The 57350-nt window shown below is 71.7% G+C and carries 50 protein-coding genes, 2 tRNA genes and 1 pseudogene (2 of these 53 running past the window's edge); 40 read left to right on the top strand and 13 right to left on the bottom strand.

Going from position 1 to position 57350, the window contains the following annotated elements; genetic code table 11:
* From dnaG to BMY89_RS22155, 6 genes are all read left to right on the top strand, one after another.
* On the top strand, positions 1–736 hold the final stretch of the coding sequence (gene dnaG / locus BMY89_RS22180; protein WP_092381961.1) for a DNA primase. It extends 1127 nt beyond the left edge of the window; only the last 736 of its 1863 coding nucleotides appear in the window; the start codon falls outside the window, past its left edge; its stop codon occupies positions 734–736.
* 2 nt (positions 737–738) lie between these two features.
* The gene (locus tag BMY89_RS22175) at positions 739–1275 is read left to right on the top strand and encodes a hypothetical protein (protein ID WP_092381960.1); all 537 of its coding nucleotides are present in this window, start codon (positions 739–741) and stop codon (positions 1273–1275) included.
* A gap of 196 nt (positions 1276–1471) precedes the next feature.
* Positions 1472–1636: a DUF397 domain-containing protein gene (locus BMY89_RS22170; protein ID WP_092382059.1), complete on the top strand. Its 165-nt coding sequence runs from the start codon at positions 1472–1474 to the stop codon at positions 1634–1636.
* A 144-nt stretch (positions 1637–1780) separates the two neighbouring features.
* Positions 1781–2713 (top strand): ABC transporter ATP-binding protein, encoded by a 933-nt coding sequence (locus BMY89_RS22165; RefSeq protein ID WP_092382058.1) that lies wholly within the window; start codon positions 1781–1783, stop codon positions 2711–2713.
* A gap of 24 nt (positions 2714–2737) precedes the next feature.
* Positions 2738–3526 carry an ABC transporter permease gene (locus BMY89_RS22160; protein WP_092381959.1) on the top strand — a complete coding sequence of 263 codons (789 nt, stop codon included), beginning with the start codon at positions 2738–2740 and terminating at the stop codon, positions 3524–3526.
* Between the two features lie 9 nt (positions 3527–3535).
* The gene (locus BMY89_RS22155; RefSeq protein WP_092381958.1) at positions 3536–4345 is read left to right on the top strand and encodes an ABC transporter permease; all 810 of its coding nucleotides are present in this window, start codon (positions 3536–3538) and stop codon (positions 4343–4345) included.
* A 112-nt stretch (positions 4346–4457) separates the two neighbouring features.
* Here BMY89_RS22155 and BMY89_RS22150 read toward each other — a convergent pair whose 3' ends face one another.
* The 5 genes from BMY89_RS22150 to BMY89_RS22130 all read right to left on the bottom strand — a co-directional run bounded on the left by BMY89_RS22150 (position 4458) and on the right by BMY89_RS22130 (position 11436).
* Positions 4458–5495, bottom strand: coding sequence for a TAXI family TRAP transporter solute-binding subunit (locus BMY89_RS22150; protein ID WP_092381957.1), 1038 nt, complete (start codon positions 5493–5495; stop codon positions 4458–4460).
* The gene (locus BMY89_RS22145; RefSeq protein ID WP_092381956.1) at positions 5492–5884 is read right to left on the bottom strand and encodes a roadblock/LC7 domain-containing protein; all 393 of its coding nucleotides are present in this window, start codon (positions 5882–5884) and stop codon (positions 5492–5494) included. The genes BMY89_RS22150 and BMY89_RS22145 overlap by 4 nt, the downstream gene beginning before the upstream one ends.
* Positions 5885–8224 (bottom strand): sensor histidine kinase, encoded by a 2340-nt coding sequence (locus BMY89_RS22140; protein WP_092381955.1) that lies wholly within the window; start codon positions 8222–8224, stop codon positions 5885–5887. It lies immediately after the preceding gene.
* Between the two features lie 63 nt (positions 8225–8287).
* On the bottom strand, positions 8288–9328 hold the full coding sequence (locus tag BMY89_RS22135; RefSeq protein ID WP_232521487.1) for a TAXI family TRAP transporter solute-binding subunit: 1041 nt from the start codon (positions 9326–9328) through the stop codon (positions 8288–8290).
* On the bottom strand, positions 9325–11436 hold the full coding sequence (locus tag BMY89_RS22130; RefSeq protein ID WP_092381953.1) for a TRAP transporter permease: 2112 nt from the start codon (positions 11434–11436) through the stop codon (positions 9325–9327). Before BMY89_RS22130 ends, BMY89_RS22135 begins: the two co-directional genes overlap by 4 nt.
* Positions 11437–12068: 632 nt before the next feature.
* Between BMY89_RS22130 and BMY89_RS22125 the strand changes: the two genes are divergently transcribed.
* The 17 genes and pseudogenes from BMY89_RS22125 (at position 12069) to BMY89_RS22045 (ending at position 34899) form a co-directional block, all read left to right on the top strand.
* The gene (locus tag BMY89_RS22125; protein ID WP_092381952.1) at positions 12069–13121 is read left to right on the top strand and encodes a YihY/virulence factor BrkB family protein; all 1053 of its coding nucleotides are present in this window, start codon (positions 12069–12071) and stop codon (positions 13119–13121) included.
* Between the two features lie 180 nt (positions 13122–13301).
* Entirely contained in the window at positions 13302–14480 is a 1179-nt protein-coding gene (locus BMY89_RS22120) for an ROK family protein (RefSeq protein ID WP_092381951.1), read from the top strand.
* The gene (locus BMY89_RS22115) at positions 14477–16066 is read left to right on the top strand and encodes a sugar ABC transporter ATP-binding protein (protein WP_092381950.1); all 1590 of its coding nucleotides are present in this window, start codon (positions 14477–14479) and stop codon (positions 16064–16066) included. The genes BMY89_RS22120 and BMY89_RS22115 overlap by 4 nt, the downstream gene beginning before the upstream one ends.
* Positions 16063–17178, top strand: a complete 1116-nt coding sequence (locus BMY89_RS22110) for an ABC transporter permease (RefSeq protein ID WP_092381949.1) — start codon at positions 16063–16065, stop codon at positions 17176–17178. Before BMY89_RS22115 ends, BMY89_RS22110 begins: the two co-directional genes overlap by 4 nt.
* A gap of 93 nt (positions 17179–17271) precedes the next feature.
* The gene (locus BMY89_RS22105; protein WP_092381948.1) at positions 17272–18324 is read left to right on the top strand and encodes a substrate-binding domain-containing protein; all 1053 of its coding nucleotides are present in this window, start codon (positions 17272–17274) and stop codon (positions 18322–18324) included.
* A 53-nt stretch (positions 18325–18377) separates the two neighbouring features.
* Positions 18378–19550 (top strand): Gfo/Idh/MocA family protein, encoded by a 1173-nt coding sequence (locus BMY89_RS22100; protein WP_372433310.1) that lies wholly within the window; start codon positions 18378–18380, stop codon positions 19548–19550.
* 451 nt (positions 19551–20001) lie between these two features.
* On the top strand, positions 20002–21162 hold the full coding sequence (locus tag BMY89_RS22095) for an inositol-3-phosphate synthase (RefSeq protein ID WP_092381946.1): 1161 nt from the start codon (positions 20002–20004) through the stop codon (positions 21160–21162).
* Entirely contained in the window at positions 21146–22021 is an 876-nt protein-coding gene (locus BMY89_RS22090) for an SCO3242 family prenyltransferase (RefSeq protein ID WP_092381945.1), read from the top strand. The genes BMY89_RS22095 and BMY89_RS22090 overlap by 17 nt, the downstream gene beginning before the upstream one ends.
* Positions 22018–23001: a sugar phosphate isomerase/epimerase family protein gene (locus tag BMY89_RS22085; RefSeq protein ID WP_092381944.1), complete on the top strand. Its 984-nt coding sequence runs from the start codon at positions 22018–22020 to the stop codon at positions 22999–23001. The genes BMY89_RS22090 and BMY89_RS22085 overlap by 4 nt, the downstream gene beginning before the upstream one ends.
* 101 nt (positions 23002–23102) lie before the next feature.
* On the top strand, positions 23103–23720 hold the full coding sequence (locus tag BMY89_RS22080; protein ID WP_092381943.1) for an EboA domain-containing protein: 618 nt from the start codon (positions 23103–23105) through the stop codon (positions 23718–23720).
* A complete protein-coding gene (locus tag BMY89_RS22075) occupies positions 23720–24571 on the top strand; it encodes a TatD family hydrolase (protein ID WP_092381942.1) in 852 nt (283 codons plus the stop codon). Before BMY89_RS22080 ends, BMY89_RS22075 begins: the two co-directional genes overlap by 1 nt.
* A complete protein-coding gene (gene eboE, locus BMY89_RS22070) occupies positions 24571–25797 on the top strand; it encodes a metabolite traffic protein EboE (protein ID WP_092381941.1) in 1227 nt (408 codons plus the stop codon). The genes BMY89_RS22075 and eboE overlap by 1 nt, the downstream gene beginning before the upstream one ends.
* On the top strand, positions 25794–27209 hold the full coding sequence (locus BMY89_RS22065) for an alkaline phosphatase family protein (RefSeq protein ID WP_092381940.1): 1416 nt from the start codon (positions 25794–25796) through the stop codon (positions 27207–27209). Before eboE ends, BMY89_RS22065 begins: the two co-directional genes overlap by 4 nt.
* Complete coding sequence (locus BMY89_RS22060) at positions 27206–28273, top strand: polyprenyl synthetase family protein (protein WP_092381939.1); 1068 nt, start codon at positions 27206–27208, stop codon at positions 28271–28273. The genes BMY89_RS22065 and BMY89_RS22060 overlap by 4 nt, the downstream gene beginning before the upstream one ends.
* Before the next feature lie 340 nt (positions 28274–28613).
* Positions 28614–31444: pseudogene (locus tag BMY89_RS22055) on the top strand (PQQ-dependent sugar dehydrogenase).
* 81 nt (positions 31445–31525) lie between these two features.
* Positions 31526–33643: a ThuA domain-containing protein gene (locus BMY89_RS22050; RefSeq protein WP_092381938.1), complete on the top strand. Its 2118-nt coding sequence runs from the start codon at positions 31526–31528 to the stop codon at positions 33641–33643.
* A gap of 248 nt (positions 33644–33891) precedes the next feature.
* Positions 33892–34899 carry a sugar phosphate isomerase/epimerase family protein gene (locus BMY89_RS22045; protein WP_092381937.1) on the top strand — a complete coding sequence of 336 codons (1008 nt, stop codon included), beginning with the start codon at positions 33892–33894 and terminating at the stop codon, positions 34897–34899.
* 140 nt (positions 34900–35039) lie between these two features.
* Here the strand turns inward: BMY89_RS22045 and BMY89_RS22040 are convergent, their stop codons facing one another.
* Together BMY89_RS22040 and BMY89_RS22035 are read right to left on the bottom strand one after the other, a co-directional pair.
* Positions 35040–36215, bottom strand: coding sequence for an ROK family transcriptional regulator (locus BMY89_RS22040; RefSeq protein ID WP_092382057.1), 1176 nt, complete (start codon positions 36213–36215; stop codon positions 35040–35042).
* Positions 36216–36409: 194 nt separating this feature from the next.
* Complete coding sequence (locus tag BMY89_RS22035) at positions 36410–36799, bottom strand: hypothetical protein (RefSeq protein ID WP_092381936.1); 390 nt, start codon at positions 36797–36799, stop codon at positions 36410–36412.
* A gap of 274 nt (positions 36800–37073) precedes the next feature.
* Here BMY89_RS22035 and BMY89_RS22030 point away from each other — a divergent pair.
* From BMY89_RS22030 to BMY89_RS22010, 5 genes are all read left to right on the top strand, one after another.
* A tRNA-Asn gene (locus tag BMY89_RS22030) sits at positions 37074–37146 on the top strand.
* Between the two features lie 157 nt (positions 37147–37303).
* Entirely contained in the window at positions 37304–38545 is a 1242-nt protein-coding gene (locus BMY89_RS22025; RefSeq protein WP_092381935.1) for an NAD(P)/FAD-dependent oxidoreductase, read from the top strand.
* A 45-nt stretch (positions 38546–38590) separates the two neighbouring features.
* Positions 38591–39541, top strand: coding sequence for a tetratricopeptide repeat protein (locus tag BMY89_RS22020; RefSeq protein WP_092382056.1), 951 nt, complete (start codon positions 38591–38593; stop codon positions 39539–39541).
* Positions 39538–41235: a M16 family metallopeptidase gene (locus BMY89_RS22015; RefSeq protein ID WP_092381934.1), complete on the top strand. Its 1698-nt coding sequence runs from the start codon at positions 39538–39540 to the stop codon at positions 41233–41235. The genes BMY89_RS22020 and BMY89_RS22015 overlap by 4 nt, the downstream gene beginning before the upstream one ends.
* Before the next feature lie 60 nt (positions 41236–41295).
* A tRNA-Ile gene (locus BMY89_RS22010) sits at positions 41296–41372 on the top strand.
* Positions 41373–41424: 52 nt separating this feature from the next.
* On the opposite strand, the gene BMY89_RS22005 is transcribed toward BMY89_RS22010, so the two are convergent.
* Complete coding sequence (locus BMY89_RS22005; RefSeq protein ID WP_111313817.1) at positions 41425–42018, bottom strand: hypothetical protein; 594 nt, start codon at positions 42016–42018, stop codon at positions 41425–41427.
* A 220-nt stretch (positions 42019–42238) separates the two neighbouring features.
* Between BMY89_RS22005 and BMY89_RS22000 the strand changes: the two genes are divergently transcribed.
* The 4 genes from BMY89_RS22000 to BMY89_RS21985 are packed head-to-tail and all read left to right on the top strand — an operon-like array spanning position 42239 to position 44539.
* Positions 42239–42586: a PadR family transcriptional regulator gene (locus tag BMY89_RS22000; RefSeq protein WP_092381932.1), complete on the top strand. Its 348-nt coding sequence runs from the start codon at positions 42239–42241 to the stop codon at positions 42584–42586.
* 2 nt (positions 42587–42588) lie between these two features.
* Positions 42589–42969, top strand: coding sequence for a DUF1048 domain-containing protein (locus BMY89_RS21995; RefSeq protein ID WP_092381931.1), 381 nt, complete (start codon positions 42589–42591; stop codon positions 42967–42969).
* A complete protein-coding gene (locus tag BMY89_RS21990) occupies positions 42966–43778 on the top strand; it encodes an ABC transporter ATP-binding protein (RefSeq protein WP_092381930.1) in 813 nt (270 codons plus the stop codon). Before BMY89_RS21995 ends, BMY89_RS21990 begins: the two co-directional genes overlap by 4 nt.
* Positions 43775–44539, top strand: a complete 765-nt coding sequence (locus BMY89_RS21985) for an ABC transporter permease (protein WP_092381929.1) — start codon at positions 43775–43777, stop codon at positions 44537–44539. The genes BMY89_RS21990 and BMY89_RS21985 overlap by 4 nt, the downstream gene beginning before the upstream one ends.
* Before the next feature lie 82 nt (positions 44540–44621).
* On the opposite strand, the gene BMY89_RS21980 is transcribed toward BMY89_RS21985, so the two are convergent.
* Positions 44622–45602, bottom strand: a complete 981-nt coding sequence (locus BMY89_RS21980) for a Brp/Blh family beta-carotene 15,15'-dioxygenase (RefSeq protein ID WP_170147681.1) — start codon at positions 45600–45602, stop codon at positions 44622–44624.
* A 54-nt stretch (positions 45603–45656) separates the two neighbouring features.
* Between BMY89_RS21980 and BMY89_RS21975 the strand changes: the two genes are divergently transcribed.
* Both BMY89_RS21975 and BMY89_RS21970 read left to right on the top strand, forming a co-directional pair.
* The gene (locus BMY89_RS21975; RefSeq protein ID WP_092381927.1) at positions 45657–46478 is read left to right on the top strand and encodes a bacteriorhodopsin; all 822 of its coding nucleotides are present in this window, start codon (positions 45657–45659) and stop codon (positions 46476–46478) included.
* Positions 46479–46643: 165 nt separating this feature from the next.
* Positions 46644–47867 carry an acyl-CoA thioesterase/bile acid-CoA:amino acid N-acyltransferase family protein gene (locus BMY89_RS21970; RefSeq protein WP_092382055.1) on the top strand — a complete coding sequence of 408 codons (1224 nt, stop codon included), beginning with the start codon at positions 46644–46646 and terminating at the stop codon, positions 47865–47867.
* A 76-nt stretch (positions 47868–47943) separates the two neighbouring features.
* On the opposite strand, the gene BMY89_RS21965 is transcribed toward BMY89_RS21970, so the two are convergent.
* The 4 genes from BMY89_RS21965 to BMY89_RS21950 form a co-directional block, all read right to left on the bottom strand.
* The gene (locus tag BMY89_RS21965) at positions 47944–50292 is read right to left on the bottom strand and encodes a DUF4153 domain-containing protein (protein WP_232521486.1); all 2349 of its coding nucleotides are present in this window, start codon (positions 50290–50292) and stop codon (positions 47944–47946) included.
* Positions 50293–50462: 170 nt separating this feature from the next.
* A complete protein-coding gene (locus BMY89_RS21960; protein WP_092381926.1) occupies positions 50463–51152 on the bottom strand; it encodes a dihydrofolate reductase family protein in 690 nt (229 codons plus the stop codon).
* 76 nt (positions 51153–51228) lie between these two features.
* Positions 51229–52485 (bottom strand): RNA polymerase sigma factor, encoded by a 1257-nt coding sequence (locus BMY89_RS21955; RefSeq protein WP_092381925.1) that lies wholly within the window; start codon positions 52483–52485, stop codon positions 51229–51231.
* The gene (locus tag BMY89_RS21950; protein ID WP_092381924.1) at positions 52482–52853 is read right to left on the bottom strand and encodes a YciI family protein; all 372 of its coding nucleotides are present in this window, start codon (positions 52851–52853) and stop codon (positions 52482–52484) included. Before BMY89_RS21950 ends, BMY89_RS21955 begins: the two co-directional genes overlap by 4 nt.
* A gap of 183 nt (positions 52854–53036) precedes the next feature.
* Here BMY89_RS21950 and BMY89_RS21945 point away from each other — a divergent pair, with 183 nt between their 5' ends.
* The 6 genes from BMY89_RS21945 to BMY89_RS21920 all read left to right on the top strand — a co-directional run.
* Positions 53037–53306 (top strand): hypothetical protein, encoded by a 270-nt coding sequence (locus BMY89_RS21945; RefSeq protein ID WP_092381923.1) that lies wholly within the window; start codon positions 53037–53039, stop codon positions 53304–53306.
* Entirely contained in the window at positions 53306–54343 is a 1038-nt protein-coding gene (locus BMY89_RS21940) for a hypothetical protein (protein ID WP_092381922.1), read from the top strand. The genes BMY89_RS21945 and BMY89_RS21940 overlap by 1 nt, the downstream gene beginning before the upstream one ends.
* Positions 54344–54516: 173 nt before the next feature.
* Positions 54517–54888: a GntR family transcriptional regulator gene (locus tag BMY89_RS21935; RefSeq protein ID WP_232521485.1), complete on the top strand. Its 372-nt coding sequence runs from the start codon at positions 54517–54519 to the stop codon at positions 54886–54888.
* Entirely contained in the window at positions 54885–55811 is a 927-nt protein-coding gene (locus BMY89_RS21930) for an ABC transporter ATP-binding protein (RefSeq protein ID WP_092381921.1), read from the top strand. Before BMY89_RS21935 ends, BMY89_RS21930 begins: the two co-directional genes overlap by 4 nt.
* A complete protein-coding gene (locus tag BMY89_RS21925) occupies positions 55808–56503 on the top strand; it encodes a hypothetical protein (RefSeq protein ID WP_092381920.1) in 696 nt (231 codons plus the stop codon). The genes BMY89_RS21930 and BMY89_RS21925 overlap by 4 nt, the downstream gene beginning before the upstream one ends.
* A gap of 180 nt (positions 56504–56683) precedes the next feature.
* On the top strand, positions 56684–57350 hold the 5' portion of the coding sequence (locus BMY89_RS21920; RefSeq protein ID WP_092381919.1) for an LLM class F420-dependent oxidoreductase. The gene runs 263 nt beyond the window's last position; only the first 667 of its 930 coding nucleotides appear in the window; the start codon lies at positions 56684–56686; its stop codon lies off the right edge, out of view.

Raw genomic sequence — 57350 nt, 5'->3', positions numbered from 1 at the left:
CGAACCGCTCGTCGACTTCGCGTTGCGCCATGTGATCAGCCGGCACGACCTGGAGACCGTGGACGGCCGGGTCGAGGCGATGCGCCGTGCCGCGCCGCTGGTGGCCAAGCTCAAGGACCAGGAGAAACGCCCGGAGTACGTCCGAAAGCTCGCCGGTGACCTCGGCATGGAGATCGAGCCGGTGCAGCGGGCGGTGCTGGCGGCTGCCTCGGGCCGCCCCGCGGACGGGCCGGTGCGTCCCGCCCGCAGCGATGCGACGCCGGACAGCCCGCAGTCGATGGTCGAGCGGGAGGCGCTGAAACTGGCGTTGCAGGAACCAGTGCTGGCCGGGCCGATGTTCGACGCGGTCGAGGCGGCCGACTACCGGCACCCCGTGCACGCCGCCGTCCGGACGGCGATCGCGGCGGCCGGCGGCGCCTCGGCGGCGGCCGGCGGCGCGGTGTGGATCTCCTCGGTCCGGGACGCCTGCGAGGACCTCGCCGCTGCGGCACTGGTCGGTGAGCTGGCCGTGGAGCCGTTGCGGATCGACGGCGAGCCCGACCCGAGGTACGTCTCGATCACCATCGCCCGCCTACAGTGGGGCTCGGTCACCGCACGGATCCGGGAGCTCAAATCACGGATCCAACGGATCAACCCGGTCAACAACAAGGACGAGTACTTCGCCACCTTCGGTGAGCTGCTGTCGCTGGAGCAGCACGCCCGCGCGCTGCGCGAGCAGGCGGCGGGAGGGCTGTGACAATGAAACTGTTCCGCCGCCGACCAAAGCTGCCACCGGCCGCCCGGCCACCGCTGGAGCGCGACGAACGGGTGCTGGCCTGGGCGGCCGTCGGTAACGGCGAGGGTGACGGGGTGGTCGTCGCCACCAACCTCGGGCTCTGGCTGCCCGGTCGGGGTCACCGGATCGGCTGGCACGACATCGTGAAGGCCGTCTGGTCGGGGCGGGAGTTGACCGTCACCCCGGGCGAGTTGGCCGCCGAGCGCGACGGCTACCAGGTGGTCGTCGACTGCCCGGCCGAGCAGTACCTGTTGCTCGATCCGGGCGACCTGCCGCACCAGGTACGCACCCGGGTGACCCGTTCGGTGGCGTACACCCAGCACCACGCCCTGCCGGGCGGCTCCGGCCGGATCGTCGGCCGGCGCGTGTCCGGCGTGGACGGTCTGACCTGGATGGTGCGCCTGGACCCCGGCACCCCGGCCGACGACGAGGCGGTCCTCGCCGAGACCGACCGCCTGGTCGCGGCGGCCCGCGCCGCCACCACACCCTCGGACCTGTAACGCGCACCCACTCGCGCCGATCATGCACTTGTGGCACCCGGAATCTCCCGAACCGCACGCTTTGTCAGGTGCCACAACTGCATGATCGGCGTGTTGCTGCGCTGGTGGCCAAGTGGAGACCTGCGAACGCTAGCCCAGCCGGGACTTCGCCCGCCGCTGCGACACGGTGTTCGGTGCGGGCGGGCGGTTCGAGCGCATCCAGCGACGGATCAGCGGCCAGGGTGGTGCCTGCGTGGAGGTGGCCGACAACCTCCCCGGCTTGGTGGCCGTACGCGATTCCAAGGACCCGGCCGGCCCGGCGCTGGCCTTCGCGCCCGCCGCCTGGCACACGTTCGTTACGCAGCTCTCCGTACGCCCGTAGCCCTTCGGACGCACTGCCCTCGACGCCCCGCCTCTTGCGGCGTGCCGCTGGTCGGTAGCCTCGGCGGTTCCGGCTTGCGGCGTTCCCGACCGATGGCGGGGTAACTCGGTGGGCGGTGTCGGACCCGGTGTCTATGGTCAGGAGGTGACCATGGCACAACCACTCATCCAGGCGCGGGGGCTGGTGAAGCGGTTCGGCGACTTCACCGCCGTCGACGGCATCGACGTGGAGGTCTGCGCCGGTGAGGCGTTCGGTTTCCTCGGGCCCAACGGCGCCGGCAAATCGTCCACCATGCGGATGGTCGGCTGCATCTCGCCGCCCAGCGCCGGGCAGCTGCGCATCCTGGGCATGGATCCGGTGCGGGACGGGCCCGCCATCCGGGCTCGTCTCGGCGTCTGTCCCCAGCTCGACAACCTCGACCCGGAGCTGACCGTCCGGGAAAACCTGACGACGTACGCGCGCTACTTCGGCATCCCACGCCGGGTGGCTCGGGCGCGGGCCGCCGAGCTGCTCGACTTCGTGCAGCTCAGCGAGCGGGCGGACAGCAAGGTCGAGCCGCTCTCCGGTGGCATGAAGCGCCGGCTGACCATCGCCCGCTCGCTGGTCAACGAGCCGGACATCGTGCTGCTCGACGAGCCGACCACCGGCCTGGACCCGCAGGCCCGGCACCTGGTGTGGGAGCGGTTGTTCCGGCTCAAGCGGCAGGGCGTCACGCTGGTGCTCACCACGCACTACATGGACGAGGCCGAGCAGCTCTGCGACCGGCTGGTGGTGATGGACGGCGGCCGGATCGTCGCCGAGGGGTCACCGCGCGCGCTCATCGAGCGGCACTCCACCCGCGAGGTGGTCGAGCTGCGGTTCGCCGCCGATTCGCAGGAGGCGTTCGCCGGCAAGCTGACCGGCCTGGGGGAGCGGGTCGAGGTACTGCCCGACCGGATCCTGGTCTACGTGCCCGACGGTGACGCGGCGGTGGCCGAGGTCGCCGCGCTCGGCCTGCACCCGACGAACGTGCTGGTCCGGCGCAGCAGCCTGGAGGACGTCTTTCTGCACCTCACCGGCCGCACCCTCGTCGACTGAGCCAGGCCACCGAAGGGGGCTGCCATGACCCAACTGACCCGACCCGCCCTGCCGCGGGTGCCGGCGCTGCGGGTGCTCGAATACCACCTGGTGGGTTACCGACGCACCTGGCGGGCCGGCGCCTTCTCGTCCTTTCTGCTGCCCACGCTTACCGTGCTCGGGTTTGGGGTGGGTGTCGGGGCGTACATCGACCGAGGTGTCGGTGGCGTCTCCTACCTGGAATGGATCGTCGGAGGGCTGCTGGCGTCGACGGCGTTGCAGGTGGCGGTCGCCGAGTCGACCTGGCCGGTCTTCGGCAACCTCCAGTGGCAGAAGATCTACTTCGGGCAGCGCTCGTCACCGCTGCGGGTCGGCGACATCGTCGCCGGCCACCTGGCGTTCGTGCTGTTCCGGGTGCTGACCTCCGTCATCGCGTTTCTCCTGGTGACCGGCGTGCTGGGGGCGCTGCGCTCGCCGTGGGCGGTGCTTACGGTGCCGGTGGCGGCGCTGCTCGCGCTGGCCGTCGCCGCACCCACCTTCGCGTACGCGGCATCGGTCGACTCGGACAGTTGGCTCGCCATGCTGTTCCGCTTCGCGGTGATCCCGATGACCCTGTTTGCCGGGGTGTTCTTCCCGGTGGAGTCGCTGCCGCTGGGGTTGCGCTGGCTCGCGTACGTCACGCCGCTCTGGCACGCCGTGGACCTGTGCCGGGCGGCGGTGCTCGGTGTCGCCCCGTACTGGTCGGTCGTCGGCCACCTGGCTTATCTGGCCGCCTGGGCGGCCGGGGGATGGCTGCTCGCCCGCCGCGTCTTCGCCCGCCGGCTCGTCGTCTAGGAGAGGGTCATGGTCACTCTGGTGCTGCCCCGGCTGGTCGACGTCTCGGCCGCGTCGCGGCGGTCCGCGTCGGTCACCGAGCGCAACGTCGCCGCCCTCAAGTCGGTGTACTGGCTGCTGCTCGTCTCCGGTTTCGTCGAGCCGCTGCTCTACCTGCTGTCGATCGGCGTCGGAGTGGGCGCGCTGATCGGCGACCTGACGCTGCCCGGCGGCGAGGTCGTCACGTACGCGACCTTCGTCGCCCCGGCCATGCTCGCCTCGTCGGCGATGACCGGCGCGCTCGCGGAGACCACCTTCAACTTCTTCGGCAAGCTGAAGTACATGAAGCTGTACGACGGGGTGATCGCCACCCCGGTGCAGCCGTTCGAGATCGCCCTCGGCGAGCTGGCCTGGGCGATGCTGCGGGGCAGCGCGTACTCGGCCGCGTTCCTGGTGGTGATGGTGGCGATGGATCTGACCACTCCCGCCCGTGCGCTCGCCGCGTTCCCGGCTGCGGTGCTCGTCGGCTTCGCGTTCGGCGCGCTCGGCATGGCGATCTCCACGTTCATGCGCAGCTGGCAGGATTTCGACCTGATGAGCTCGGCGCAGTTCGTCCTGTTCCTGTTCTCCGGCACCTTCGTGCCCGCCGAGGCGTACCCGACGGTGCTGCGTTGGCTGGTCGAGGCGACCCCGCTCTACCGGGCGGTGCACCTGATCCGTGGGCTGACCGTCGGCACGACCGACTGGGGCTGGTTGCTCGACGTGCTCTACCTGCTCGTGGTGATGGCCGCCGGCCTGCTGATCGCGTCCCGCAGAATGAGCCGCCTGCTCTACAAGTAACCCCCGACCGCCCGGCGGGGGCCGGTTGATCAAGAGGTTTGGGTCAGGATCCGACCGGATCCTGACCCAAACCTCTTGATCAACCGCGGTGGCGGCGGGCGGTAGGAGAGCGTCAGCCGCCCTGGTAGTAGCGGGCGGCGCCGGGGTGCAGGGGGATCGGGTCGGTGGTGGCGGCACTCTGGCGATCGAAGTTGCGCGCCTCGGGGTGGGCCGCGGCCAGGTCGGCCTGGTAGGTGAAGAGCAGGCGGGTCAGGTCGTACGCCAGTTGGTCGGGCATGTCCGCACTGACCAGGATCACGTTGGCGACCGTGACAGTGGGAGTGCCGGAGGGCGTGTCGTAGGCGTCGCGGGGGAGTTCGGCGGTGGTGTACACCGAGCCGTGGGCCGCGCTGAGCGGCTCGATCAGGTTGGCGACCGGCAGCAGGGCGAACCGGTCCGGCGTGCTGGTGAGCAGGTCGGCGATGCCCGGGGTGGGCAGCCCGCCCGAGAAGAACATCGCGTCCAGGGTGCCGGCGCGCATCCGGGCCACCGTCTCGGGCAGCGACAGCCGGGCCCGGCGGATGTCCCGCTCCGGATCCAACCCGGCGGCGGTGAGCATCCGGCCGGCGATGACGTCGGTGCCGGACTTCGGTGACCCGGTGGAGATCCGCATTCCGCCTACCGCCGAGAGGTCGGTGACCTGGGCGTCGGCCCGGACGATCACGTGGGTGTAGTTGCTGTAGACCCGGGCCAGGGCCCGCACCGGTTGGGGCCGGCCGGAGAAGGCGCCACGTCCGGCGCTGGCGTCGGCGGCCGTGTCGGCCAGGCTGAAGGCGATCTCCATGTCCCCGTCGACCAGCCGGGTGATGTTCTCACCCGAGGCCCCCGTCGGCTCGGCCCGGGCCTCGTAGCCGGGCAGGTGACGGCTGATGATGTCGGCGTAGCCGCCGCCGAGCTGGTAGTAGACCCCGGTGGTGTTGCCGGTGGCCAGGAAGATCCGCCCGTCGTGCCAGGGACGTGGCTGCACAGTGCCCTCGGTGGCGCAGCCCGCGACGAACGTGACCGCCACCAGCGCTGCCGCCAGCCATCCACGCCCGCCGGCACGGCCACCGCCGGCACCGCCACCGCCACCGCCACCACCGCCGGCACCGCTTTGAGGAGAGCTACTCATGCCCGTACCGCCGGTTCGAGTGCCTCGGCGACCCGCTGGACCAGCGTCGCCGTCTCGAAGCCGATCTGGCCCAGGTCGCAGCCCGAGGCGGCCAGCACCCCGAGCAGGGCGCGGTCGCCGACGGCCATCACCAGCAGCACCCCGCCGTCCATGTCGATGATCTGCTGTCGTACCCGGCCGGCCGACATCAGTCGCGCGGCGCCGAAGGTCAGGCTGGCCAGGCCGCTGATCACGGCGGCGAGCTGATCCGCCTGGTCGGTCGACAGGTGCGGCGAGGCCGCCAGTCGCAGCCCGTCCCCGGACACGGCGAGGGCGTGTGACACGTCCGGTACCTGATCGGCGAAGTTTGCCAGGAGCCAGTCGAGGCCGGGGCTGCCGTTGGGCATCATCTAGGGTCTCCCGTTCGTCTGCTGGTTGCGTCGCATCGCGTGGGCCACGCCGGCGGAGAGGGCGGAGAGCCGGGCCCGTACCACCTCGGGATCGAGCAGGTCGGTGGCGGCCTGCGGCGGTGGCACGTCGTGCAGTTCGGCCTGTAGTCCGCCGCCGCGTACCCGTCGGGGCAGGCCGGCCCTGGTGGCTCCCGCGGGCGCACCGGCGCCGGGCTGCCAGGTGGCCGCACCGGCGTTCACCACCGGAAGCGCCATCGTCGGTGCCTTGTGGACGTCGAACCGCTGCGGTCCGGCACCCACCGTCACCCTCGACGTGGGCCCCGACCGACCATCGGCGCCCTGGGTCCGGAACCAGCCGCCGACGCTCGCGGGCACCGACCGGGCGCCGGCCGTCGGTCGACCGGTGGGCTGCTCCATCCGGGTGAGCACCGCCTCCGGCACGTCCACCTGGGCGACGGTGCCGGAGCCGGCGCTGTGCAGCCGCACGTGGATGCCGTGCCGGGCGGCCAGGTGGGACACCACGTGCAGGCCCATGCTGCCGGCCGCCGCGCTGGACAGCATGGCCGGCGCGCGCAGCCCTTCGTTGATCTCGGCCAGCCGGTTCTCGCCGATGCCGATGCCCTGGTCGTGTACGCGCAGGGTGAGCCCGTCGACGGTACGGCGGCCGTCCACGTGCACCGGCGCCTGCGGCGGTGAGTACGAGGTGGCGTTCTCCAGCAGTTCGGCGAGCAGGTGCACCAGGTTGCCCACCGCCGAGCCGTGCACCGCGACGGTCGGCACGTTGATCTCGACCCGGGCGTACTCCTCGATCTCGGAGGCGGCGCCGCGTACCACGTCGGCCAGGAAATGCGCGCCCTCGTGCGACCGGCCGGGCTCGCCGCCGGCGAGGACCAGCAGGTTCTCCCCGTTGCGTCGCATCCGGGCGGCGAGGTGATCGAGCGCGAAGAGTCGGGCCAGCGCGTCCGGGTCGGTCTCGTCCTGCTCGAACTCGTCGAGCAGCCGCAGTTGGCGGGTGATCAGCGTGCGGATCCGGCGGGCCAGTGCCTCGACCATCCGGGTCACGTCCATCCGCAGCTCGGCCTGCTCGCCGGCGAGCCGAAGGGCGGCCCGGTTGACCGTGTCGAACGCCTCGGCGACCTGGGCGATCTCGTCGCGTCCGCCGCTGATCCCGGCGGTGAGCTGGGACGCCGGGCCATCGGTCCGGCCACCGTCACCGGCCGAGATGGCGGTGATCCGCTCCGGCAGCTCCCGGTGCGCCATGGTGAGCGCCGCCACCCGCAGCCGGCGCAGTCGCCGGCTGGTGCGGACCGCCAGCAGCGCCGCGGCGGCCAGCGAGGCCGCCGCCAGCGCACCGGTGGATCCGCCGGTGAGCAGCGCCCGCTGGCGGGCGTCGGCGGCCAGTTCGGCGGCGCGCCGGTCGAGTTCGTCGGAGAGTTCCCGGCCGAGCAGGTTGAACCGGCGGATGGCGCCGCTCTGGGCGACGTACCAGGCGTCGCCGTCGGCGGCGAGCGCGGCCGGCTCGGAGTCGGCGTTCAGGGCGCTGTCGCGCATCCGCCGCGCGGTGGAGACGTCGGTGCCGGCGAGCAGGCGGGTGTACGCGTCGGTGGCGCGTTCCCCGGCGATCCGGGAGAACTCCGCCTGGCGCTGCTCCTGTGCGCCGCGCAGCCGACCGAGTTGGGCGAGCTCGCCCGGGGCCAGCGTGCCCCGGACGAAGACGGCCCGCAGCAGGTCGCGTTCCAGCGACGCCAGGTGCTCCTGGGCGGCGACCGCGGCCACCTCGCGGGCCCGGTTGGCCAGTTCGGGGTCGCGCAGCTGGGCGGGGAGCGCGTCGGCGACGGCGAGCAGCGACTCCACCAGGGCCACGTAGGTCGGGTCGGCGGTGTCGACGCGGAGCGCGGCGCCCCGCGCGTCGTCGAGCTGGTCGAGGTGCTCGCTCACCCCGTCGAGGGCCCGCCCGAGGTCCGGTGCGGTGCGCCGGGCCTCGGAGCTGGCGGATGCGTACCGTTCGGTGGCCTCGTCGACCCGCCGCCGCTGGGCGTCGACCAACTGCCGGCCGGAGGTCCCGCCGCGCTGGCGTAGCGCCGCCGTCTCGCCGAGTTCCCGCTCCAGTTCGTGCACCAGCGAGACGGTCGCGGTGGCGGTGCCGGCCAGCACCCGGGCGCGCTCGGCATCGGTGGAGGCGGCCAGTGCGTTTCCGGTCTGGATGGCGCCCAGCACGAGCAGGCCGGCGGTGGCGACGAGGATGGGCGCGAGCAGTTGGGTACGCACCGACCACAGCCGGCCGGTGTGGCCGGACGGACGGTCGTGCCGACGCACGCGGGCCAGGGAGGACAGCGGCACGGGGATCTCCCGAGTTCGGGGGCGGCCGGGCCGGGTGGGGAGCCCCGGCCCGGCCGCCGTCGGTCAGCTCGCGCCGAGGTCCAGCAACGCCTTGACCGCGCCCCGGTGCAGGCCGACCGGGTCGGTCCTGCGGGCGGTGTCCAGGGCGATGCCCTTGGCAGCGGGGTTGGCCTGGGCCAGCGCGTCCTTCTTCTCGAACACCGTCCGGGTGATGGCACAGGCCACGTTGGCGTCGAGGTCCTTGCGGACGAGGAGCACATTGGGGACCACGATGGTCGGGGTATCCGCCGTTGTGGAGTACACGTCCTTGCCGATCGTGCCGGCCTGGTACGCGGGGTTCAGTTCGCTCATCTTGGGCAGCAACGGCGTGATGTCGATGAACTTCACCTTGTCGCCGGCGGTGGTGAACAGGTCCGTGAGCCCGCCGGTGGGCAGGCCGCCGGACCAGAAGAAGCCGTCGACACTGCCGTCCTTGACGCCCTCGACCGTCTTGATCAGGTCCAGTCGCTGGGCCTGGATGTCCGTTGCCGGGTCGAGACCGGCTGCCTCCAGCAGGCGGTTCGCGATGACCTCGGTACCGGACTTGGGTGAGCCGGTGGAGATCTTCCGGCCCTTCATGTCGGCCACCGAGTTGATGCCCGAGTCAGCCCGGACGACCACCTGCGTGTAGTTGTCGTAGATCCGGGCCAACGCCTCGACCGGCTGCGGTGCGGTGAAGCTGCCCTTGCCCTCCACCGCGTTGACGGCGGTGTCGAACAGCGAGAAGGCCACGTCGTACTGACCCCCGACGAGCTGTTCGATGTTCTGGACCGACGCTCCGGTCTCGGCCGCGGTGCCGGTGAGTCGGCCGCCGGTGCTGCCCGAGAGCTGTCCGGCCAGGGCGTTGCCGACCACGTAGTAGACGCCGGTGGCGTTGCCGGTGGCGATGCCCACCCGGGTGTTCTCGGCCACCTCGCAGGTGACGGCGCTCGCGGTGTCGTCCGTGGCGGCGGCGCCCTGACGACCTCCGCAACCGGCGGCGCCGGCCGCGACGAGGACGAGTGCTCCCGCCCCCGCGACGAGGCGCACGTTGATCCGTCCCACACTGTCTCCTTCCTGGGTCATGCCGGTGATCCGGCTCGCGTCCCGCCGGAGGGGCCGGGGGATCCGCGTCGTACGAACACACCCACCGCCATGGCACCGGCCAGCACGGTGCCGATCGCGATGGGCACGGGTTGCAGCCAGAGCAGCGTCAGGCCGGCGGCCACGCCGACCAGGCGTTCCGGTACTCCCGCCGGGCCGACGCCGGGCAGCCAGCCGCCGGCCGCGACGGCCAGCACCGCGACGCCGAGAGCGGTGACCGCGGTGGCGACGAGAATGCGCTGCGGGCCACCGATGCCGAGCAGGCCGAGTCCGGTCGGGGTGATCACGAACGCCAGCGGGATCAGGTACGCCGGCAGCGCGTACCGCAGGGTGTGCCACATGGTCGGCACCAACCGTCCGCCGGTGATCGCCGCGGCGGCGACCGCGGCGAGCGCGGTCGGCGGTGACACCTCGGAGAGCACCGCGAAGTAGAAGACGAACATCGCCGCGGCGGGGGCGCTGACCCCGAGGTCGAGCAGAGCCGGTCCGATGATCACCCAGCCGATCACGAAGGACGCGGTCACCGGGATCGCCAGACCGAGCAGGCTGAGCGCTACGGCGGCGAGCAGCGCGGTCAGGGCGAGCACCACGGCCGGCTCGGAGCTGACCGCGCTCGCGGCGCCGACCAGCAGCGCGGCGGCCTGCGGGCCCAGCCCGGTCTTCGTGGTGGTGGCGGTGATGATGCCGGCCGCCGCACAGACCACGGTCACCGCGAGGACACCGCGTACCCCGCTGGAGAGCGCGGCGACCAGCCGGGGTGGGGTGAGCCGGTGCGCTCGGTCCAGGAAGGACAGCGCGATCGCGAGCAGGGTGGCCAGCACCACGGCGCGGGTGGCCGACAACCCGAGGGCGAGCAGGCCCACGATGGCGAACAGGGAGGCGAAGTGGTACCCGGAGCGGGCCAGCAGCCGCCAGGCGGAGCCGGCCGCCATGGCCGCCGGCCGTACCCCGGACCGCCGTGCGTCGATCTCCACCGAGAGCACGATGCCGAGGTAGTAGAGCACGGTCGGCACCATCGCCCAGCCCAGCACCTGCAGGTAGGACACGCCGAGGTACTCGGCGATGATGAAGGCCGCCGCGCCGAGCGTCGGCGGGGAGAGGATGGCGCCCACCCCGGCGGCGGCGAGCATCCCGCCGGCCCGTTCCGCCGGGTAGCCGGCGCGGCGCAGGATCGGCCAGGTGACCGCGCCGATGCTGACGGTCGTGGCCGCCCCGGAACCGGAGACGGTGCCGAGCAGGAAGCCGGAGGCCACCGCCGTGCGTCCGGCGGCGGTGCGGGAACGTCGGAACGCCGCGGCGGACAGGTCCACGAAGAACCGGCCCGCGCCGGAGATGTCGAGCACCGCCCCGTAGATGGTGAACAGCACGATGTAGGTGGCCGCCACGTCCAGCGGAGTGCCGTAGAAGCCGCTGTCGGAGTTGTAGAAGGCGTCGACCAGTTGCCCGAAGTCCAGGCCGGCGTGGGCCACCGCCCAGGTCTGCGGTAGCAGGCCGCCGTAGTAGCCGTAACCGAGGAAGACCAGGCATACCGCGGGCAGGATCCACCCGGTGGTGCGCCGGCACGCCTCCAGCAGCAGGAGCAGCAGGACGGTGCCGAACACCACGTCCACGCCGACGAGCAGGCCCTGCCGGTCGAGGAAGGCGTCGTAGCCGCCGCCGCCACCGCCCAGGGCGATCGGCAGCACCGGGTACAGGCAGCCGGCCAGTGCGACGGCGGCCAGCGCCCAGTCGACCCGGCTCGGGCCGGAGTGGCGGGCCGCCGTCGTCCGGGGCGCGTCCGACGTCGCGCCCCGGCGCGCGGTGGCCGGCCGCAGGAGCCGGGGCAGCCGCAGGTCGGCCGGGTAGGCGAGGAAGACCAGCGGGAGTACGCCGGCCAGGAAGAAGATCAGGTAGTACTTGCTGCCCTGGGCCAGTGGCCGGAACACCTGCCAGAGTGCGAACAGGGCGATCGCCAGCGTGGCGGCGGTCAGGATGACGGCGACCGGCCCGGTCAGCGTTCGGCCGGGCTTCTCCTCCTCGAACTGGGCGGCGAGCTCGGCCGGATCGACGCCGGCGACGGATGACCTCGCCTCCGGGGCGGCCTCTACCACTCCGGCATGGGCGCCGGGGCGCTCGGGTCCGGAATCATCGGTGAATCGGATAGCCGACACGAGGGGGGACGATACGCGAATCGGCTCCGCGTTGGGGGCATTGTCGGTGGTCACTTCGCTGAGTGACTTTCAAATTGTTGAAGTCGTGTCGGGGGTGAATGTTTGAGAATAGCTTTCGCAATCGATGCGGACGTGCTGATTGGCGTTCGCGTGGCGGCCGTCGCTGCCGTGTGTGCTGTCCGTTTTAGGGCATTGGGACGTATATTGATGTCACATTGGAGGGTGTAGAGATTGAATCGGGTGGTCACTCTCCGTGTATGTAGGTACGGAGAGTGGCGTCGCGACTCGATCAGGTTGCGGTCCGCGCCGCCGAGGTGTGTCTTCGTCCGGCCGGGCGGTGCCGCCCGCCCGGCGGCCTCCCGCGTCGTCCCGATCGGGCCGTTGGGCACGGTCGTAATAGGTGCCACAACCGGCCGATGGGAACCCCGAGTCGCGCATTTCCCACTGATTTGAGGTCGAGTCGAATGGTGGCCGGTGCCGGTGCCGGGTGATCGGCGAACCCCCGGGGGTTACTCGACGCCCGTGGCCGGGCAAGTGTCGAGGGCGAGCAGATCGAGTTGAGGGGAGGGGCGATGGCCTCCGAGGAGTCTTCCCGCCCGGACCGTGACCCGGCGCAGGAGCCGGACCGCCCCGCGTACCCCGAGGGTGACCGGCCGGCCGCCGACCGGGACGCGCCGACGAGCCCGACCCGGCTGTCGGGCGGCGAATGGGTGGCGGCGGCGCGTCGGACGGTGCGTGAGTTCGGCGACGACAGCCTGACCGACTGGGCCGCCGCGCTGACCTACTACGGCGTGCTCTCCATCTTTCCCGGTCTGCTGGTGCTGGTCTCGTTGCTCGGCCTGCTGGGTCCGTCGGCCACCCAGGGGGTGCGGGACACCGTCGCGGAGACGGTGCCCGAGCAGAACATCCGCCAGATCCTCGACGCCGCGATCGGGCAGGCCCAGCAGAGCGGCGGGCTGGCCGGGCTGGCCGCCATCGTCGGCCTGCTCGCCGCCTTCTGGTCGGCCTCCGGCTATGTCGGGGCCTTCATGCGGGCCTCCAACGCGATCTACGACGTGCCGGAGGGCCGGCCGATCTGGAAGACCCTGCCGATCCGGGTCGGGGTCACCGCGGTGATCGGCGTACTGCTGCTCGCCAGCGCGGTGATCGTGGTCTTCACCGGTCGCCTCGCCGAGCAGGTCGGCGCCGCGCTCGGGGTCGGCCAGAGCGCCGTGACGGTGTGGGACATCGCCAAGTGGCCGGTGCTGTTGGTCCTGGTCAGCCTGATGTTCGCGCTCCTCTACTGGGCGTCGCCGAACGCGCGGCAGGGCGGTTTCCGCTGGGTCAGCCCGGGTGGCGTGCTGGCGGTGCTGATCTGGTTGCTCGTCTCCGGCCTGTTCGCCCTGTACGTCAGCAACTTCGGCTCGTACAACAAGACCTACGGCGCGCTCGCCGGGGCGATCATTTTCCTGGTCTGGCTATGGCTGAGCAACATCGCGATCCTGTTCGGGGCGGAGTTCGATGCCGAGTTGGCGCGCGGCCGGGCCATCGCCGGTGGGCTGCTGCCGGCTGATCGGGAGCCCTATGTCGAGTTGCGCGACGACCGCAAGTTGCGTGCGAAGGACGACGAACAGCGCAATGAGTGATCTTCCGGCCGCTTTCGCACCGGCTGCGGGCGGCACTCCACATAACTTTTGCTAGATCTGGCAAAAGTTGCCGTCAGATCGCCCTAAGCTCTGGACACCGCACGCCGAAGCCTCTTACTGTGTCGGGCACCACACGTCGGCATTTCGTCGATGTGAACACCCCGGTGGGAGAGGTGAGCCGTGCACACCGCCGACCCCCTGCACGTGCGCCTGTTGCGGTTGCTCCGCGACGAAGGAGCGCTGTCGCGGGCCGAGCTCGCGGACCGTCTGCAGATGCCCCGCCCCCGGCTGCTCGCCGAGCTTGAGCGGCTGGTCAGCCTCGGCTACGTCGCCGAGGCGGGCAAGGCTGCCTCCCGTGGCGGCCGCCGGTCCACCCTGGTCGAGTTGAGCCCGCACCTGCGCTTCGCCGCCGTCGACCTCGGCGCCAGCTCGATCGACGTCGAGGTGGTCGACGGCCGCCTGGAACCGGTTGCGGCGTACGCGGAGGCGGCCGACATCCGGTCCGGGCCGAAGGCGATCCTGCAGCGCGTCAACGAGTTGCTGCACAAGGCCCGGGTGGACGGCGTCTACGAACGGCTCGACGCGATCGGCATCGGTGTCCCCGGCCCGGTCAGCTTCCGCGACGGGGTGCCCGTCTCGCCGCCGATCATGCCCGGCTGGGATCGCTTCCCCGTCCGTGAGCTGCTGACCCGCGAGCACGGCTGCCCGGCGGTGGTCGACAACGACGTCAACATCATGGCGATCGGTGAGCGGCACGGTGGGGTCGCGCACTCGGTCGACGACTTCCTGTTCGTCAAGATCGGCACCGGCGTCGGGTGCGGGATCTACCTCAGCGGCGAGGTCTACCGCGGCACCGACGGCTGCGCCGGGGACATCGGCCACATCCAGGTCGACCCGCACGGGTCGGTCTGCTCCTGCGGCAACGCCGGCTGCCTGGAGGCGCTCTTCAGCGGCGCCGCGCTGGCCAAGGACGCGACCGTCGCGGCCCGGGCCGGCACCTCGCCCGCGCTGGCCGAGCGGCTGGCCGCGAGCGGCACGGTCACCGCCCTGGACGTCGCCGCCGGGGCCGTCGAGGGGGACGTCACCTGCATCCAGCTCATCCGCGAGGGCGGACGACGGGTCGGCGGCGTACTGGCCGGCCTGGTCAGCTTCACCAACCCGTCGATGATCGTGATCGGCGGCGGGCTCGCCCAGCTCGGGCACGTCCTGCTCGCCGAGATCCGCAGCGTCGTATACCGCCGTTCACTGCCACTGGCGACCGGCAACCTTCCAGTGGTGCTGTCCGAGCTGGGCCCGCGCGCCGGGGTGGCCGGGGCCGCCGTGCTCGCCAGCGATCTGGCCTTCGGGGAGGCGGCATGACCGAGCACGAGAACGGCGTCACCGAGCACGAGACGCCGCTGGTCGAGGCACCGGCCGACACCGTCGCGGGCGAGGTGGTCCTGCGCCTCACCGACGTGGTCAAGACCTTCCCGGGCGTACGCGCGCTGGACGGCGTGCAGCTGGAGGTGCGCGCGGGCGAGGTGCACTGCCTGCTCGGTCAGAACGGCGCCGGCAAGTCCACGCTGATCAAGGTGCTGGCCGGGGTACACCGCCCGGATTCCGGGACCGTGCAGTGGCTTGGCAACCCGGTGGCCTTCGCCAACCCCCAGGCCGCCATGCGCGCCGGGATCGCCACCATCTACCAGGAACTCGACCTGGTCAACGACCTTTCGGTGGCGGAGAACGCGTTCCTCGGCCACGAGCCCCGCCGCTTCGGTTTCGTCCGCCGGGGCCACATGGCGGGGCGGACCCGCCAGATCCTCGGTCGGCTCGGCCATGCCGAGATCCCGCCCGGTCGGATGGTGCGGTCGCTGCCGGCGGCCGGCAAGCAGGTGGTCAGCATGGCCCGCGCGCTCTCCCACGAGGCCCGACTGATCATCATGGACGAACCGAGCGCGGTGCTCGCCCATGACGAGGTGGGCAACCTCTTCCGGATCATCCGCGAGCTGACCGCACAGGGCATCGCGGTCATCTACATCTCGCACCGGCTGGAGGAGATCCGCGAGATCGGTGACCGGGTGACCGTACTCAAGGACGGCCGGACCACCGCGGCCAACCTGCCGGCCCGCGACACCCCGACCCGCGACCTGGTCTCCCGGATGACCGGCCGGACCATCGAGTACGTCTTCCCGGACCGGCCCGCCGACACCGCCGACGGCGACGAACTGCTCCAGGTCGACGGGTTGACCCGCGCCGGTGAGTTCGCCGACGTCTCGCTCGCCGTCCGGGCCGGAGAGATCGTCGGCATCGCCGGGCTGGTCGGCTCCGGCCGGTCCGAGCTGCTGGAGACCATCTACGGTGCCCGGCGGGCGGAGGCGGGCAGCGTGCGGATGGCCGGCCGGGCGCTGCGCCCGGGCAGCGTCGGCGCGGCGGTGCGGGCCGGGATGGGCATGGCTCCCGAGGAGCGCAAGAGCCAGGCGCTGCTGCTCGGCGAGCCGATCTACCGCAACGTCACGCTGGCGACCTTCAGCCGGTACGCCCGGTTCGGATTCACCGATGTCGGGCGGGAACGGGCGGAGGCGGACCGGGTCGCCGAGAGCCTGGAGATGCGACCGCGCGACGTCCGCCGGGCGGTACGGACCCTCTCCGGCGGCAACCAGCAGAAGGTGGTGGTCGGGCGCTGGCTGCTCGGTGACACGAAGCTGCTGCTGCTCGACGAGCCGACCCGGGGCGTGGACGTGGGTGCCCGTGCCGAGCTGTACCAGGTGATCCGGCAGCTCGCTGCCCAGGGCGTCGGGGTGCTGCTGGTCTCCAGCGAGGTACCCGAGGTGCTCGGGCTGGCCGACCGGGTGCTGGTGATGCGGGAGGGGCGGGTCGTCCGCACCGCCGCCGCCGGCGAACTCGACGAGAACACCGTGCTCGACCTCGTGATGGCGGGGTCCCTGATGGAAGGCGCACCGGCATGAGCGAAAGTCCGCCCACGACGACGCAGCTGCCGGCGCAGTCGCCGCCGGTGGACCCGGCCGAGACGACCGAGGCGGCCGAGCACGGGGCGCCGGCGGCATCCGGGGCCCGGCTCTCCTGGTGGCACGGCGACGGCGGTGAGGGTGCCAAGCGCAACCTCGCCCTGATCGGGGTGCTGCTGGCCCTCTTCGCGATCGGCGCGGCCACCCGCTCCGACCTCTACGCCAACCCGGACTGGGTCTGGGCCAACATGCTCAGCATCCTCAAGCTCGCCTCGGTGGTCGGCGTGGTCACCGTCGGGATGACCTTCGTGATCATCGGCGGCGGCATCGACCTCTCGGTCGGCGCGATCGTCGCGCTGGCCGGGGTCTGGTGCACCACGGTGGCGACCCAGAGCTTCGGCGCCGGTGGCATGATCTTCACCGCGATCATCGTCGGGGTGGCGGTCGGACTGGTCAACGGGGTGCTCATCGCGTACGGCCGGCTGGTGCCCTTCATCGCCACGCTGGCCATGTTGGTGGCCGCCCGAGGGCTGGCCGCCGAGATCTCCCAGAAGCAGACCCAGATCTCGGAGAACAGCGTCATCAACGGCATCGCCAGCAACAGCCTGCTCGGCATCCCGTTGCTGGTCTACATCCTGGCTGCCGTCGTCGCCGGCGGATGGGTGCTGCTCAACCGCACCACCTTCGGCCGGCGCACCGTCGCCGTCGGCGGCAACCCGGAGGCCGCCCGGCTGGCCGGCATCGACGTCAAGCGGCACACCCTGCTGCTCTACGCGCTCTCCGGCCTCTGCTGTGGCATCGCCGCCATCATGCTCACCGCCCAGGCCACCTCGGCCCAGGCGGCGATGGCGAACCTCTACGAGCTGGACGCGATCGCCGCCGTGATCATCGGTGGCACGCTGCTCAGCGGCGGGCGGGGGACCATCGTCGGCTCCCTGCTCGGTGTGATCATCTTCGCCACCATCACCAACCTCTTCGCGATCAACGGACTCTCCACCGAGGCGCAGAACATGGTCAAGGGCGGCATCATCGTCGCCGCCGTCCTGATCCAGCAGGTCCAGTTCGGCACCCTCTCCCAGTTCTTCCGCCGCAACCGGCTCACCACGAGCTGAACACCACCGCGTCCAGGCCACCCGAGCAACCGACGGTGGCCGGGACTCGTACACCCAAATCCCTCTCCACCACTGAATAACCAGGAGGTCGTCATGACCCAGCACAGTCGCGACATGTCGCGGCGTCGGCTGCTCTTCGGCGGTGCGGCCGTCGGCGCCGGCGTAATTCTCGCCGGCTGCACCAGCAACGAGCAGACGCCGACCGAGGCGCAGACCAAGGCGGCCGACGGCAACGCCAACGCCGAGCCCGGCAAGCAGGTGACGATCGGCTTCTCCGCGCCGGCCGCCGACCACGGCTGGATCGCCGCGATCACCAACAACGCCAAGGCACAGGCCGCGGCGTACTCCGACGTGGAGTTCAAGACCGTCGAGGCGGGCGCGGACGCGGCGGCCCAGCGCGCGGCGCTGTCCACCCTGATCTCCCAGCGGCCCGACGTGATCGTGCTGCTGCCGCACGACGGCAAGGAGCTCAACTCGTTCGGGCTGGAGGCGATGCAGGCCGGCATCCCGGTGATCAACCTGGACCGGGCCTTCCCCGACGCCAAGGCGTACCGGTTGCAGATCAAGGGCGACAACTACGGCATGGGTGTCTCCGCCGCCACCTTCATCGTCGAGCAGCTCAAGGCCAAGGGGGTGAGCAACCCGGTGATCGCCGAGATCGCCGGGATGGACGAGCTGGAGCTGACCCAGGAACGGACGAAGGGCTTCAACGACACCCTGGCCCAGCACGGCCTGAAGGTCGAGAACCGCCGGGCGGCCCGGTTCACCGCCGACTCCGGCCAGCAGGAGGCGAGCCAGCTGCTCCAGGCCCTGCCGAAGATCGACGCGATCTGGAACCACGACGACGACCAGGGCATCGGCGTGCTGGCCGCGATCAGCCAGGCCAGCCGCAACGAGTTCTTCATGGTCGGCGGCGCCGGCTCGAAGAAGGCGATGGAGGACATCCAGGCCGACAACACGGTGCTCAAGGCCACCGTCACCTACAGCCCGTCGATGGCGTCCTCGGCGATCTCGCTGGCCCGCCTGATCGGACAGGACCGGGGCATGTCCGACCTGGTGGAACTCCAGGTACCGAAGGAGATCGTCCTCGCCTCCGAAACGATCACCAAGGAGAACGCGAGCAACTACCTCAAGCTCGGGTTCTGACACACGGGGGGAGACCCACCTTGTCCACGACAGACAACCAACTGCGGGTCGGCATGGTCGGCTACGCGTTCATGGGCGCCGCGCACTCGCAGGCGTGGCGCACCGTGAACCGGGTGTACGACCTGCCGGCACGGGCCCGGATGGCGCTCATCTGCGGCCGGGACCCGGTGAAGGTGGCCGAGGCCGCCGACCGGCTCGGCTGGGAGGAGCACACCACGGACTGGCGGGAGCTGGTGGCCCGGCCGGACATCGACGTGGTCGACATCTGCACACCGGGAGACAGCCACGCCGAGATCGCACTGGCCGCGTTGGCCGCCGGCAAGCACGTGCTGTGCGAGAAGCCGTTGGCCAACAGCGTCGCCGAGGCACGGGAGATGACCGCCGCGGCGGCCACCGCCCGGGCCGGCGGGGCGCGGTCGATGTGCGGCTTCAACTATCGGCGGGTACCCGCGGTGGCGCTGATGCGTCAACTGGTCGCCGACGGGCGGCTCGGCGAGATCCGGCACGTCCGGGCCAGCTACCTGCAGGACTGGATCGTGGACCCGCAGTTCCCCCTGGTGTGGCGGCTACGCAAGGAGGTGTCGGGCTCCGGGGCCCTGGGTGACATCGGTGCGCACATCATCGACCTCACCCAGTACGTCACCGGTCAGCGGATCGCCGGCGTCAGCGCGGTGACCGAGACCTTCGTCAAGCAGCGGCCCCTGCCGGCCGAGTCGAGCGGGCTGGCCGCACAGGTCGACGGAGCCGCCGCAACCGGCCCGGTCACCGTCGACGACGCGGCGATCTTCATCGCCCGGCTCGACGGCGGGGCACTGGCCACCTACGAGGCGACCCGCTTCGCCACCGGACGCAAGAACGCTCTCCGTGTGGAGATCAACGGGTCGTTGGGCAGCGTCGCCTTCGACCTGGAACGCCTCAACGAACTGGAGTTCCACGACGCGACGCGACCCGCCGCCGAGCAGGGCTTCAGCCGGATCCTGGTGACCGAGAGCGAGCACCCGTACCTGTCGGCCTGGTGGCCGCCGGGTCACATCATCGGGTACGAGCACTCCTTCACCCACCAGATGCGCGACTTCATCGAGGCGGTGGCGACCGGCGTCGACCCGACGCCGTCCTTCGCCGACGCCCTGCAGGTGCAGCTGGTGCTCGACGCGGTGGTCCGGTCGGCCGAACTGGGGTCCTCGTGGACCGAGGTGGAGCCGGCACTGGCGACGGTCGCCGTCTAGAACCACCTCCGGTACCGACCGGCGAGGGTCGGCCGCGGTTGCGCCCCGTGACCGATACGGGTCGGCACCGGAGGTCGTGTCCCGGGCCACCCGGCCCGGTGACACGAGCAATGCGGTTCCTCCGGTGCGACCGGACCGGGATTCCCCGGCCGCGCCGGAGGGCCGCCGCTGAACCGTCCATCCGAGACCCACCCGCCTCCGGGCGGGACCGCGTCCGAACGAGTCCTCCGATCGGGCCACTGTCGTCCCGAGCGGCCGGATGCGGGGGAGGCAGGGGCGAGACGCCGACCGCCCCTGCCTGCCAGCCCCGTCCGTCCGTACCCGCCCCGAACGCCGGTCCGGCGTCGTCGCCGCCGACCTCGGCGCCGGCCGGTGAGCCACACCGGGGCGAGCGGCGGACGGGGCGCATCCACCCAGAAGTGTTCCACCTGCTCGACCGGGAAGGAGCGCCATGCGTACGGGTGTCTGGCTGGTGGGGGTACGCGGCTCGGTCGCGACCACCAGCATCGTCGGGGCGCTCGCCCTGCGGGCCGGGCTGACCGGGCCGACCGGGTGCGTGACGGAGCTGCCCGGGGTCCGCGGTCCGGCCCTGCCGGCCCTCGCCGACCTGGTCTTCGGTGGACATGACGTGATCGCCACCCCGATCGCCAAGCGCGCCGAGGCGCTCGCCGCCGCCGGCGTGCTGCCCGCCCGGCTGGTCGCCGCGTTACCCGAGGAGCTGGCCGCCGTGGAGCGGGAGCTGCGCCCCGCGCCCACCGCCGGGAGTCAGGCCGACCGGGCCGCCGCGATGCTCCGCGACCTGGCCGGGTTCCGTGAGCGGCACGAGCTGGAACGCGTGGTGGTGGTCAACGTCGCGGCCACCGAACCGGCACCCCGCCCGCACGACGGGCACGCCGACCCCGACGCGCTGCGGGCCGCCCTCACCGGCCCAGACGAGGTGCTGCCGCCCAGTTCGCTGTACGCGTACGCGGCGGTGACGGCGGGCTGCCCGTACGTCGACTTCACCCCGTCGACCGGGCTGCGGCTGCCGGCGTTGACCACGTTGGCCGACACCCACGGCGTGCCGTACGCGGGGCACGACGGCAAGACCGGGGAGACGCTGCTCAAGTCGGTGCTCGCCCCGATGTTCGCGATGCGCCACCTCGACGTGCGGTCCTGGTCGGGGCTCAACCTGCTCGGCGGGGGCGACGGCGCCACGCTGACCGACGCGGGAGCAAACGCCGCGAAGGTGCGCAGCAAGCAGCGGGTGCTCGGCGAGACGCTCGGCTACCTGCCGCAGGGCGACACCCGAATCGAGTACGTCGAGGAGTTGGGTGACTTCAAGACCGCCTGGGACCTGATCACCTTCGCCGGGTTCCTGGGCACCGGGATGCGACTGGAGTTCACCTGGCACGGCTGCGACTCGGCGCTGGCCGCCCCGCTGGTGCTCGACCTGGCCCGGCTCACCGGGGCGGCGCACGCCGCCGGCCTGAGCGGACCACTGACCGACCTCGCCTTCTTCTTCAAGGATCCGCTCGGCACCGCGACACACTCCCTGGCCGACCAGTGGACCCGGCTGTGCGCGTTCGCCGGCCGGCTGCACCAGGGAGGCGTCGATGTCACGGCTGACTGACCTGGCCGAGCTGGTCCGGGCGCCGGCCGCGCTCTCGGTGCCCGGGGACGTGGTCGCCGGCGCCGCCGCGGCGGGCGCGCTCGGCCCGCGTACACCGGCCCTGGCCGCCGCGTCGGTGCTGCTCTACTGGGCCGGCATGGCCGCCAACGACTGGGCTGATCGCGACCTGGACGCCGTCGAACGCCCGGAACGACCGATCCCCAGCGGCCGGGTGAGTCCCGGCCTCGCGGTCGGCCTGGCCGCCGGGCTCACCGTGGCCGGCGTCGGACTCGCCGCGGTCGCCGGTGGCCGCCGCGCCGCCGCCGTCGCGCTGCCGCTGGCCACCAGCATCTGGGGGTACGACCTGGTGGCCAAGAACACCACCGCCGGGCCGGCCGTGATGGCCACCTGTCGCGGGCTGGACGTGCTGCTCGGCGCTGCCGGCGGCCGGCCGGCGCGGGCGCTGCCGGCGGCGATCACCGTCGCCGCGCACACCTGGACGGTCACCGCACTGTCCCGCCGGGAGGTGAGCGGCGCCGACCGAGCACTGCCGCTGCGTACCCTCGCCGGCACCGTGCTGGTCGCCGCGAGCGCCGCACGTGCACCCGAGCCCCGCCACCGAACCCCGGGCACCGTGGCGGTGGCCCTGCCCGCCGTCCTCGCCGCCTGGTACGCCGCCCGCTACGGCACCGCTCAGGCGCGGGTGGCCGCCGAACCCACCGCCGGCCGGGTCCGGGCGGCGGTGGGCGCCGGCATCACCGGCCTACCCGCGTTGCAGGGCGCGCTGACCGCGCGGGCCGGTGCCGGCCTGCTCGGGCTGGCGGTGGCGGCGGCCGCGCCGCTGGGCCGGCGCCTGGCCCGCAGGGTCTCCCCGACATGACCGCCGACCGACTCGTCCCCGATGGGCTGCGGTTCGGGTACGGCACCAACGGGTTCGCGAACCACCGTCTCGACGACGCGCTGGCGGTCATCGCCGACCTCGGCTACACCGGTGTGGCGCTCACCCTGGACCACGATCACCTCGATCCGTTCGCGCCGGAGCTGGCCCGGCGGGTCGACGCCGTCGCCGGTCGGCTGGCGGCGCTCGGCCTCGCCGTGGTGATCGAGACCGGCGCCCGCTACCTGCTCGACCCGTGGCACAAGCACGCGCCGACCCTGCTGCACGACGATCCGACGCTTCGGGTGGAGTTCCTGCGCCGCGCGGTGGCGATCGGCGCGGACCTCGGCGCCGAGGCGGTCTCCTTCTGGGCGGGTGTGCGACCTGACCCGGTTGCGCCGCCGGTCGCCTGGGAGCGCCTGGTGGCCGGTTGTGCCCAGGTGGTCGAGGCGGCCGAGGTGGCCGGTGTGACGCTGGGCTTCGAGCCGGAACCGGGGATGCTGGTGCAGGACCTCGCCGACTGGCGCCGGCTCCGCCAGGCGCTGGGTGGACCGCCGTGTTTCGGCCTCACCCTCGACATCGGGCACTGCCGCTGCCTGGAGCCGCAGCCGGTGCCCGACTGCGTCCGCGACGTCGCCGGACACCTGGTCAACGTGCAGATCGACGACATGCGGCGGGGGGTGCACGAGCACCTGGAGTTCGGTGTCGGCGAGATCGACTTCCCGCCGGTGCTGGCCGCGCTGCGCGAGGTCGGCTACCGGGGCCTGGTCGCCGTCGAGCTGCCCCGCCACTCGCACGCCGCCCCGGCCGTCGCCGCCCGCTCGCTGGACTTCCTCCGCGCCGCATCCGCGTCGCCCGCCGGTGAGCCGGCGGCGAGCGCCACCGGATCGGCGGAGCAGGTCCTGGCGGACGCCCTCTGCTCTGCTTCAACGGACGCACGACCCGGCGTCCGCTGTCCGGACGGCGGCCGTTGCGTGGAGTGAAGCAGAGCAAAGGGACGTGCAGCAGTACCGGCGGGTCGCACAGCGGCCGCGAGGCAGCACCGGCAGGACCGAACGGCGGCAGCGGGAGGGTGGAGACAGTGATGACACCGAACGAACTGCGAGCAGCCCTGCGGGACGTACCCGATCCCGAGTGGCTGGCGAACGCCCTGCGCCGCGTCGCGGTCGAGCCGGCGACGATCGCGCGGTTCTTTCCGGCGGCCGGCCGGCGCTGCGGCAGGGACGACCTGGCCGACCTGCCCGGCTGGAGCGCCGACGAAGCGGCCCGGGTGCTCCTGCTGACCGCCCTGCCGACGGAGCATGCCGAGCAGGCCGAGGCGCTCTACCGCACCGGGGACGCCGCCGAGAAGCGGGCGGTGCTCAAGGCGCTGCCGTCGCTGCCGCTGGGCGCGGCGGCGCTGCCACTGCTGCACGACGCGATCCGGACCAACGACACCCGGCTGGTCGCCGCCGCGCTCGGCCCGTACGCCCGCCACCTGGACCAGGCCGCGTGGCGGCAGGCCGTGCTCAAGTGCGTCTTCACCGGCGTGCCGCTGGCCGTGGTGGCCGACCTCGACGCCCGCGCCGATGGGGAACTGGCGGCGATGCTCGCCGCCCTCGCCGACGAGCGGCGGGCCGCCGGCCGGGACATGCCCGCCGACGCCACCGAGCTGCTGGACCGGCTCACCGCCACCAGCCGACCGCGAGACAGGGAGGCGTGATGCGCATCTTCGACCCGCACATCCACATGACGTCCCGCACCACCGACGACTACGAGGCGATGGCGGCGGCCGGTGTCCGCGCCGTGGTGGAGCCGGCGTTCTGGCTGGGCCAGCCGCGCACCAGCGTCGGGTCGTTCACCGACTACTTCGACGCGCTGGTCGGCTGGGAACCGTTCCGGGCCGGACAGTTCGGGGTACGCCACCACGCCACCATCGCGCTGAACCCCAAGGAGGCCAACGACCCGCGCTGCCGGCCGGTGCTCGACGTGCTGCCCCGCTATCTGGAGAAGGACGGCGTGGTGGCGGTCGGCGAGATCGGGTACGACTCGATGACGCCCGAGGAGGACGAGGTCTTCGCCGCCCAGCTCGCCCTGGCCGTGGCGCACGACCTGCCGGCGCTGGTGCACACCCCGCACCGGGACAAGGTCCGTGGGGTGGAGCGCAGCCTGTCCGTGGTCGCCGAGTCGGGCATCGAGCCGGGCCGGGTGGTGCTCGACCACCTCAACGAGGTGACCGTGAAGCTGGTCCGGGACACCGGCTGCTGGCTCGGGTTCTCCATCTACCCGGACACCAAGATGTCGCCGCCCCGGATGGTGGAGCTGCTCAGGACGTACGGCACCGAGCGGATGCTGGTCAACTCCGCCGCCGACTGGGGACGTTCCGATCCGTTGCTGACCCGGGCCACCGGCGAGGCGATGCTGCTCGCCGGCTTCTCCGACGACGACGTGGACCGGGTGCTCTGGCGCAACCCGACCGAGTTCTACGGACAGTCCGGGCGGCTCGACCTGGCCGACGACGAGGCTACGGAGCCGACCTTCGCCGGCAACTCGATCCTGCGTGGCGGCAGCTGATGCGGCTACGGCACGCCGGCGGGCGCACCGTCCACCTCGGGTACTGCACCAACGTGCATCCCGCCGAGGATCTCGCCGGCATCCTCGCCCAGCTCGACCGCTACGCGGTGCCGGTCCGCTCGGCGCTCGGCACCGACCTGCTCGGCCTCGGCCTGTGGCTGGCCGCCCCGGTCGCCGCCGAGCTGGCCGCCGACGCGAACACCCGCCGCCGGTTGCGCACCGAGCTGACGGTACGCGGGCTGGAGGTGGTGACGCTCAACGGTTTCCCGTACGCGGCCTTCCAGGCTCCCGTCGTCAAGGGCGCGGTGTACCAGCCGGACTGGACCACGGCCGGGCGGCTCGGGTACACCCTGGACCTGGCCCGGGTGCTGGCCGACCTGCTGCCCGACGACGCGGAGCGCGGCTCGGTCTCCACCCTGCCGCTGGCCTGGCGGACGCCCTGGGACGCTCCCCGCGCGGACGCCGCACGCCGCCGGCTCGACCAGCTCGCCGCCGGGCTGGCCGCCGTCGAGCGGGACACCGGCCGTCCGGTGCGGGTCGGCTTCGAGCCGGAGCCGGGCTGTGTCGTGGAGAGCACCGGGCAGGCCGTTGCCGCGCTGTCCGGGATGGACGCCGAGCGGCTCGGGATCTGCCTGGATCTAGCCCATCTCGCCTGTGCCTGGGAAGACCCGGCCGCCGCCCTGGACCGGCTGGCCGCCGCGGGGTTGCCGGTGGTCAAGGTGCAGGTCTCCGCGGCGCTGGAGGCAGCCGATCCGGTCGGCGACGCCGCCGCGCTGCGCCGCTGGGTCGAACCGCGTTTCCTGCACCAGACCCGCGCCGCCGGCTGTGCCGCCGCGACCGATCCGACCGGTCCGCTCGCGGCGGTGGCCACGGGCGGCCCCGCCGACCCGGCCTGGGCCGCCGACGACCTGGATGCCGCGCTCGACGCGGCGCTGCCCGGCCCGTGGCGGGTGCACTACCACGTGCCCCTGCACGCCCCGCCGGAACCACCGCTGGGCTCGACCCTGCCGGTGCTGCGCGCCGCGCTGGCCGCGCTCTTCACCGGTACCGACGTCGGCTGCGACCACCTGGACGTCGAGACGTACACCTGGGGGGTGCTGCCGGCGGACCGGCGTCCGCGCACCGACGCCGAGCTGGCCGTCGGGATCGCCGCCGAGCTGGCCTTCACCCGCGACGAACTGGTCGCCCTCGGGCTGACCCCGACCGGAACGGCGGTACCGGCATGAGCGAACCACGGCAAGGTGACGGCACGAGCCGGCGACTCGTGGTGCTCGACGTGGTGGGGCTGACCCCGCGCCTGCTGGCGCACATGCCCCGGCTGCGCGCGGTCGCCGAGGGCGGTTTCCGGGCCGAACTGGGCACGGTGCTGCCGGCGGTGACGTGTTCGGTGCAGTCGACCTTTCTGACCGGCGCGCTCCCGGCCGAGCACGGCATCGTCGGCAACGGCTGGTACTTCCGGGACCTCGGTGAGGTGCTGCTCTGGCGGCAGCACCACGCGCTGGTCGGCGGGGAGAAGCTGTGGCAGGCTGCCCGCCGGTCCCGACCCGACTACACGGTGGCGAACGTCTGCTGGTGGTACGCGATGGGCGCGGACGTCGACTGGACGGTCACGCCGCGACCGGTCTACTACGCGGACGGCCGCAAGGAGCCGGACTGCTACACCGACCCACCGGAGCTGCACGACGCGCTGACCGGGCGGTTGGGCACCTTCCCACTGTTCACCTACTGGGGGCCCGGGGCGGGCCTGCCGTCGTCGCGCTGGATCTGCCGGGCCGCCGAGCAGATCCTCGCCGAACAGTCACCGGACCTGACCCTGGTCTACGTCCCGCACCTGGACTACGACCTGCAGCGCTTCGGCCCGTCCTCGTCCCGGGCCGCCGCCGCGGCCGCCGAGCTGGACGGCGTGCTCGCCCCGCTGCTGGACGCCGCGCGGGCCCGGGACGCGACGGTGGTGGTCCTGTCGGAGTACGGCATCACCGAGGTGTCCCGGCCGGTCGACGTGAACCGGCTGCTGCGCGCCGAGGGCTTGCTGCGGGTGCACACCCAGGCGGGGATGGAGTACCTGGACCCGTGGACGTCGCGGGCGTTCGCGGTCGCCGATCACCAGGTGGCCCACGTGTACGTCCGCGACCCGGCCGACGTGCCGGCGGTGGCGAAGCTCTGTGCGGGACTGCCCGGGGTCGCGCAGGTGCTCGACGCCGACGGCAAGGCGGCGCACGGACTGGACCATCCGCGCGCCGGTGAGCTGGTGCTGGTGGCCGACGCGGACGCCTGGTTCACGTACTACTACTGGCTGGACGAGGCCCGCGCACCGGATTTCGCCCGGCTGGTGGAGATCCACCGCAAGCCCGGGTACGACCCGGCGGAGCTGTTCTTCGACCCGGCTGGCCCGGGCGCGGCGAAGCGGCGGGCCGCCGCCGCGCTGGCCCGTAAGAAGCTGGGGATGCGGTACCTGATGAGTGTGGTCGGCCTGGACGCCGGGGCGCGGGCGGTCCGGGGCTCACACGGGCGGCTGCCCGCCGATCCGGCCGACGGGCCGGTCCTGCTCTGCTCGGACGCGTCGGTGGCGCGGGACCGGATCGCGGCCACGGAGGTGAAGGGGCTGCTGCTGGAGTTGGCCGGGGTGGCGGGACGGTGACCGTCACGCAGGCCCCGACCGACTCCGCCGGGCTACGGGCCCGGTTCGACGCCGAGCTGATCGCCTTCCTCGACCGGCAGGACCCGGACTGGCCGGACGGCGCGCCGCGGGGCGTCTTCACCACGCTGCGCCGGTTCGTGCTGGCCGGCGGGAAGCGGCTGCGTCCGCTCTTCTGCTACTGGGGCTGGCGCGGTGCGGGCGGGCCGGACGGCACTCCGATCGTCGTCGCCGCCGCCGCGTTGGAGCTGTTCCACGCGTTCGCGCTGATCCACGACGACATCCTGGACGGCAGTGACCGCCGCCGGGGGGAGCCCTCGGTGCACCGGATCTTCGCCGACCTGCACACCCGATCCTCCTGGCGGGGTGACCCGGAGGCGTACGGGCGCAACACCGCCCTGCTCTGCGGCGACCTCTGCGCCGCCTGGTCCGACCAGATGTTCCACGAGTGCGGCCTGGACCCCGAGACGGTGCACCGGGGGTACGCCGTCTTCTCGTTGATGCGCACCGAGGTGATCGCGGGGGAGTACCTCGACCTGGTGTCCGGGGTCGGTGGCGGTTCGGTGGCGAGCGCGCTCACCGTGATCCGGATGAAGGCGGCCCGCTACACGGTCACCAGACCGCTGCAGATCGGTGCCGCGCTGGCCGGCGCGCCGGCCGAACTCCTCGACGCGCTGGCCGAGTTCGGCGACCCGCTGGGCGACGCCTTCCAGCTCCGCGACGACGTGCTCGGGGTCTTCGGTGACCCGGCGGTCACCGGCAAGTCCGTCCTGGACGACCTGCGGGAGGGCAAGCCGACGGTGATGATGGCGTTGGCCCGCGATGCCGCCGACCGGTCCCAGAGTTCCCGGCTGCGGGAGTTGTTCGGCAACCCCGACCTGGACGCGGAGGGTGCCGCCGAGCTGCGCACCATCATCGTGAGCGCCGGTGCTCTGGAGAAGATCGAGCAGATGATCCAGGTACGCGCCGAGGCAGCGCTGGCCACGCTGGAGCACATGGCGTTGACCCCGGAGAGCCGGGCGGCACTGGCCGCGCTGGCCACCCAGGCGGTCGACCGTCAGCGGTGAGCGTCATGGTGTGCGCGGGTGGCTGCCGAGTGGGGCAATCAGCACCGATCGTCGAACTTTCGGCTGGAGAGACGAAAGTCGGTGCCGATACGCCGAAAGGCATAGACACATCTATCCGCATCGCTTAGTGTCGTTGCCAGCACCGGATTGTTTCGTCGAGGTGAACCGGCGGCGCGGGAACCCATCGATCGAACCTGCCTCCACCTGAACCGCGCGACGCCCGCGCTCGATGACGGGCCGTAAGGGAAGGGTGCGAAACCCCCGCTACGGCACTCGGCGCGACGGCGCGCGCCCGCCCTGGCAGTCTTCGTCAGGAAGGGACAGCACTGTGAGGTCCACAATGGACAAACCTCGGCGCTCCGCACGGTGGCTCTCCGCCGGCTCGGCGCTACTCCTGGTCGCCACGGTCGGCACCGTGGCCCTCGGCGCCGGCCCGGCCGCCCTCGGCGGCCCGACCCCGGCACAGGCCCACCCCATCGTCGCCACCGACTTCCAGCAGGTCACCCTCGCCAAGGGCGTCGCCGAGGTCGGTGAGCCGATGACCCTCGCGGTGCTGCCGGACCGCTCGGTCCTGCACACCGCCCGCAACGGCACCCTGCGTCGCACCGACGCGGCCGGCACCACCTCGGTGATCGGCACCGTCTCCGTCTACACCCACGACGAGGAGGGGCTGCAGGGCGTCGCGGTCGACCCGAACTTCGCCAGCAACCGGCACATCTTCCTCTACTACGCCCCGCCGCTGTCCACCCCGAGCGGCGACGCACCGGCGACCGCCACCGACTTCTCCGCCTGGCAGGGCGTCAACCGGCTGTCCCGGTTCACCCTCAACGCCGACTTCACCCTCAACCAGAGCAGCAAGGTCGACGTCCTCGACGTCCCCGCCGACCGGGGCATGTGCTGCCACGTCGGCGGTGACATCGACTTCGACGCCGCGGGCAACCTCTACCTGTCCACCGGCGACGACACGAACCCGTTCGACTCCGGCGGGTACGCGCCGATCGACGAACGGACCAACCGCAACCCGGCGTACGACGCGCAGCGCAGCGCGGCCAACACCAACGACCTGCGCGGCAAGATCCTCCGGATCAAGGTCAACGCCAACGGGACGTACTCGATCCCGGCCGGCAACATGTTCGCCCCCGGCACCGCCCAGACCCGTCCGGAGATCTACGCGATGGGTCTGCGCAACCCGTTCCGGATGAGCGTCGACAAGGCCACCGGCATCGTCTACGTCGGTGACTACGGGCCGGACGCCGGCTCCACCACCACCCGGGGCCCCAGCGGACAGGTGGAGTTCAACCGGATCACCGGCCCGGGCTTCTACGGCTGGCCGTACTGCACCGGCACCAACACCGCCGCCGAGACGTACGCCGAGTGGAACTTCGCCAACGCCACCGCCGGCCCGAAGTACAACTGCACCGGTGGCCCGACCAACAACTCGTTCCGCAACACCGGCCTGGGCACCCTGCCGGCCGCCAAGCCGGCCTGGATCCGGTACGCCGGCGACGCCGGCAGCCCGCCGGAGTTCGGTGGCGGCTCCGAATCGCCGATGGGCGGCCCGGTCTACCGCTACAACGCGGCGTCGACGTCGGCCACCAAGTGGCCCCAGAGCTTCGACGGTCAGTTCTTCGCCGGCGAGTTCGGCCGGGGCTGGATCAAGCCCATCCACGTCAACGGCGACGGCTCGGTGGGCACCATCGACACGTTCCCGTGGAACGGCAAGCAGGTCATGGACATGGCGTTCGGGCCGGACGGCGCGCTCTACGTGCTGGACTACGGCACCGGCTACTTCAACGGCGACGCCAACTCGGCCCTCTACCGCTACGACTACGTCGGCGGCGGCAACCGGGCACCCACGGCGGTGGCCGCGGCCGACAAGACCTCCGGGGTCGCCCCGTTGACCGTGAACTTCTCCTCGGCCGGTTCGTCGGACCCCGACGGCGGGGCGCTCACCTACTCGTGGGCGTTCGGCGACGGCACCACCTCCACGGCGGCCAACCCGAGCAAGACGTACACCGCCAACGGCAGCTACACCGCCACGCTGACGGTACGTGATCCGCAGGGCGCCACCGGCAACGCGAGCGTGCAGATCCGGGTCGGCAACACGGCGCCGACGGTCACCATCAACGGCCCGGTCAACGGCTCGCTCTTCTCCTTCGGTGACACCGTGCCGTTCAGCATCACGGTGACCGACCCCGAGGACGGCGCCATCGACTGCACCAAGGTCCGGATGACCTACGTGTTGGGCCACGACAGCCACGGCCACCAGATCACCGCACAGAACGGCTGCTCCGGTTCCATCACGATCCCGGTCGACGGTGAGCACGACTACGCGGCGAACATCTTCGCGATCTTCGACGCCGAGTACACCGACGCGGGCGGGCTCACCACTCACACCCAGCACATCCTCCAGCCGCGCAGCCGGCAGGCCGAGCACTACAAGACCTCCGCCGGCATCGCCACCTTCGACAAGGCGACCGCCGAGGGCGGCAAGACCGTCGGCAACATCAACAACGGTGACTGGATCGCGTTCGAGCCGTACCGGATCAACAACGTGACGTCGTTCAGTGCCCGGGTCTCCTCGGCCGGCTCCGGCGGCACCCTCCAGGTGCGGGCCGGCTCGGCCACCGGCACGGTGCTCGGCTCGGCGACCGTCCCGGTCACCGGCGGCTGGGACACCTTCACCACGGTCTCCGGTGCCATCACCAACCCGCCCACCGGCACCACCACGCTGTACCTGACCTTCGCCGGCACGGGCACGGGCGCGCTCTACGACCTGGACTCGTTCGCCTTCACCACCGGCAGCGGCGGTGGTGGCGGTGGCACCGGTCCGATCACCGGCCTGGCCGGCAAGTGTCTGGACGTCCGCGACGCGGCGACGGCCGACGGTACGCAGATCCAGATCTACACCTGCAACGGCAGTGCGGCGCAGACGTGGTCGGTGAAGCGTCGTCTATCTCCGGGGCCGCCTCCGCCGACGGCACGAAGATCCAGCTCTGGACGTGCAACGGCACGGCGGCCCAGAACTGGTCGGCGCAGTCCAACGGCACGCTGCGCAACCCGCAGTCCGGCAAGTGTCTGGACGTGTCGAACAACAGCTCAGCCGACGGCCAGGCGGTCCACCTGTGGACCTGCCACACCAACGCCAACCAGCGCTGGATCCTTCCGTAATAAGTAAGGAGGGGCCCCCTGTTAACGCCTAGCGTTGTATAAGGGGCCCCTCCTAACACCACCAATCGTTGGGAGAGCGACATGCGCAGACTCCTCAGATCAACCATCGGCCTGGCCACCACCGCCCTGGCCGTTCTGGCCTGCACCACGGCGGCCACTCCGGCCAGCGCCGCCGACACCCCGTACGACGTGCTGGTCTTCTCCAAGACGGCCGGCTTCCGACACGACTCCATCGCCGTGGGCACCCAGGCCATCCGTGATCTGGGCGCGGCGAACAGCTTCACCGTCACCGCCACCGAGGACGCCGCCGCGTTCACGACGGGCAACCTCGCCCAGTACGAGACGGTGATCTTCCTCAACACCACCGGTGACGTGCTCAACGCCAGCCAGCAGACCGCCTTCGAGTCGTACATCGGCTCAGGCGGCGGCTTCGTCGGCGTGCACTCCGCCGCCGACACCGAGTACGGCTGGTCCTTCTACGGCAACCTGGTCGGGGCGTACTTCCGGTCGCACCCGGCCATCCAGCAGGCCAACGTCAGGGTCGAGGACCGCGCCCACGCGGCCACCGCCCACCTGCCGCAGACCTGGACGCGCACCGACGAGTGGTACGACTACCAGGCCAGCGCCCGACCCGGCGCGCGGGTGCTGGCGAGTCTCGACGAGTCGACGTACTCGGGCGGCGTGATGGGTGCCGACCACCCGATCGCCTGGTGCAAGACCTACAGCGGCGGGCGGTCCTTCTACACCGGTGGCGGGCACACCCAGGCGTCGTACGCGGAGCCGGCGTTCCGGGCGCACCTGCTCGGCGGCATCCGGTACGCGGCCGGCCGCACCAAGGCCGACTGCCGCGCGGAGACCGGCTACACCACGCTCTACAACGGCTCGACCACCGGCTGGTCACAGGCCGGACCGGGCAGCTTCACCAACTCCGACGCCACCCTCACCTCGGTCGGCGGGATGGGTCTGTACTGGTACAGCGCCAAGCAGTTCACCAACTACTCGCTGAAGCTGGACTGGCGGCTCGCCGGGGACGACAACTCCGGTGTCTTCATCGGCTTCCCGCCGTCGAGCGACCCGAACTCGGCGGTGAGCAACGGCTACGAGGTGCAGATCGACGCCACCGACACGGCCGACCGGACCACCGGGTCGGTCTACGGCTTCAAGTCCGCCGACCTCGCCGCCCGGGACGCCGCGCTGAACCCGCCGGGCGAGTGGAACACCTACGAACTGCTGGTGGAGGGGGAGCGTCTCCAGGTCTTCCTGAACGGCTCGAAGATCAACGACTTCACCAACCCGGACCCGGTCCGGTCGCTCGCCGGTCACATCGGCATCCAGAACCACGGTACGGGCGACGACGCGTCGTTCCGCAACATCCGGATCAAGGAGCTGGGTGGCACGAACCCCCCGCCGGGCGGCAACACCACCGTCCAGGCCGAGGCGTTCAGCTCGGCCAGCGGGGTGACCGCGGTCGGCAAGACCGGCGCCAACGGCGGCCAGACCCTCGGCTACATCGAGCCGGGGGACTGGGCGGCCTACAACAACCTCGACCTGACCGGCGTCACCTCGCTCCGGGCCCGGATCGTCTCGGGCGGCCCGGGCGGCACGATCCAGCTGCGGACCGGCTCGACCACCGGAACCGTACTGGGCTCGGTGGCGGTGCCGAACACCGGAGGCTGGAACAACTTCGCAGACGTCACCACCAACCTGTCCAACGTGCCGTCCGGTACGCGAAACGTCTACCTGACCTTCACCGGCTCGGGGTCGGGCCTCTTCGACGTGGACGACTTCACCCTGGTGCGGGGCAGCAGCGGTGGCGGTGGCACCGGTCCGATCACCGGCCTGGCCGGCAAGTGTCTGGACGTGCGCAATGCCGCGACGGCCGACGGTACGCAGATCCAGATCTACACCTGCAACGGCAGTGCGGCGCAGACGTGGTCGGTGACGCCGAACTCGACGATCCGGGCGTTGGGCAAGTGCCTGGACGTCTCGAACGGTGGATCGGCGGACGGCACGAAGATCCAGCTCTGGACGTGCAACGGCGGCGGGGCGCAGAACTGGTCGGCGCAGTCCAACGGCACGCTGCGCAACCCGCAGTCCGGCAAGTGTCTGGACGTGTCGAACAACAGCTCAGCCGACGGCCAGGCGGTCCACCTGTGGACCTGTCACACCAACGCCAACCAGCGCTGGATCCTCCCGTAGAAAGTAAGGAGGGGCCCCCTGTCAACGCCTCGCGTTGTACAGGGGGCCCTTTTTAACCGCGCGCCCCCGGCCTAGAGTGAAGGCGGCGACCGCGAGGTGGCCGGTGAGTCGACGGGAGGCGCAACCCGTCGGCCCCAGGCGCGACCGCGCCCACCGGAGCACCGTCGAGGCCGTCACATCCGGCCATCCCTCGCCCCGGTCACGCAGGTACGGAATCCCCAACACACACGTACAGGGGAGAAGGACACATGGCGCGACCGATCACGCTGTTCACCGGCCAGTGGGCCGACCTTCCGTTCGAGGAGGTGTGCCGGCTCGCCGCCGAGTGGGGCTACGACGGCCTGGAGATCGCCTGTTGGGGTGACCACTTCGAGGTGGACAAGGCCCTGGCCGACGAGTCGTACGTCGAGCGCAAGCGGGAGACGCTCGCCAAGCACAACCTTCAGGTCTTCACGATCTCCAACCACCTGGTCGGCCAGGCGGTCTGCGACCACCCGATCGACGAGCGGCACCAGGGCATCCTGCCCGCCCGGATCTGGGGGGACGGCGAGCCCGAGGGGGTACGCCAGCGGGCTGCCGAGGAGATCAAGGACACCGCCCGCGCCGCCGCGAAGCTCGGCGTCGACACGGTCGTCGGCTTCACCGGATCGTCTATCTGGCACACCCTGGCGATGTTCCCGCCGGTACCGCCGTCGATGATCGAACGTGGGTACCAGGACTTCGCCGACCGGTGGAACCCGATCCTGGACGTCTTCGACGAAGTCGGGGTGCGCTTCGCCCACGAGGTGCACCCCAGCGAGATCGCGTACGACTACTGGACGACGAAGCGGACCCTGGAGGCGATCGGGCACCGGCCCGCGTTCGGGCTGAACTGGGATCCGTCCCACTTCGTCTGGCAGGAACTCGACCCGGTGAACTTCATCTTCGACTTCGCCGACCGGATCTACCACGTCGACTGCAAGGACGCCAAGGTGCGTACCGGCGACGGGCGACGCGGCCGGCTCGCATCGCACCTGCCCTGGGCGGACCTGCGGCGCGGCTGGGACTTCGTCTCGACCGGGCACGGCGACGTGCCCTGGGAGGACTGCTTCCGGGCGCTGAACGCGATCGGCTACTCCGGGCCGATCTCGATCGAGTGGGAGGACGCCGGGATGGACCGGCTGGTCGGCGCCCCGGAGGCGCTCCAGTTCGTTCGCCGGCTGGCCTTCGACGCGCCGGACGCCGCCTTCGACGCGGCGTTCAGCAGCAAGGACTGAACCGACCGATCCCGGGGGCCGGCGTCCGTCGGCCCCCGCGGACCGTCGCGACCAATGTGCGGGGTGGCCGGTGGGCTCGGCGGCGGAACCGGCTGCCGGTGCGCCCGGACAACCGGTGCCGGCAGTCGCCGTCGCGGCGGTCAGTCGACGGTGAAGACGTGGTCGCTGGCCAGCCGGGCCCCGCCGACCACCGCGGCCCGGTCCGCTAGGTCGGACAGGACGATCGGCATGGTGCCGGTGGCCACCGGCGCTGACCGGCGGTAGACCACCCCACGGACCTCGGCGAGCAGGATGTGCCCGAGCCCGTCCGGAGCACCGCCGATCACCACGATGCCCGGGTTGAAGAAGCTGACCAGGCCGACGAGCACCTGGCCGAGGCGGCGTGCGGTGTCCCGGACCAGGGTCTGGGCGGCCGGGTCGCCGGCGATCGCGGCCGCCGCGACGTCCGGCACGGTGAGCGTGCCGGCCGCCGTGTTCCGGGCGGCCAGCGCCGTGGACCGACCCGAGCGCGCCGCCGCCAGCGCCGCCTTGACCAGTCCGGCATCGCCGCAGTACGCCTCGAGGCAGCCGATCTCACCGCAGACGCAGGTCGGCCCGTCCTCGTCGAGCGGTAGGTGTGCGATGTCTCCCGCGCTGCTGGTGGCTCCGCGGTAGAGCGACCCGCCGAGCACCAGGCCACAGCCGATCGCCGTACCGAGCTTCAGGTAGAGGAAGTCCTCGAAGGTGCGGCCGATCCCGGCGTGTTGCTCGCCGAGCGCGAGCACGTTGGCGTCGTTGTCGACCAGCGCCGGGCAGCCCAGTTCGGTGGCGAACGCGTCCCGGACCGGAAAGCGCTGCCAGCCGGGCAGCACGGCCGGTGCGATGGAGGTGCCGTTGTCGACCGGTCCGGGCAGCGCGACGCCGACTCCGGTGAGTTCGGCCACTCCCGACTCGGCGCGGAGCTTGCCGACCAGCTCCACGGCTCGTCCGATCACCGCCTCCGGTCCGCTGCGCACCTCGGCCGGCTCACCGGTCTCGGCAAGTACGTTCAGCTCGCCGTCGGTCACCGCCACCGTGATCCGGTCCGCCGCGATGACCACGCTGGCGAAGCGCACTCCGGCGGAGAGGCGCAGCAACGACGAGCGGCGCCCACCGCGGGAGGCGGCCGGTCCGGCGGTCTCGACCAGGCCCCGCGCGACGAGTTGGTCCAGCTCCGTGGTGAGGGTCGTCCGGGACAGGCCCAGCAGGTCACCCAGCTCCACCCGGGATCGTGGGCCGTCGCGCAACAACCGGACCAGCCGTGCCTGCTGCTGGTTCTCCGGCCGGACGAGGGCCATCACCACCACCTCCGGTCCGGAGTCTTCCATGATGGTGTTTCGAACCCGTGGCCGGCAGGGTCGGGCTTCGTCAACGGGTGTGGCCCGGTGGTGGACGACGGGTCGAGTCGGCCCGGCGACCTGCCGCCCTCGGGACACCCGGACACCGACGGGCCCGACCACCAAGGCTGGCGGTCGGGCCCGTCGGGGTGTGACTAGATGGTGCTGCCGTTGGTGCCGGAGCTGGACGGCTTGCTGCGGGGGGTGGCGGACGTCGAGCCGGTGGCCGTGCCCGACGTGCCGGAGCTCGACTTGGCCCCGGCCGTCGCCGGCGTTCCGGCGAACGTGTCGTCGGCGGGGGTGATCCCCTGGCTGCCGTTCTGGCTCAGCTTCTCGCCCAGCTTGGAGTGGCCGAGCTTGTCCTTGCCCTCGTGGTAGAGCCGGTTCGCCTGGGCCTGCGCGACACCGGCCGCCTCCTGGACGGTCGGGTGGTCGAGCACCTTGCGGCCCTGGATCACCAACTCCTCGTACTTCTCTCGGCCGGCTCGGGCGCCCAGGACGAATCCTGCAGCCAGCCCGCCAAGGAACATGATCTTTCCGCGCATGGCGGCTCCTTTCGTACCTGACGCGCCGTCGCCCCGCTCCGGTGACCCGGTGGCGGGACTGACCAGTTCGCGCCTGCGTCCTGTCATCGGCAGCTAACTACCCATCCTGCTCTCCGGTCATACCTCCTTGTGCTGCGATGGCGATTTATCCCTTCAGTTCGCTTTCCGGCAGCCCGGTGCGGCTACCTAACCCCCTGGACCAAGACCCCCCGGAATCCTGTACTCTTGTGCCCGGCACGCCCGGAGGAGAGATCCGCTCCGAGCGATACTGCGGTCCCCCGTAGCTCAATTGGCAGAGCAGCCGGCTGTTAACCGGCAGGTTTTTGGTTCGAGTCCAAACGGGGGAGCTTCCTTCATCCTGACGCCCGCCGGCAAGCCGGTGGGCGTTCGCCATTCCCGGCACCCGACTGCCGGGCCGCCCGGCCCGGCTTCGGCGGCGAGACCGCGCCGTCCGGTTTACGCTGGTGGCGCGTCGATTCCTGCGTCGATCGCTTGTGGGGTGGGATGAACGGGACCGAGAAGGCCGACGTCGTCATCGCCGGCGGGGGACTGGCCGGCCTCGCCGTGGCCCGTCGCCTGCACCGCGCCGGGGTGTCCTGGCGGCTGCTGGAAGCCGGCGACCGGCTCGGCGGCCGGGTCGCCACCGACGCCGTCGACGGTTACCTGCTCGACCGCGGATTCCAGGTCCTCAACACCGCGTACCCCCGACTGGGCACCCTGCTCGACTCCGACCGTCTCGACCTCGGCTGGTTCACCCCCGGAGTGCTGGTGCGCAAGGGCGACGAGTTGCTGCGGCTGGTCAACCCCCTGCGCGTGCCCACCGGCGGGCCGGGTACCGCCCTGGCTGGCGTCGGGTCGCTGCCCGACCGGCTGCGCTTCGCCGCCCTCGCCGCGGGCTGCGCCACCCTGCCCGCCGGGCGCCTGCTCGCCGCGCCCGAGACCAGCGCCGAGGCGGCGCTGCGGCGCGCGGGCCTCTCCGACGCGATCATCGAGGAGCTGCTGCGCCCGTTCCTGTCCGGCGTTCTGCTCGACCGGGAGTTGGAGACCTCCAGCCACGTCCTGGCCATGGTGCTGCGCTCGTTCGCCCGCGGTCGGATCGGCCTGCCGAGCGAGGGCATGGCGGCGCTGCCCCGGGCCGTCGCCGCCCCGCTGCCGGCCGGGCTGATCGACCTGAACACCAGCGTCTCCGAGGTTGCCCCCGGCCAGGTACGCAGCACGGCCGGCGAGATCCGTTGTCGCGCCGTCGTCGTCGCCGTCGACCCGCCCGCCGCCACCGGGCTGCTGGGCCTGGCACCGGTCCGCATGCGCGGCTACACCACCTACTATCACGCCACCACGGAACCGCCGCTGGACGAGCCGATCCTGCTCGTCGACGGAGACCGCCGTGAAATGGTCGCCAACACGGTCGTGGTCAGCCGGGCCGCGCCCCGCTACGCGCCGGCCGGCCGACACCTGGTCGCCACCTCCGTGGTCGGCCCGTCGGCCCCGCCCGAGCCGGCCGTGCGGCTGGAACTGGCCCGGCTATACGGACGGTCCACCGCCGACTGGGAGCACCTGACCACCGTCAGGATCCCCGCCGCCCTGCCGGCCGCGCCGCCGCCACAGGGTCGGCTGCGTAAGCCGGTGGCGCTGGGGCAGGGCCTGTTCGTCGCCGGTGACCACCGCGACAGCCCGTCCATCCAGGGGGCTTTGGCCAGCGGATGGCGCACCGCCGGAGCGGTCCTGCGGCACCTTCGCCAGGGCTGAAATTCGGGACCACGGGTCCGAAGATGATCACCTATGATCCTCGCCATGCCCGCATCCCTCGCCCCGCCGGTCTTCGACGCCGCGGCGGCGTATCCCCAGGTGGCCGCCGCTCGCGGCGCGCTGGCCGCCGGCGACTGGCCGGCGCTGCGCGCGCTGGTCGAAGAGCAGGACGCGCACGGCCGGACGGTCCTGGTCGGCGAGGTCGGTGATGTCCCGGACGCCGAGGCGTTCCTCCGTAAGGTGCTCGCCGAGCAGCCGGAGGACCCGGTGGCCGGCGCGATGCTGGGGGCGCACCTGATCCGCGCCGGCTGGCGGATCCGGTCGGCCGCGCGAGCGCAGGACGTCAGCCGGGACCAGTTCGTCGCGTTCTTCGACCATCTGCGCCGCGCCGAGCAGGTGCTGATCGACGTCACCGCCCGGCACCCCGAGGACGCGGCGGCCTGGACGCAGCGGGTCACCAGCGCCCGGGGGCTGCAGCTGGGCCAGGCCGAGGCCCGGCGGCGCTACGACCGACTCGCCGCCCACCACCCACACCACCTGCCGGCCCAGAGTTCGTTGCTACAGCAGTTCTGTCCCAAGTGGAGCGGCACCTGGGAGAAGACCCACGCGTTGGCCCGCGAATGCACCGAAGCGGCGCCACCGGGCGCCCCCAACGCGGTGCTCGTGGTCGAGGCACACCTGGAACAGGCCCTCGACCACGGCAACCTGCCCGCCGCGGGCCAGTTCCTGCGCGGCCCCCGGGTGCGCGCCGAAATCCACCAGGCGGCGCAGCGCTCGATCTGGCATCCCGACTACCGCAACGGCTGGGGCTGGGTGTGGGTACGCAGCACCTTCGCCTTCGCCTTCTGCCTGATGGAGGAGTGGACGCCGGCGGCCCAACAGTTCGCCGCCCTCGGCGACCTCGGCGACGAGTCGATGTTCGGCTACCTCGGTGACGCGGTGGCGAAGTTCCAGAAGTTCCGCGACAAGGCGTACGCGAAGGGTGGCCGGCCGTGATCCAGCACCTGGAGACCGACGGGGTGCCGACCCTGCTCGCCGCCACCGGCGGGCCGATGCGCGCCGGGTTGACCTTCCGGGTCGGCACCGCCGACGAGACGCTGCCCCGCCACGGCATCACCCACCTGCTGGAGCACCTCGTTCTCGCCCCGCTGGGCGTGGCCGACTACCACTTCAACGGCGCCACCGGGCCGGTCTTCACCACCTTCCACATGCAGGGCTCCGCGCCGGACATCGCCACCTTCCTCACCGCCGTCTGCGCCAACCTCGCCGACCTGCCCACCGGTCGGCTGGAGGTGGAGAAGGGCATCCTGCGCACCGAGTGGAGCAGCCGGGGCGGCGCGCCCATCGACGACATCCCGCTGTGGCGGCACGGCGCACGCGACTACGGGCTGAGCAGCTACCCCGAGTGGGGGCTGGGCAGGCTCACCGCCGAGGACCTGCGTCAGTGGGCCGCGCGCTGGTTCACCCGGGAGAACGCGGTGCTCTGGATCGCCGGCGACCGGGTGCCCGAAGGGCTGCGGCTGCCACTGCCGGCCGGCACCCGGCAGCCGGTACCGGTCGCCTCCTCGGCACTGCCCACCACTCCGGCGTACTTCGTGCACGGCTCGCAGGCAGTGGTGCTCGACGCGGTCGTGCGGCGCTGCGCCGCCGCGAGCGTCTTCGCCGACGTGCTGGAACGCGAGCTGTTCCGGGCACTGCGCCAGGACGCCGGGCTCTCCTACACCACCACCACCGGGTACGAGCCTCGTGGCGACGGCCAGGCCCACCTGCGGGCCCTCGCCGACGCGCTCGCCGAGAAGCAGGACGCCGTGCTCGGCGGGTTCGTCGACGTGCTGGCAAAGCTGCGGGTGGGTCGGATCGAGCAGAGCGACCTCGACGCCGCGGTGGCCAAGCGGGTCGACATGTACGCCACCGCCGAGGCCGACGCCGCGCGACTGCCCGCGTACGCCTTCAACCTGCTCACCGGCGAACCGAACCGCACCATCGACGAGCACCTCGCCGACTTCAAGGCCGTCACCGTCGCCGACCTGCACGAGGTGGCCCAGGAACTCTGCGCCTCGGCGCTGCTTATGGTGCCGGACGGGACCAGTGCCGACTGGGCCGGCTTCACCGCCGCGCCCACCTCGTCGGAGTCGACCGCGACCGGCACCACCTACCACAGTCGAGACGACGACAGCCGACTGCGGATCGGAACCGAGGGGGTCAGCCGCCTCGCCGCCGGGGGCACCCTCACCGTCGGGTACGCCGACTGCGCCGCGCTGCTCGCCTGGCCGGACGGCGCCCGGCAGCTGATCGGCCACGACGCGATCGTGCTGCACATCGAGCCGACTCTGTTCGACCTGCGCCCGGCGGCGATGAACGTGATCGACGCCGGAGTGCCGATCGACCGGCAGGTCAACATGCCGCCCCGCCCCCCTGAGCAGATCCCACAACCACGCGCGGTGCGCGAGGCCCACGAACACCTGGCCCGCCCGAAGCGGGCCTGGTGGGAGGTGCTGCTGATGGTGCTCAGCGGCCTCGCCACCCTGGTGGTCGGCGGGCTCACCCTGCTGCTCACCCTCGGCATGTTCATCAGCCCCACCGCCGAGGAGGACAAGGGCCTGTTGTGGGGTGTGGTCGTGGTCGGCTGGCTGCTCACTGTTATCCTCGCGATGCCCATCGTGCTGCTGGCACGGGGGCGACGCCGGTGAGGAACAGCCATCGACGCTGGCCGGTGATCGACTGGGCGGGATAAGATCCGGCCCGGTACCGGGGCGGTAGCTCAGCCGGTTAGAGCAGGGGACTCATAATCCCTCGGTCGCGGGTTCGAGCCCCGCCCGCCCCACCACGGATACTCGCTGAGTCCGCAGCCGCACGCCCTCCGGAGATCCGCTTCAGCGCTATCCGCCGCGCTTCTCCTTCGCGCGGAAGTGCGCGCACGGCTGCTCGGCGTGCCAGCTGCTCCCCACCAGGGCGACGGGGTAGTCGATCTCTCTGACCTGGTGATCGCCGGTCTCGACCGAGAATCGCATCGACAACAGCTCACCCCCGAACGCGGTGGCGCATTCGAGGCGCAGCTTGACGTCGATCACGTCGGTACCACCGGGGCGTAGCAAGCGGGACCTGCCGGTGTCACTGACCAAAGCACCCGGTGCTTGCCCAGTCGCCGCACGAACCGTAATCGGTGCCTGGCCAGCGTTGGTCACTGCCAGTTGCCCGTCCAGCTGGAGAACGCCGTCGACGTCCGAACCCCCGCCAGCGATGGATACGGGGAAGGCCACGAGTGCGACCGAAGCATTTCGCTCCCGCTCCTCCTGCGAGTCCCGCAGCTCGTGTACACCAAAGCCACCAAGCACCGCGCCGACGACAAAGGCAGCGACGAGCCGGACACCCATCTTCCGTCTAGCCAGGAGGCGGTCGGGCACCACGCTGCCCGCCGCCGTCGACTGATGGTTCTGCTCATCCAGGTCGATCACTTCACGCCCCGTCGACATGGTGCCAGCCTAGGGCGTCCCTGACAGCACGTCGCCGGTCGTACAGCCACCTGTGCAGCCAAGGTGCACCACCGACGCCGACGCCGGCCGGACCGCTACGGGCGGGATGACACCCGGCCCCTGTTCTGAGATCCCTCGGTATTCAGCGTTGCTATCTACCGGTACCTAGTGTTACCGTCTACCAGTAGTAAGCGTCGCTGGGTAGCGAGGGGATGATGGCATGGGCAACCAGATGACAGAGATGCTGAAGGGCACTCTCGAGGGCATCGTCCTGGCGATCCTGAGCCGCCGATCCGCCTACGGCTACGAGATCACCGCGTGGCTGCGCGACCGCGGATTCTCGGACATCGCGGAAGGCACCATCTACGCGCTGCTCGTCCGCGTCGAGCAGCGCGGGTTCGTGGACGTGGAGAAGGTTCCCTCCGAAAAAGGGCCCCCGCGGAAGGTGTATTCGCTCAACGCGAAGGGGCGAGACCAACTCGCCGAGTTCTGGAGGACGTGGAGCGTCCTCGCGGAACGCATCGAGCAACTCCACCACAACGACAACCAACACGACGGAGGAGCATGAGCATGGCTGCGAAGTGGATCGAGACGCTCGTCGGGTCGCTCGAGCAGAAGAAGCAGTACAAGCGGCACATGGCCCGAATCGAGGCCCTGCCGGAGCCCTATCGCGGCGCGGCCAAGGCTCTTCAGCGGTACTTCATGTACCACGGAGGGATCCTCGACGGCGACACGCTCATCACGATGCTCGGCGACTTCGTCGACCTCTGGGAGCGTGCGGTTGCCGACGGAACGCCGGTCCGCGCAATCGTCGGCGACGACCCGGTCGAGTTCGCCGAGACGTTCCTGCAGGCCTACTCCGGCAAGCAGTGGATAGACAAGGAACGCGAGCGCCTCAGGAAGGCGATCGACGCCGCCACCAGCGACAACGGTGAGGGAAAGCGATCATGACCACCACGACGCGCGAACCTGCGATCAGGGTGCGGGCCATCACGAAGTCCTACCGCGACCTGCACGTGCTGCGGGGCGTCGACCTCGACGTGGCAGCCGGGAGCATCTTCGCTCTGCTCGGCTCGAACGGCGCCGGAAAGACCACGCTGGTGCGGATCCTGTCGACGCTGCTGAAGGCGAACACCGGCACCGCGACCGTCAACGGCTTCGACGTCTCCTCGGCCCCGGGCGACGTGCGCAAGTCGATCAGCCTGACCGGCCAGTTCGCCGCGGTCGACGGAGTGCTCACCGGCAGGGAGAATCTGGTCCTGGTAGCGAGGCTCCGCCACCTGAAGAACCCGGGTGCGGTCGCTGACGACATGCTCGCCCGTTTCTCGCTCACTGCTGCCGGGAACCGCCGGGCGGCGACGTACTCGGGCGGCATGCGCCGGCGGCTGGACATCGCGATGAGCCTTGTCGGCAACCCGCCGGTCGTGTTCCTCGACGAGCCGACCACCGGCCTCGACCCGCAGGGCCGCATCGAGGTCTGGCAGACGGTGAAGCAGCTCGCCAAGGACGGCACGACCATCCTGCTGACCACCCAGTACCTCGACGAGGCCGAGCAACTCGCCGACCGGATCGCGATCCTGCACCAAGGCACGATCATCCAGAACGGCACCCTCGCCGAGCTGAAGCGGCTCCTCCCGTCCGCCAAGGTCGAGTACGTCGAGAAGCAGCCGACCCTCGAGGACGTCTTCCTCGCCCTCGTCGGCGGCACCGGTGACACCGGCGACGAGGTCGCGATGTCCGCAGGAGAGGAACCCCGATGACCGCCCACGCCCTCAGCGACACCGGAACCCTCACCGGCCGCTCCCTGCGTCACATCCTCCGCAGCCCGGACACCATCATCACCACAGCGGTCACCCCGGTCGCGCTGATGCTGCTCTTCGTGTACGTGCTGGGCGGTGCCATCAACACCGGATCCGACGGGTCGTACATCAACTACATGCTCCCGGGCATCCTGCTCATCACCATCGCATCCGGCATCGCCTACACGGCGTACCGCCTGTTCCTGGACATGCAGGGCGGCATCTTCGAGCGCTTCCAGTCGATGCCGATCCCACGGCCCTCCGTGCTCTGGGCGCATGTGCTGACCTCACTCGTCGCCAACCTGGCCTCGCTCGTGATCGTCACCGGCGTCGCACTGATCATGGGGTTCCGCACCGGCGCCTCCGTAGCCGACTGGCTCGCCGTCGCCGGCATCCTGATCCTGTTCACCCTCGCCCTCACCTGGATCGCCGTGATAGCGGGACTGTCCGCCAAGACCGTCGACGGCGCCAGCGCCTTCAGCTACCCGCTGATCTTCCTGCCCTTCATCAGCTCGGCGTTCGTCCCCACCGACTCGATGCCCGGCCCGGTCGCGTGGTTCGCCGAGAACCAGCCGGTCACGTCCATCGTGAACACTCTCCGCGCGCTGTTCGCGCAGCAACCCGCCGGCGACGACATCTGGATCGCCCTCGCCTGGTGCGCCGGCATGCTCGTGGCCGCCTACGCCGCCGCCACAGCGATCTACCGCAAGAAGATCAGCTAAATCGATCGCAACGTGACAGCGCCGCATCCGCATGGATGCGGCGCTGTCCCCTGCGCAGTGCCGCTGCGGCGGACCCACCCGGTCAAGGTCGTCGAGGTTGACCGTCAGCGAGGTGCCGCGGCCGGATCGCCGTCCGGCGCGCGGCACGGTCGAGGACGGCGACGACCAGGGCATGTGGCACGGTGAGCGCCGCGATGAGCATCAGGGCGGTCGCCGCCGACTCGGGCCAGTCGGCGGTGAGCCAGAGCACGGCCAGCACACCGAGCGCGGCCAGGCTGGGTAGCGCGGCCTGCCGGGCCAGCCGCCGCAGTGGGCGGGCCAGCCGGCCGGCGGCCAGGTCTGCCGCGTTGGACGGGTCGGCGGCCAGCAGCCGGGCGAGGTGCCGGGGTGCGTGCCAGCCGCCGAAGTACGCCCCGAACGCCGCCAGCGGCGGCACCACCAGGACCAGCGCCAACAGCAGGGCCAGCTCGGCGGCCAGGGCGTGGTCGCCGCGCCGCCAGCACCGTACGCCGGCGACGACGGCGAGGACGGTCACGGCGGTGACGGCCGCGCGGGCCGGGCCGGGGGGCAGGCCGCCGGAACCGGCGGAGAGCGCCGCGACCAGCGGGGCCACCTCGGCCCGGTGCGCCGCGAGGGGCAGCAGCACGAGCGTCGTACCGAAGGCGGCGGCGGTGAGCGGGTCGATGCGGGACGGGCGGCCGGCGCGGAAGTCGGTGAAGGCCGTCTCACCCGTGCCGAAGTGGGCGGCGGAGAGCAGCAGGAAGGCGAGCAGGGCCGGCCCGGGTAGCGCCCGAAAGGCCAGGAAGACCGCCACGACCAGCGCCGCGTAGCCGGCCGCGAGCAGTGCCACGCGCGGTGCCCGCGGGCCGAGTACGAACCGGGGTACGAGGTGGTCCAGCGCACCGTGCGGAATGCCGACGACCAGGCCGGCCACCAGCAGAGCCGGGCCGGCGTCGCCCCAGCCGCCCGGCACCACCAGCTCGACGGCGAGCGTGGCGCCGACCACGGCCCGGGACGCCACGACGGCTACCCGGGCCGGTAGCTGATCTCCACCCGCCCACACCAGCGGACCATATAGCCTCATTTGGGACGAAAGCAGTGATCTGGCGGGAGTGCCGTGAACTTTGAGAACTTGTTCGACTACAACGTCGACCAGTACACGATCGTCTCGCATGTGCTGACCCTCGGCTATGCGGTGATGGCCGCCGGCCTGGTCTACTTCCTGCTCACCCGGAACACGTCCGGACGGCGTTACCAGCTGGCCTCGACGCTCTCCGCAGTCGTGATGATCTCCGCGTTCTTCGAGCTGTGGGTACTGGCCCAGCGCTGGTCCGAGGCGTTCGACTGGACCGGCACCGCGTACGTGGGCAGCGACATCCTGTTCAGCAACGGCTACCGGTACATGAACTGGTCGATCGACGTGCCGGTGCTGCTCATCCAACTGCTGGTGGTACTCGGCATCACCGGCCGGGCGTTCCACCGCACCTGGGTGCTCTTCGTCGTCGGTGGGCTGGCGATGATCTACACCGGCTACGCCGGCCAGTTCCACGAAGTCGACCGGTCGGCGCCCTTCTGGATCTGGGGCCTGGTCAGCACCGCGTTCTTCGTGCTGCTGCTCGTGCTGGTCTACCGGGTCATCTTCGGCAACCTGCACCGGCTGCCCATCTCCGCACGGCCGATCGCCAAGGCGGTGTGGTGGCTGCTGCTGATCTCCTGGCTGCTCTACCCCGGCGCGTACCTGATGCCGGCCATGTGGGACTCCGCCGACGGCGTCGTCGCCCGACAGATCACCTACACCCTCGCCGACATCACCTCCAAAGTGGTGTACGGCGTCCTGCTCGGAGTCATCGCGCGCAAGGTCAGCGTCGACGAGGGGTACGGGCCGGCGATCGAGGAGGACGTCGCCCAGCCGCGTGGCGGCCTCACCTCGACGACGTGAGGTCCGCTCCACGAGGTCGAGCACGCGTCGCGACGAGGCGGGCAACCGGCCAGTCCTGATCAGCGGCTGCTCCGCCGGGTATCGGCGTTGCTGGCACGCCCTCCGCCGTACCGCTCGCAGGTCGCGAACGGGCGGTACGGTAACCCGTCGATGCGGGGTGAGCCGATGAAGGTCAGGATGCTGCCCGCCGTCGTGGCGGCGCTGCTGGTCGCGGCCATGCTCGGCGGTGACCGGGGGGTGGGTGGCGCAGCCCAGCTGCGCCTGGACGTGACACCGGCCGCCGCGCTCGCCGACGAGCCGGTCCGGGTACGCGTCGGCGGTCTGGCCGCCGGTGAGCGGGTGGTCGTCTCCGCCGAGGCCGAGGACCACACGGGGCAGTCATGGCACGCGTCAGCCACCTTCGTGGCCGACGCCACCGGCACCGTGGACGTCTCCCAGGACGCCCCCGTCGAGGGCTCGTACTCCGGGGTCGACCCGATGGGGCTGTTCTGGTCGATGGAACCGCTCGCCGGTGACGCCTCCTACTTCGCGCCGGTCTGGCCGCACCTACGGCGCGACTTCCCGGTGTGGCTGTCGGCCGCCGGTGGCGGCCGGGAGCCGGCGAGCGTCACCGTACGCCGGGACTGGACAGCCGGCATGGTCTCGTTCACCGAGCTGTCGCCGGCGGCCGACGGCGTACGCGGGATGCTCGTACTGCCGCCGCCGGACGTGCCGCGACGGCCCGGTGTGCTGTGGTTCGGTGGCTCCGAGGGCGGCATCGGCGGGCGGTACGACGCCCCGTTGCTCGCCTCCCGTGGGCATCCGGTCCTCTGTCTGGGCTACTTCGGCGCGCCGGACCTGCCGGGCAGCCTGCATGACATCCCGCTGGAGTACTTCGCCAGCGCCGCCGGCCTGCTCGCCCGGTACTCCGGCGGTGAGGTGGCGGTGGTGGGCTACTCGCGCGGCACGGAGGCCGCCTTGTTGCTGGCGCAGCTGCACCCCGACCTGGTACGCGCCGTCGTCGTGTACGCGCCGAGCAGCGTGGTCCACGCGGGCTACCCGTACACCGGAGCGGCGGCCTGGACGCACGACAGCCGCCCTGTCCCGCGTGGACCGATCCCGGTCGACCGGATCGACGGACCGGTGCTGGCGATCACCGGAGCGGACGACCAACTCTGGGACGCGGCCACCTACACCGCCGAGCTGATGCTGGCGCTCGGCGACCCATCCCACCGCGCGCTGGTCTATCCGGACGCGGGTCACGGTGTCGGCACCTTCCCGTACCTGCCGTCGGAGACGGTGCACCAGGGGCGGACCGGCACGCAGACGCACGGCGGCACCCGCGCGGGCGACGCCGCCGCCCGGCTGGACGGGTGGTCGCGGGTCCGCACCTTCCTCGCCACGGTCTGACGGCCGTTCGTCGCCCGGATCCGCGCCGAAACCCTCGGGTGGGGCTGCCGCCTCCAGTGGCGGCAACCCCACCCGGTCAACGCGCCGGTCGAGGACTCTTCGGCAGGTCGAACTGGTCGGCGCGGCGGCAGTCGCGCTGGTTGCCGATCGCGTCCGGCCCCAGCCGGTCGAGCACCGTCCGGGCCTGCTGCCGGCCCAGGTTCCAGGCGTACCACGGGTCCGGCTCGGCCAGGTCGTCGGCGATCCAGCTGAGCGTGCACCGACGTACCGGATCCGGCAGGGCGGACAGGGCGGGGGTGGCGTCCGCGGAGAGCGCCCGCAGATACCAGGCGTCGATCCGGCCGGTCTGCTCGTACCGGGCGACGTTGCGGCGGGCCGCGTAGTCCTCCGGGTTGAGCGCCGCCAGACCCAGCAGCATCACCACCGCGAGCGCCGCGGTCACGCCGGGGATCCAGCCGCCGCGCCAGCGTAGGCCGGCCGCCAGGATCATCAGGAAGACGGCGCCGAGCAGCAGTTCGAAGGCCATCACGAAGATCCGTTCGCCGGTGAAGCTGTAGACCTTCTGGTAGGTGTACATCCGCGACAGCGCCGAGACCACGACGACCACGCTCAGCGCGCTGAGCAGACCCAACAGGATCCGCAGCAGTACGCGGTCCGACCCCCGATCCCGGCGGGCCCACCGGGCCACGCCGCCGAGCACCGCCACGGTCAGCACGGTCACCACGACCAGTTGCCAGAAGCCACTGCGGGCGTACTCGGCGTAGCTGAGGCCGGTGGTGGCCAGCACGTGCCGCTGCCCGCCGAAGAGCACGGTGAACTGCACGGCGACGAAGCCGCCGAACAGGGCGGTCAGGGTGGCGATCGGCGGCGCCCACTCGACCAGGCTGAGGCTGCGCGCCGTCGGCCGGTCCACCGAGGTCAGATCGGGCGGGGCGGCGATCGTGTAGACCGCCGCCACGGCGACCAGGGCGCCCACGGCGGCCAGGAACAGCCAGCGGAACACCCCGCTCACGCTGATCTCCGGAACGACGGCGCCGAGCGCCTGCGAGAACGCGGCGTCGGCGGAGGAGAGCAGCGTCCCAAACACCACCAGGACCACCACGGTGGCGACGACCGAGCCGACGACCCGGCGCGCGGTCCCGGAGTCGCCGCCGGGAGCCCGCACGTGGGCACGGACCCAGGGCAGCCCGCGTACCGCCGCGATCGGGGCGGCCACCAGGCTGAACAGGATCGACCGGACCCGCCGGCCACCGACGATCGCCAGCGCCGCGCAGCCCAACGCCCCCAGTACGCAGAACGTGACCAGCCACCAGGCGTTGCGGAAGGCGAGCACGCCGAGCAGCGCCAGAGCCGCAGCGGCCCAACCGGCTCGGATCCACCGTTGTGCGCGGGGCATCTCGGCGGTGTGGCGCCGTACCGCGACGGTGACACCGGCGGTGAGGATCAGCCAGCCGAGGAGCCAGCCGACGCCGGTGCGGCCCAGCGGCGTGAAGGCGGCCACGCCCAGCGCCCCCACCAGGACGGCCAGTGGAGTGGCCCGGTCCCGGGCTGGTCCCGGTCCGGGCCACGCCCGGTCGAAGAACGACGTCTGCGGCGGCAACGGTCGGAAGGAGTACGGCGAGCCGGGCGGCGGGTAGCCGCGCGGGCCGGCGGCTGTCACCGGCGGCCCGAGCCGGTTCCCGGCCGCCGACCGAGCCGGGCTTGTCGCGCCGGCCGGGCTTGTCGCGCCGGCCGGGCTTGTCGCGCCGGCCGGGCTTGTCGCGTCGGCTGGGCTTGTCGCGTCGGCCGGGCTTGTCGCGTCGGCCGGGCTTGTCGCGTCGGCTGGGCCGGTCGAAGCGCTGGCGGACGGGGTCGCGGTCTCCGTCGGTACACCTTGCGGTGCCGGTGGGGTCGTCGCCCGGTCGTCCGCTGTGGTCACGGCGGTGGTCACCGTGACGTGGGGTGCGCCGGTGGTGGCGGCGGTGGCCGCCTCGGGTGGTCGGGTTGGTGTCACCTCGGCTTTCCGCGGCGACGGCAGCGTCGCGCGGGCTGCTTCGATCGGGGCGGACACCGTGGCCGGCTGCCCCGAGACGGCGGCGCGCGTCGTCGTCGGGGCGTCCGGACCGGCGGTGCTGGCCGGGCCGGTGGTGCTGGCCGGGCCGGTGGTGCTGGCCGGGCTGGTGGTGCTGGCCGGTTCCCCGGGCGCGAGCAGTGGGAGGAAGATCGCGTAACCCCGGGTACCGGGCGGGACGGTCACCGGGATCGCCCAGGCCGGCTGGTCGGCCGGACCGGGCCAGACGATGGACTGCAACTCCTCGGCAGGCGGCATGACCAGCAACTGGGGGATCATCGCGGCCGGTTCTGCCGGGGCAGCGCCGGATGCGGCAGTGACCTCGTCGGGTTCGCCGGTGCCCGGGGAATCCTCGACGGGTGGCGGCTCGGACACCGCGCCCTCCTAGATCGACAGGTTGCCGTCACTCTAGGGCTGGTCACCCTTTCGCGTTGTCCCTTGTCCCTTGTCGCTGGCCACGAACGCCGCCCCGGTGTCCCCGCCCCACAGGCAGGTTAAGAAGGGGCCCCTTTACTACGCCAGGCGTTAATAGGGGGCCCTTCCTTTCATCCGGGCGTGCCGGCGCCGCGGTCGTCGAGGACGAGCGGGGCGCGGCCGTGGACGGCGTACCGGATGTGGGTGACCTTCGGGGTGGGTACCACGCGGGTGGGGGTCAGCTCGATCGCCTCGAAGTCGTCGAGGCCCAACTCGGCGTCGAACAGCGCAAGTCCGGTGCCGAGCACGACCGGCACCACGTGCAGTTCCAACTCGTCGAGCAGGCCGGCGCGCAGCACCTGCCGGACCAGGCTGCCGCCGCCGGCCACCGCGACGTCCTTGCCTCCGGCCGCCTCCCGGGCCTGGGCCACGGCGCTGGCCACCCCGTCGGTCACGTAGGTGAAGCTGGTGCCGCCCTGGCGTAGCAGCGTCGGGCGGGGCCGGTGGGTCACCACGAAGACGGGGGCACGGAACGGCGGTTCGTCGCCCCACGGCACCTCGCCGCCGTCGGCCATCCGGCGCCCCATCACGTACGCGCCGGCCGCGGCGAACGACTCGGCGATGATCTCGGAGTCGGTGTCGTCCCGGCCGCCGGCGAAGCCCTGCCGTTCGCGCCAGGCCATCGCCTCGGTTGCCCAGCGGGTGACCCGGAAGAAGCCGTGGCTCTCCGCCGACTGCATCCAGTCGCCGTCCCCGTCGTGCCGTGGGCCGGCGTAGTGGCCATCCAGTGACACCGACAGCTGCGCGGTCACCTTCGTCATGTCCGTTCCTCCAGGATCCGGGGGCATCCGCCACGGGTGCCCGCTCGCTGGTGGATCGGAGCCGATCCAACCGCTTCTACCGGATCTCGTTGTGATCCAGGTCACTCGCTGCGGCGGCCCGGCGGAGCAGGTGTCGCCGTTCCGGGTCGTTGCCGGCGAGACTCGCCGCGGCCCGCCAGGCCACCACGGCGGCGGCCCGGTCGTCGGCCAACTCGAGCAGGTGGGCGCGCACGGCGTGCAGTCGATGGTGGCCGGCGAGCAGGCCCGACTCCACCTCGGCCAGCAGCGCCAGCCCGGCGGCCGGCCCGTGCACCATGCCCAGCGCCACCGCCCGGCTCAGCGTCGCCACGGGGTTGGGCGCGAGTCGGTCCAGCACCTCGTAGAGGGCGAGCACCTGCGGCCAGTCGGTGTCCTGCGCGGTCGGCGCCTCGGCGTGCACCGCCGCGATGGCCGCCTGCACCTGGTACGGGCCCGGCGGCGAGGTGGCCAGGCTCTGCGCGACGAGCGCGGTTCCGGTGTCGATCGCCGTCCGGTCCCACCGTCCGCGGTCCTGCTCCGCCAGCGGCACCAGTTCGCCGTCCGGCCCGACCCGTGCCGCCGCCCGGGCCTCGGTCAGCAGCATCAGCGCGAGCAGACCCGCGGTCTCACCGTCGTGCGGCAGCCGGTCATGCAGCCGTCGGGCCAGCCGCAGCGCATGCTGGGTCACCTCGGCGCGGCGCAGGTCGGGACCGCTGCTGGCGCTGTACCCCTCGTTGAACATCAGGTACAGCACCTGGCGGACCACGGCCAGTCGCGGGCCCCGTTCCTCCTGCGGTGGCAGCGCGAACCTGGCGTCTGCCTCCCTCAGCCGTTGTTTGGCCCGGGAGATCCGTTGCCCCATGGTCTTCTCCGGTACCAGGAACGCCGCCGCGACCTCGGCGGTGGTCAGCCCGCCCACCGCGCGCAGGGTCAGCGCCAGCTGCGCGGGCGGGGGCAGCACCGGATGGCAGCAGAGCAGGAACAGCTCCAGCAGGTCGTCGCGGGGCGGCTCGGCGTCCGGTGGTGGGGCGACCAGCGCGTCGCGCGGGGTGGCGTCGAGCATCGCGCGCTCCCGGTGGACCCGAGCGGCCTCGGTGCGCACCTGGTCGACGTAGCGGCGGGCGGCCACGGTGTGCAGCCACCCTGAGGGATGTTCCGGAACGCCGTCGTGCGGCCACCTCTCGACGGCGGCGACCAGCGCCTCCTGCACCGCGTCCTCGGCCCGGGTGAAGTCGCCGTAGCGGCGTACCAGCGCGCCGAGCAGTTGCGGCGCGAGCCGGCGCAGCAGTCCGACGGTGGCCTCGTCGAGGCTCAGTGCGGTGCCCCGTCCTGGGTCATCAGCGGCCAGATCTCAAGGCCGCCGCCGATGCCGATGCCGAGCCGCAGCCCGGGGTACGACCGGGCGATCTCCAGCGCCCGCTGTTCACTGTCGACGTCGACCACGAAGTACGAGCCGACGTACTCCTTGGCCTCCAGGTACGGCCCATCGGTGATCACCGGGACGGCGTCGACCATCCGTACCGTCCGGGCCCGGGTCTCCAGGCCCTGCGAGTCCACCAGCTCGCCGGAGGCGCGCAGCGCCTCGTTGAAGGCGTCCACCTGACCGATCAGCGTGGCCAGGTCACCCTCGGGGAGGCTGCCCCAGACCTCTTCGTTGCCGTAGATCAACATCAGGTATTTCACGTTTCATCTCCATAATGGTCAAGGTGTACAAAAACAGACAGGACGTCAGGCCCTGCCCCGACGCACTGTTGTAGCAGGTAGAGGGGCTGCGGATGGCGGGCCACGGCTGACTCTCCGGCCGTCGACCCGCCGTGCCAGCGGCACAACCGCTGGTCGTGGCGACCGAGCCAGGAAGGAGCCGCCATGGCCGCTCCCACCGTCACCGCCTCACTCAACGCGACCAGTTTCGCCCCCGGTGCCCAGATGTTGCTCACCATCACCTACGGCGACCTCGACAACAAGACCCTGACCGTCACCGTCGTGGTCACCGACACACAGGGCAACAGCAGCGCACCGGTCAAGGTCAGCGCGGTCATCGACCCGCTCGTCGTCACCGTCACCGACACCTCGGGGCGCGCCTGGACCCGGGTGTCGGACAACGGCTCGGTGGCCGTGTACCGGGCGGTGGCGTGATGTCCCGGGTCACCGTAACGGTTCGTGACTCCGCCGGGCAGGCCGCCACCGCCGCCGCCAACTACACGATCCTGCCGCCGGTGCTCGGCGGTTACTACCTCTCCGGTGGCGCGGATCCGACGGCCGACATGGCCGGCGGCAACTTCCGGTCGCTGACCCAGTACCGCAGCTTCGCCGACGGCTATGTCTTCCCCGGTTACAACCGACCGTGGCTGGTCACCCTCGGCCGGTCCGGGGTGCTGCTCAACATGGTGCTGGAGCTGAAGCACTACGGTGCGCCCGACACCGGGCCGCAGACATTCGTCGTGGACGGCGTGACGCACACCGTGCCGGCACCGACGATGACCATCCAGCAGCGTCCGGGCACGGTCTGGCCGAAGGCGTACGGGTACGGCCAGGTCCTGGCCGGGCAGTGCGACGGGTTGTTCGCCCGGGCGCTGTCGCAGTACCGGACGATGGGTTTCGGGGTGAACATCCAGCTCGCCTCAGAGTTGGACACCGACCACGAGTTCGGCACCACCGAATCCGGCAAGGCGTACACCTGGGCGGAGTCGGACGGGCGAGCCGTGCAGGCGATGACGTACATCGTCGACTGGTTCAGGGCCAAGGCGCTGCCGCAGGGCACCACCTTCTCGGTCGGCCTCGGCGGTTTCGACCGGGACTGCTTCCGGCGCACCCACCCGGAGTCGCTGATGACGCGACTGGACCACCTCCAGTGGAACGTCTACGCCACCAGCCCCGGGCACACCGCCCTGGACCGGTTCCGGCGGACCAAGGACTGGGCGGTGGTCGATCTCGGCCCGGTGGCGCTGTCGCGTCCGGTGCTCATCGCCGAGTGGGGCGTGCGGGTGGCCGAGCTCCCCGACCAGGCGGGCTGGATCGCCACGGTGCCCCCGGCGATCGCCCGGCTCAACGCCGAACGGGGGCCGTTCATCGCCCGGACGAACTACTTCAACTCCGGCTGGGGCGCCCTCAACCCGAAGGTGACCGGGTTGGCCGCGCTGCGGGCCGCGTACGCCCGGCCCCCGTACGCCTGATCCGGCAAAGCCCGCCCGGTCCGGGATTTCCCGAGCCGGGCGGGCTTTGGCGTGCCTCGGCCGACCGGTCGCATTCGTCGGCCGTCGGCCCAGGCGTCTTGACAGCAGGGCCACCCTGGTTGCATGGTTAGTTACATGAGTAGTGAACCGGCCAACCAGGGCGGCGAGTCGGGATGGTGGACGTGATGGAGGAAGGCCGGCCGATCTTTCTCCAGATCGCGGAGCTGCTGGAGAACTCGATCCTGGACGGCACGCTCGCCGAGGAGGACCAGGTGCCGTCGACGAACGAGCTGGCGTCCTTCCATCGGATCAACCCCGCGACCGCCGCCAAGGGGGTCAGCAAGCTGGTCGACGACGGAACCCTCTACAAGAAACGAGGAATCGGCATGTTCGTCTCTCCCGGCGCCCGCGCGCAGCTGCGCGGCCGGCGCCGCGACGAGTTCGCCCGGCAGTACGTCCGACCGCTGCTGGCCGAGGCACGCAAGCTCGGCATCGACCCGGCGGAACTCAAGAACATGATCGACACCTGGGAGGAGGGCCGATGAGCCCCGTCGTCACCGTCACCGACCTGACGAAACGCTACCGAGACGTCACCGCGCTGGACGGGATCAGCTTCTCGCTCACCGAGAACCGGATCCACGGCCTGCTGGGGCGCAACGGCGCCGGCAAGACCACCCTGATGCAGATCCTCACCGCGCAGAACTTCGCCACCAGCGGGGACGTCGCCGTCTTCGGTCAGCATCCGTACGAGAACGAACGGGTGCTCTCCCGGATCTCCTTCATCAAGGAGAGCCAGACCTACCCGTCGAACCTTCGCGTGTCGCACGTCCTGCGGGCGGGCGGCCTGGTCCACCCGGGCTGGGACGAGGAGTTCGCCCAGCGGCTGATCGACGTGTTCCAGTTGCCGCGGCAGCGCAACGTCCGCAAGCTCTCCCGGGGCATGCTCTCCTCGCTCGGCATCGTCGTCGGGCTCGCCTCGCGGGCCCCGCTGACCTTCTTCGACGAGCCCTACCTCGGCCTGGACGCCGTCGCCCGGCAGCTCTTCTACGACCACCTGCTGGCCGACTACACCGAACACCCCCGCACGATCGTGCTGTCGACCCACCTGATCGACGAGGTCAGCGACCTGATCGAGCACGTGCTGTTGATGGACCGGGGCCGGCTGCTGCTCGACGTCGAGGCGGAGGCCCTACGCGGCCAGGTGGTCACGGTCTCCGGCCCGGTCGCCGCGGTCGACGAGTTCGCCCGCACCGGCGCCGAACTGCACCGGGTGCTGCTCGGCGGGACGGCCCGGGCCACCGTACGCGGCGACTTCGGTCCGGCCGCGCCCGACCGCGCCCGGTCCCTGGGCCTCGACCTCGAAGCGTCCTCGCTCCAGGACATCGTCGTCCGATTGACCACGTCGAAGACCGGCCACGCACCGGGCGCCGGCGGTGCCGGCGCGACCAACGAGGAGGCTGCCCGATGAACCGCGCCCTGACCGTCGCCCGGCTCCAGTTCGTCGACTGGCCCAGCGTGGTCGCCTGGCCCTGGGGGATCCTGGCGCTCAGCTTCGTCATCAACCTGGCGCTCTTCGCCTCGATGAACGAGAACGTCGACGTCGAGCCGACCACCGGTGGCCTGCTCAGCATCTACGTCGTGATGTTCGTCGCCTGCGTCAGCTCGATCACCCAGGACTTCCCGTTCGCGATCGGGTTGGGCATCTCACGCCGCAGCTTCTACCTGGGCAACGTGCTCCAGTACGTCGGCCAGGCGATCGCTTACGCGGCGGTGCTCTACCTGCTGGCGATGGCCGAGCAGGCGACCGACGGCTGGGGCATCGACCTGCGCTTCTTCGGGCTGCCCTTCCTTTGGGTGGAGCACCCGGTGCTGCGGTTCCTCGGTTTCGCGATCCCGTTCCTGCTGCTCGGCTTCCTCGGCATCGCCATCGCCGTGGTCTTCAAACGCTGGGGGGTCAACGGCATGCTCACCCTGAGCACGGTCGCGCTGGTCGGGCTCGGCGGGCTCGCCGTACTCGCCACCTGGCTGCGCTGGTGGCCGGCGATCGTCGGCTGGTTCGCCGACCAGTCGGGGGCGGCCCTGCTGGTGGGCTGGCCGGCGCTGCTCACCCTGCCGCTCGCGGTGCTCAGCTACCTCGCCATCCGACGCGCGCAGCCCTGACCGAGGGCCACCGACGACCGGTGACCGCCGACGACCCGGAGGCCGACGTTCGGCCGCTGTGCCGACCAGCGGACTCCGGGTGGGCCCGCCGCGACAGAACGGGGGCGGCCCCTTCCGACGCAATGTCGGGAGGGGCCGCGCGGCGGGCGGCACCGGCGGCGGCCTACCTATGCTCGATGCATGGAATTGCGGATCTTCACCGAACCTCAGCAGGGTGCCAGCTACGACGACCTGCTCGCCGTGGCCCGCCGCGCCGAGGAGACCGGCTTCGGCGCCTTCTTCCGCTCGGACCACTACCTCAAGATGGGTTCGGTCAGCGGCGAACCCGGCCCCACCGACGCCTGGACGACCCTGGCCGGGCTGGCCCGCGACACCCGCACCATCCGGCTCGGCACGCTGATGACCGCCGCGACGTTCCGGCTGCCCGGCCCGCTCGCGATCACCGTCGCGCAGGTCGACCAGATGAGCGGCGGGCGGGTCGAGCTGGGCATCGGCACCGGCTGGTACGACGCCGAGCACCGCGCGTACGGGATCCCGTTTCCGGGGCTGGGGGAGCGGTTCGACCGGCTGGCGGAGCAGCTGGCGGTGATCACCGGCCTGTGGCGCACCCCGCCGGGCGGGACTTTCGACTTCACCGGCGAGCACTACCAGGTCAGCGACTCACCCGCGCTGCCCAAGCCGGTGCAGCACCCCCACCCGCCGATCCTGATCGGCGGAATGGGCGCGAAGCGTACACCGCAGCTCGCCGCCCGGTACGCCGACGAGTTCAACCTGCCGTTCGTCTCGCTGGACGACACCGTCGTCCAGTTCGAGCGGGTCCGGGCCGCCTGCGCCGGAATCGGTCGGG

Source organism: Micromonospora phaseoli, assembly GCF_900109115.1.
Lineage (GTDB): Bacteria > Actinomycetota > Actinomycetes > Mycobacteriales > Micromonosporaceae > Micromonospora > Micromonospora phaseoli.
This window is presented reverse-complemented; position numbering and strand designations above follow the sequence as displayed.

Coding starts and splice junctions, on each gene's coding strand:
- BMY89_RS22175 (WP_092381960.1), top strand. CDS start 739: ATGAAACTGTTCCGCCGCCGACCAAAGCTGCCACCGGCCGCCCGGCCA.
- BMY89_RS22160 (WP_092381959.1), top strand. CDS start 2,738: ATGACCCAACTGACCCGACCCGCCCTGCCGCGGGTGCCGGCGCTGCGG.
- BMY89_RS22155 (WP_092381958.1), top strand. CDS start 3,536: ATGGTCACTCTGGTGCTGCCCCGGCTGGTCGACGTCTCGGCCGCGTCG.
- BMY89_RS22150 (WP_092381957.1), bottom strand. CDS start 5,495: ATGAGTAGCTCTCCTCAAAGCGGTGCCGGCGGTGGTGGCGGTGGCGGT.
- BMY89_RS22145 (WP_092381956.1), bottom strand. CDS start 5,884: ATGATGCCCAACGGCAGCCCCGGCCTCGACTGGCTCCTGGCAAACTTC.
- BMY89_RS22135 (WP_232521487.1), bottom strand. CDS start 9,328: ATGACCCAGGAAGGAGACAGTGTGGGACGGATCAACGTGCGCCTCGTC.
- BMY89_RS22125 (WP_092381952.1), top strand. CDS start 12,069: ATGGCCTCCGAGGAGTCTTCCCGCCCGGACCGTGACCCGGCGCAGGAG.
- BMY89_RS22115 (WP_092381950.1), top strand. CDS start 14,477: ATGACCGAGCACGAGAACGGCGTCACCGAGCACGAGACGCCGCTGGTC.
- BMY89_RS22110 (WP_092381949.1), top strand. CDS start 16,063: ATGAGCGAAAGTCCGCCCACGACGACGCAGCTGCCGGCGCAGTCGCCG.
- BMY89_RS22105 (WP_092381948.1), top strand. CDS start 17,272: ATGACCCAGCACAGTCGCGACATGTCGCGGCGTCGGCTGCTCTTCGGC.
- BMY89_RS22100 (WP_372433310.1), top strand. CDS start 18,378: ATGGTCGGCTACGCGTTCATGGGCGCCGCGCACTCGCAGGCGTGGCGC.
- BMY89_RS22095 (WP_092381946.1), top strand. CDS start 20,002: ATGCGTACGGGTGTCTGGCTGGTGGGGGTACGCGGCTCGGTCGCGACC.
- BMY89_RS22090 (WP_092381945.1), top strand. CDS start 21,146: ATGTCACGGCTGACTGACCTGGCCGAGCTGGTCCGGGCGCCGGCCGCG.
- BMY89_RS22085 (WP_092381944.1), top strand. CDS start 22,018: ATGACCGCCGACCGACTCGTCCCCGATGGGCTGCGGTTCGGGTACGGC.
- BMY89_RS22080 (WP_092381943.1), top strand. CDS start 23,103: ATGACACCGAACGAACTGCGAGCAGCCCTGCGGGACGTACCCGATCCC.
- BMY89_RS22075 (WP_092381942.1), top strand. CDS start 23,720: ATGCGCATCTTCGACCCGCACATCCACATGACGTCCCGCACCACCGAC.
- eboE (WP_092381941.1), top strand. CDS start 24,571: ATGCGGCTACGGCACGCCGGCGGGCGCACCGTCCACCTCGGGTACTGC.
- BMY89_RS22065 (WP_092381940.1), top strand. CDS start 25,794: ATGAGCGAACCACGGCAAGGTGACGGCACGAGCCGGCGACTCGTGGTG.
- BMY89_RS22050 (WP_092381938.1), top strand. CDS start 31,526: ATGCGCAGACTCCTCAGATCAACCATCGGCCTGGCCACCACCGCCCTG.
- BMY89_RS22045 (WP_092381937.1), top strand. CDS start 33,892: ATGGCGCGACCGATCACGCTGTTCACCGGCCAGTGGGCCGACCTTCCG.
- BMY89_RS22040 (WP_092382057.1), bottom strand. CDS start 36,215: ATGGCCCTCGTCCGGCCGGAGAACCAGCAGCAGGCACGGCTGGTCCGG.
- BMY89_RS22035 (WP_092381936.1), bottom strand. CDS start 36,799: ATGCGCGGAAAGATCATGTTCCTTGGCGGGCTGGCTGCAGGATTCGTC.
- BMY89_RS22025 (WP_092381935.1), top strand. CDS start 37,304: ATGAACGGGACCGAGAAGGCCGACGTCGTCATCGCCGGCGGGGGACTG.
- BMY89_RS22020 (WP_092382056.1), top strand. CDS start 38,591: ATGCCCGCATCCCTCGCCCCGCCGGTCTTCGACGCCGCGGCGGCGTAT.
- BMY89_RS22005 (WP_111313817.1), bottom strand. CDS start 42,018: ATGTCGACGGGGCGTGAAGTGATCGACCTGGATGAGCAGAACCATCAG.
- BMY89_RS22000 (WP_092381932.1), top strand. CDS start 42,239: ATGGGCAACCAGATGACAGAGATGCTGAAGGGCACTCTCGAGGGCATC.
- BMY89_RS21995 (WP_092381931.1), top strand. CDS start 42,589: ATGGCTGCGAAGTGGATCGAGACGCTCGTCGGGTCGCTCGAGCAGAAG.
- BMY89_RS21990 (WP_092381930.1), top strand. CDS start 42,966: ATGACCACCACGACGCGCGAACCTGCGATCAGGGTGCGGGCCATCACG.
- BMY89_RS21985 (WP_092381929.1), top strand. CDS start 43,775: ATGACCGCCCACGCCCTCAGCGACACCGGAACCCTCACCGGCCGCTCC.
- BMY89_RS21970 (WP_092382055.1), top strand. CDS start 46,644: ATGAAGGTCAGGATGCTGCCCGCCGTCGTGGCGGCGCTGCTGGTCGCG.
- BMY89_RS21960 (WP_092381926.1), bottom strand. CDS start 51,152: ATGACGAAGGTGACCGCGCAGCTGTCGGTGTCACTGGATGGCCACTAC.
- BMY89_RS21945 (WP_092381923.1), top strand. CDS start 53,037: ATGGCCGCTCCCACCGTCACCGCCTCACTCAACGCGACCAGTTTCGCC.
- BMY89_RS21940 (WP_092381922.1), top strand. CDS start 53,306: ATGTCCCGGGTCACCGTAACGGTTCGTGACTCCGCCGGGCAGGCCGCC.
- BMY89_RS21935 (WP_232521485.1), top strand. CDS start 54,517: ATGGTGGACGTGATGGAGGAAGGCCGGCCGATCTTTCTCCAGATCGCG.
- BMY89_RS21930 (WP_092381921.1), top strand. CDS start 54,885: ATGAGCCCCGTCGTCACCGTCACCGACCTGACGAAACGCTACCGAGAC.
- BMY89_RS21925 (WP_092381920.1), top strand. CDS start 55,808: ATGAACCGCGCCCTGACCGTCGCCCGGCTCCAGTTCGTCGACTGGCCC.